A 57,671-nucleotide genomic window follows, 5' to 3' on the forward strand; every position below is an offset into this window, starting at 1 on the left:
CCCTTGCTCAACGACGCTTTGCACTCTTCTTTTTCACGACTTTCTTCTTCGCTGCTTTCTTGGTCGTCTTTTTGGTTACCTGCTTAGCCACCTTCTGCTTAGCCACCTTCTTCTTTGCCGGTTTCTTCACGACAACCTTCTTCGCCGCCTTCTTCTTGACAGCCTTCTTCTTAACAGCCGCTTTCTTGACCGCTTTCTTCTTCACGGCCTTTTTCGTCACCGCTTTCTTCTTGACCGATTTCTTAGCCGCTCGTTTCACCGATTTCTTGGCTGCCTTGCGAGCGGACTTCTTAGCGGCTTTCTTCACCGACTTTTTCGCCGTTGACTTTGCGTTCTGTCTCGCCGGCGATTTTCGCGCACTTCGTTGGGGCGTCTGCGCAGACTTCTTGGACGCTTTGGCGGCGCGTTTGGTTCGCTTGCCAGCGGGGGAGCTCTCGTACATCGCCACGACCTGATCGCGATCGGTAATCTGATGCTGGCGGGCTAAAATCGCCAGTTCCAGAGCCTGGTCCTGGCCGTATTTATTCCACGCAAAGCTAGCCTTTTCTCGCTTACCATCCTCGGTTACCCAAGAGGCACAGTACGCGTAGTATTCGCAACCGGGATAACGGTTGTCTTGGGAATAGGCAACGTGCACGCCCACGATGCCCGTCGTGTTGCGTGAGGTCAACTTATCACGAGTCGAGTTTTCCGCTGGCCCCAATTCCTCGAGCAGCTCCTCGTACGCCGTCTTGGCGGCCGCCAATGCCTTCCGCTTGCCACCGTACTTCGAATCGGAGAAGTATTGGTGGATGCGATTGCCGCTACGAGCAATTCGCACCATGTATCCACGCCGATTTTCCAGGTCGAATCGAGTGATACCTTTGGCAACAGTTTTAGTAGGCATGCGATTAGGTTCCAAATGGGTGCAAAGTATCAGTCGCCCGGCGATACCGACGCGCTGGGGTCGTCAAAAACAAGCGAAATATCAGCAATCATTAAAATCTCTGGCCCCTCGGACTACAAGGCGTTGAACCTGAGCCACAGGATCGACCCTGGTCTCGTTGAAGACGGATCCCGAGCGTGATCGCCTTCTGGACCGAGCGTGATCGCCTTCTGGACCGAGCGTGATCGTCCTCTGGACCGAGCGAGATCGTCCTCTGGCAAGCGTGATCGATACATGAACGAACGTTTGCCGATTGCCTGATCTTACTCGCTTTTTAAACGCGGCACCCCTGATTTTTGCTACAATTCCACCCTCGACGGTTCGCCCAACGCCAATCGCATTTTTTGACTTCTGCGGAGGATGCCGCATCATGATTTCGTTTTTTCGTTCCCGAAGTCGTGCGAAACGGCCCAGCAAAAACGTCGCGCGCGGTGCTCGCGCCGTCCGGTTCGAAGCTCTCGAATCGCGTCGCTTGCTGGCCAGTGGTAACTCGATTCCCGCTGGGGAATCCACCAGCACCGTCCATTTTCGATTCGACTACTCGAACGATACAGGTTTCTTCAGGGATCATCCCGAGCGGCGAGCCGTGCTGGAGTTAGCCGGCCGGCTGCTAACCGATCGGCTGACCGATACCCTCGATGCGATCCCGGCATCCAACTCATCGATCCGCTGGGAAGCCCACTACACGAACCCCAGCACCGGGGCGAACACAGCATTACCGCCTGGTTTTTCTGCCGCCGCGAACGAAATCGTGGTCTTTGCCGGCAGCCGTTCCCTGCAGAGCCTGGATTTCCCAGGCGGAATAGTCCGCTCCTACGCAGACGGGGTTAATGTGCCCTTCAATTACTCGTGCCCCGCAACGACTCAGGCCCAGTGCACCGCATTTGGCACGGCGCTCACCACACGCGGTGAAGGCGTGACGCAGGGGGCGGGCGCCGTCGACTTCGCTCCCTTTGTCGCGTCGCTGAGTTTCGACAACCGCAGCGATACCATCGAAGACTGGAATTTCGAGGACGGACCGCTGCAGTCCGGCCAGTACCGTTTTTTGACCTTTGCTCAACACGAACTGGCCCACGTGCTCGGATTCGGGATCTCGAATTCGTTTACCACCAAGGCTCAAACAGGAACATTCATCGGCCCGAAAACCGATATCGCCTATGTCGGTGCCGGACACCTGCCACTCAACGGTGGACACGTTGGCCAGTCCGTCACGGGCGAGCAAGCGACGATCATGACCTCGAACATCCAAAACAATGGACTTTTCGCGGCAGTCGATTTCGCCGTCCTCGACGATATCGGCTGGCAAGTCGTCGGCGATTCACGCCGCACCGTGACGATCTCAACCTCAGCAAAAGCACTGCCCGAAGATGCGGGTGCCTTCGAACTGACCGCGACGCTCTCGTCGGCGTCTGCGGTGCCCATCAGCGTCCCCTTCTCAATTCGCGGTACCGGAAAACTCGGTACCGACGTGACGCTCTCGGCGAATCAATTTGCATTTGCCGCCAATCAGCGGACGGCGACAATCTCGGTCCATGTCATCGACGACAACGTCTACGAAGCTGCGGAATGGATGACGGTCGCTCTGCTCGACAGTGCCGACGCCCAACTCGGCAGCACGACCGACGTCCAACTGACCGTTTTCGACGACGATGGTTTTGACTTGGCGACGGTACGACGTGACGATCCAACGACCACGACCAGTTCGCTCACGATTCCCGGCGACAGCCAACCGCACGGTATCGTCTTTCGCGCCAGCCAATCACAAAATCTGAGCGTGAGGGCGCAGAACGTCGACCACATCGACGCGGGGGTACTCTTGTACGACCGCGATCAGAATATCGTTGGTCAGTACGATGCGACCGGATTGAGCTCGGCCGCCCTAACCAAGGGTGAATCGTACGCACTCGTGTTTTATCCGCGAACGAGCACGCAGACATTCGCAGTCGCGTTCCCGGGAGGACTTGCGGCCGTGCCGCCGCGTCACAATGTGCTGTTTCCCGCGGACGTCAATGGCAACTACAGCGTTACCGAAGTCGATGCATTGCAGATTATCAACCAGCTCAATCAAGCCAATGGGAATTCGTCCGTGGATGCCCCAACGGTCAGCGGCGATGGATTCTACGACGTCAATGGCAGTGGACTGATCACGGCTGTCGATGCTCTGCAGGTGATCAACTATCTCAATGTCCACACGCCCGGTGGCGAACCGCTCGCGTCCGCCAACGCAGTGATGATCGCACCGATCCCCGTGTCATCCGCTACCGCGATGAGTCGTCATGCCCCATATGTCACGGACACTCCGGTGCACGCCCTGGAACCACCCCTCAACCAGCATACTGCGCCGCTCGACCCCAACGCGTTCGCAGCGGACGCCACGCCGTCGCCGCGTACCGTAGCCATCGACCGTCTATTCGCCGAAAGCGAAGATTTCGAGCCGACCTCTATCGATCAGGATTCCTTGCAGGCGGGTCGTCAACCGGATCTGGCGACCTCAGCGATCGAAAAAGGTTAATCCGGTGCAGGACCGCTCATCGTGAGACCGCGTGGGCGATGCCGCGCACTTTCTCGTCCGTCCGCGTGCTATCTCGAGGGTAATCCATGTGCCGGACAACCATTGGACGTCGAGCGACAATGCCCGGACGCCCCGATGCTCAGAGCGCCGACGACATCGATTGGCATACAAATCGCAGTACGCACCGTTCGGTGCGGTACACGCTCATTCGCGACCGAACTCACCGACAACTTTTGAAAACTCTCACATACGAGGATGCTGTCATGCAGGCAATGGTATACGACGACTATGGTGACGCGAGTGTATTACACGCCGCTGAAATCCCCACCCCGGAGCGACTACCGGGGCAAATACTGATCGAAATGCATGCTTCGAGTATCAATCCGGTTGACTATCGGCTGCGCAGCGGCGAAATGAAAGGGCTCCTGCCGGGCGGTTTTCCCCGCGTGCCAGGCTTTGACGTGGCGGGGGTGGTGGCCGATTGTGCCGACGACGTGCCATTCAAAATCGGTGATCGAGTGATGGCGTTTCTCGATGCGGCCCGTGGCGGCGCGAGTGCGGAGTTCAGCGTTTGCGCCGTCGACGCGGCAGCCAAGCTACCCGACGATCTGTCGTTCGAAGACGCTGCCACGATGCCGCTGGCCGGCAGCACCGCCCTGCAATCACTCCGCGACCACGGCAAAATGCAACCGCACCATCGGGTGCTCATCAACGGCGCCAGCGGTGGCGTGGGGATGTTCGCGGTGCAGATCGCCAAGGCAGCAGGCTGCCACGTTGATGCCGTCGCGAGCGGTGAGAACAGAGAGTTCTGCATGTCCCTCGGGGCCGACCATTTCTATGATTATCAACAGGTTGACTTTACCGCCTCGAGCGAACGCTGGGACATCGTGTTTGATGCCGCCGGCAAGTCTGGGTACTGTGACGCTCGTGATGTGATGAACCCCGGCGGTCGATACGTCTCGACCGAGCCCGACGTCAAAGGGATGTTGATGACGGCCCTGACGTGGCCGCTATCCAAATCCGGCACGGTCATGCTAGCCCGCCCGCACGCGAACGACTTGCGTGAATTGATTCGGTTGCACGAGGCGGGCCAACTGCAAATCACCATCGATAGCCGCTTCCCCCTGAGCAAGCTTGCCGACGCCCACCGCAGAATTGAGGCGGGTGTGGATCGAGGCAAAATTGTGATCTTCCGTGACCCAGTCGCAGCGAGCTGAGCTGAGCCACGGACGTTGTCGCCAGACGGCTTCGAGAGCCCCGGCGTTAGCCCAGTCCGGGGACGTGCCATCCTTCTCGATAGGTTCGCGAGACGAGCGAAGTCGCCTCGGGGCTATTGGGAAACGTCAGGCTTTCGCGGTCCCAGTCCAGCCAATCCGTACTGACCCGATCGGCCATCGCACCGACCAAGATGGATTCGGTAAGTGGTCCACCGTGGTCAAATTCGCCGCACGCTTTGCGTCCCTCAACAATGGCGTCGACCCAATCATGGTAGTGATCCTGTTTGGCCAACGAACTCCCATTCGTGTCGGAGAAGGATTTGGAATCGGTCATCACGACAGGCATCCCCCGGCGATAGTTTTTATAGATGGCCCCCGTTTCGCCGATCCAGCAGGTGCCCGATTCTGGCAGCGTGTCGACTCCTGCGGGCAATGGGATCTGGCTTGCGTCGGGTCGCAGGTCGCCGTCATGCCATGTCAGCTTGACGGAATCCCCAGCGGTCATGTCGGTGCCTGGGAAGACGAGTTCCACCTTTCTTCGTTTGCCCCACAGCGGCCCGGTGGTGATCGGGGACAATTGTCGCACGCGCAGCGGCGCGGTCAATTTCAACGCGTCGAAACTGATGTCAAAATGGTGACATCCCATGTCTCCCATCTCGCCGACGCCGAAGCCGTACCAGGCCCGCCACGTTTGGGGATGGTACGTGTTGGCGAAGTACGGACGAGGCGTTTGCACGCCCAGCCACAGATCCCAATCCAGGGTACCGGGAATGGGGTCCCCTGCACCGCTAATATCAGTGTTCTTCGGCCACCAACCGAGTTTCTTGTTCTCCCATAGAATCACTTCCTTGATCTTACCGATCGCACCACTACGAATAAGATCGACGGTGTGCCGACTTTCAATGCTTGAGCGGCCTTGGTTGCCGAGCTGCGTGACGACGCCCGCCTTGGCTGCTTCGTTGGTGATAACACGGCATTCGTGCAGCGTCGTCGCCATGGGTTTTTGCAGGTACACATGCTTTTTGGCTCGCATGGCCGTGACCGCAGGTGCGGCGTGCATGTGGTCGGGGGTACCGATCGTGATGGCATCAAATTTGTCGCCCTGTTCGGCCAACATTTCTCGCCAATCACGATGCTGCGAAGCCTCTGGATATTTCTTCGCGGCAGCGCCAAGGTAATTGGAGTCGACATCGCACAACGCGGTAAGCTGAACCTTCGGATGAGACGCGACACTGTTCATCGTGTGCGCTCCCATCCCACCGACACCGATGCAAGCGACCTCCAGCTTTGAATTCAGGGAAGCCCCCCGCACAAACGCGGGACACCCCATCACTCCGACCGCTGCCGCAGTGGTGCACTTGAGCAATTGCCGGCGAGAGAGAGATGGGCTGTGATGACTCGTCGCGGGTGAAGAAGGTTCTTTCATGAATTGATCCGATGGATGGAGATGGTTCGATGGTTGAAAAATGAGATCATAGCCCAATGGCATGGGCCGGAGATGAACGTCTCGACAAATATCATACAAGCTCGAAACGATCAATGCGAAGCGCCGGAGTCAGGAATTCGATCGCCTCTCGAAATGACTCGCCTGTCGAAGCAAATGCGTCTACGTTCTGGGGGAGACCCCCGACATACAAACGCTTCCGCACAGGTGCTTGGCATCGCGTGAACCACAAGTGACGAATTCTCCCGTAGCCATCTTCGCCAGACAGTGGGCCCCCACGCTCTGGCGAGCGTAGCGACGTCCGCTTTCTTCACGCGGTGCTTCGAAGCATCCAGTGCACGCGATTGACTCACGGCAGCCCACGATCGATACTGGGTGGACTTGCCGCATCATCAAGCCCCGGGTCACCAAGTAATTCGGTATGGCCGCCCTGAGTAAACGAGATGAAACCGGCCCGCCATCATGTTGACGTCGCGACGTCGAGTCATGTTGACGCCCCCGCACCGTTGAACGGAACGCCCTCGATGAAACGAATGTCTAGCGTCGTCTTACTGTTGCTTGGTTGCCTGAGTTTGTCCCGCCCAGGGTACTCCGAGCAGCCAAACCTGGTCATCTTCTTAGCCGATGACGCGGGCTGGGGAGACTACAGCCAATCGGGAAACCACCAAATTTCGACGCCCAATATTGACTCGATCGCGCAGGGAGGTGTTTCGCTCGATCGCTTCTATGTGTGCCCCGTCTGTGCGCCCACCCGCGCTGAATTCTTGACCGGACGTTATTACCCGCGAGGTGGCGTGCGTGGTGTTTCGACGGGTCAGGAACGACTGGATCTCGACGAGCGCACCATTGCCGACGCGTTCCGTGCGGCGGGCTATGCGACGGGAGCATTTGGAAAATGGCACAACGGCAGCCAATGGCCCTACCATCCCATGGCACGAGGTTTTGAAGAGTACTTTGGGCACACGTCGGGTCATTGGGGCGAGTATTTCGATGCACCTCTCGAATCCAACGGGCGGATGATTCGCACTCAGGGATACATCGTCGATGTTTGCACAGACCGCGCCCTCGACTTCATTGACCGCAACCAAGACCGGCCGTTCCTTTGCTATGTCCCGTTTAGCACCCCGCACTCGCCTTGGGCGGCTCCGGAGAAGGACTGGAAACGTTTCCAAAATCTAACCATCGAGCAGACCGCAACGGATCCCAAGGCCGAGGTCGCCGATCAAACTCGCTGTGCGCTGGCGATGGTCGAGAATCAAGATTGGAATGTCGGGCGAGTGCTCGACAGGCTCGCCGAGTACGGTATCGAGGACAACACGATTGTCGTTTACTTTTCAGACAACGGTCCCAATGGGTACCGCTGGACGGGCGGCATGAAGGGCCGCAAGGGCAGCACCGATGAAGGCGGTGTGCGTTCGGTGTGCTACATCCGTTGGCCGGGGAAATTGCCCGGCGAACACACCGTCACGCAGATTAGTGGCGCGATTGATTTGATGCCGACCCTGACGGCACTGGCCGGCGTGACCCGTGTCGGTGAGAAACCACTCGATGGACGTAACCTGACACCCCTGCTGATGAAGCAGAAAACGGACTGGCCTGAGCATCAGCACTTCTCGACCTGGGGCGGCAAAGTCAGCGTACGGACGCAAACCCACCGTCTCGACCACCAGGGCAAGCTGTTTGACATGAGCGCCGATCCCGGACAAACCACTCCTGTGAACGAGAAGGAGCCTGCACTCACCGCGGAGCTTGTGCAAGCGGTGAAGTCATGGCGTCAAGAAATGTTCCCCCCATCGAACGCGTTGGCAAACATCGAACCAATCAAGAACAAGCCCAACGCCGTGGACCCGCGTCCCATTCCCGTTGGCTATCGTGATTTTCCGATCACGATGTTGCCGGCCCGCGACGGCGAACCCAGCGGTGGAGTGGCCCGCAGCAGCAGAGCACCTAACTGCTCCTACTTCGTCGATTGGACCAGCCTCGAGGACTCCATGATGTGGCTGGTCGATGTCCACACTGCGGGACGCTACGAGGTCACGATTGACTATACCTGCAAGTTGCCTGACGTGGGTTCCACGATTGAATTGAGCTTCCATGACGCTCGGCTATCTGGTCAGGTCACGCCTGGGTGGGATCCGCCCCTGAATACGAATCAGGACACGCTGGAACGTCCCCCTGCGGAAAGTCAGATGAAGGAGTTTCGTTCGATGGTACTCGGCGAGATCGATCTCCCCGCCGGCCTCGGACCGTTGACTTTGCGAGCGACTGACATTCCCGGCGCATCCGTCATGGACGTGCGACGTGTCACGCTGACGCTGTTGCCCTGAGTCGCGCCGGCATCGGGGTGGGGCGAGAGACCTTGATGAGAAATGCTCACTTGATGCGGTTGTTACTCCTGTGAGCGTTTGGAACGCCCCACGTCGTCACCGGTCCTGGGGCGAGCATTCGTTCGTCAGCCCACCGCGCGACGAGATTGCCACGGCAGGATGGGCTCTGCCTCGCCACTGAGCATGCTGCCTGATTCGCCCCCTTCCGATGGCGGCGAGTTACTGAAGTGGACGACGAATGCGATCAAGGATATTGGGATCGAGGTTGGTGGTGCCATGGATCATTTGCGACGCCTCTCGATGGAGCATCAACATGTCGGCCAAATCAAACCACAAAACTCCGCCGAGCGTCATCGTGCCGTCATGCCCGATGATCTTGGACACCACCTCCTCGATGGCTGCTTGGGACTGGCGTAGTGCGTCTTGGCTTGCCTCTTGATCGCCGTTCTCATGATGGATCATTGCCATCGGAGCGTACGTGAGTCCCACGGCGGGCCATTGCTCAGCGTGCTGAGTTTGCTGCATCCGGCGCATGGCCTGCTCCAACTCCCCTGCTCTGAGATGAGCAAGGCCGGTGATATAGAGACAAACGGGCATTGGCAAACGCGGTACGTCGTCCAAGCGACCGAGTCGATTGGCGGGTGAGCGCGTCGGTTTGCGTGGTCGATCGGCAAAATCGAAATCGTCAGGCGGCGGTCCCAGCCAAAATTCTCCTGGCGGCGGGGGCGGCGGGCGTCTGGGGTGGAAGTCCTGCGGTGGCCTCCTTTCCGCCTGCTCGAGCCAAGACTCCGCTTGTCGGGCAAACGCCACAAACTGCTCCTGCGAAAAGACACTTTTGTCCGTCAAGCAGTGACGCAGCATCTCCCAACTCGTGAGCGCCGGTTCCGTCGCGACAAGCTTTTGAAGCTGACGGGTGTACTGCCGCTTGGCGTCGGGTTGGTCGGTCAACCGAAAGAGCGTCGGCACGCCCCACCACTGTGGCGAATCCACCGGCGCCTCTAATTGGACTGCCGTTGCGTAACTCTCTGCGGCCTCCTGCCACCAACCGATACGCGCGAGAAACTGCCCGCGGCTGGTCCACGGAAGGTAGTAACTCGGTTGTTGCTCTACCGCCGCGTCGTATTCATCTAACGCCAATAACAACCTGCCCGAGTCAGCATTATTCTGGGCACTGGCCACCATCCGATGCGCCTGCGTGATCTTCTTCGCAAAATTCTCGATCTCGACCAGCGCATTCTCTTTCTCGTCCCGTTCGTTCATCGCCGCGCGCATTTGCCACAGACTCGCGGCCGTCCCGATCAGCATCGTCAGCAAAATCGCCACGGCGGTCGCCAACGCGAAACGGTTTCGCCGGGCAAACTTCACCATTTGATACAACATGCTCGGAGGGCGAGCATGGATCGGCTGCTGGTCGAGATAGCAGGCAATATCCGCCGACAGCGCGGCCGCCGAGTCGTATCGACGATTGCGATCCTTCTCAAGCGCCTTCATCGCGATCCAGTCCAGATCGCCTCGCAAAGAAGACGTTAGCCGACTGGGTTCGAGACGCCGCGAACTGGACACCGTTGTCACTCGCGTGCCGAGCGTCGTAAGCCGTCTGCTCGGCCGTGGTGGTTCTTCTTCGCGAATGATACGGCGCAGTTCGTCGAGCCCGGCAGAGTCCAGACGGTCGCGATCGAATGGCGTTGCTCCCGATAGCAATTCATACAACAGCACCCCCAACGAATAGATATCGCTACGAGTGTCAATGTCCAGACCGCTCATCTCAGCCTGCTCGGGGCTCATGTACAGCGGCGTGCCGATCATCGAAAAGAAGCGTGTATAGAGCGTTTTGTCAGTTAGCGATTGACCAATCGCTTTGGCGACACCGAAGTCGATGACTTTCACCACCGGCTTATCGTCGTGCAGCGTGACCATCACGTTGGACGGTTTGATATCGCGATGAATCACCCCTTTTTGGTGGGCGTGATGAACCGCAGCACAGACGTCCTGGAAAAGCTGCAAGCGTTCACCGATCGTCAATCGGTGTGCATCGGCAAATTCGGTGATCGGCACTCCTCGCACCAATTCCATCACAAAGTAAGGCCGACTATCGATAGCGACGCCAGCATCGAAGACGCGTGCGATGTGGGGGTGGTCCATCATTGCGATGGCTTGCCGCTCGGCCTCGAAGCGTGCGATGACCTCCTTGGAACCCGATCCGGGTTTGACGATTTTCAGTGCCACACTTCGGCGAAATGGCCGTTCTTGTTGAGCGACAAACACCAGCCCAAAACCGCCTTCGCCGATCTGTTCCATCAACCGATAGGGACCGATCATCGTGCCGATCAAGGGTCCATCCATGCCGTCGCATTGGTGCGTCAGAGACAGCCCTTCGTCGATGGCCACTGGAGGGCGATCGAGCAGGTGGTCGGGTTGGTCACTCGCCCGTAGCAATGCGTCGACACTGGGTCGCAGACGTTTGTCATTGCCGCAGGCTTTCGCTAGATAGTCCTCGCGTACCTGCGGGTCCTCCCGTTCGATAGCGTTGAGGAAGATAGTTCGTTCGGAGGGCTCACTCATTTCTCGTCTTCCTCCATTTCCCTTCGTAGCCACGCGCGGGCATAGACCCAGTTTCGCTTTACCGTTCGTGGTGACGTATCGAGTAATTCAGCGGTCTCGTCGATGGTCAGCCCCGCGAAATAGCGGAGCTCGACAAGCTTGGCGAGGCCCTCATCTTTCACCTGCAATTTCGTTAGTGCCTCATCCAATGCGAGCAGCGCCTCGGCGTTTTCCGGGTGGATCTCCGCAACGTCAGGCAACAGTTCGGATCGCTTCCGATCGCCGCCCCGTTTATCAGCATTCCGTCGTCGCGCTGACTCAATCAAGATGCGTCGCATCGCTTCGGCTGCCGCCGCAAAGAAGTGGCCGCGGCTCTCCCAAGACGGGCTGCTGTCCCCACCGACGAGTCTCAGAAACGCCTCATGGACGAGCGCCGTCGGCTGCAGGGTGTGCGATGCCTTCTCATGGACCATCTTCTGCGAGGCCAATCGACGCAGCTCCTGATAAACCAACGGCAACAACTGCTCGGTCGCCTGAGCGTCTCCGCTTTCGATCTGTTGCAGGATATGACTGACGTCGCTGTTCATGAACTCAATTCTATCTTCTTCGATTGGTAACGGAGATCGCCAAGAGTCTCCGCCGCATTGATTTATCGAAAGTCACGACGCCTTCCGCGACACCGATTTCCCGATCAATCATACCCAGCTCAGATCGAGAGCATCGTTCGTCAACAGTGACAGATCGGTAAGCGTGTCCTCCTCCTCGCGATTCGAATCGTCTGCGAACAAGCCGCTAATCACCCCGTCAACGACGTCTTGATGAGATTCGCGATCGCCGGCCCAAGAAGTCCCCGCCAGCGTTCCCGCGTCCGGCTCCCCTAAGGCCACCCCTTCAGAAGCAACCGTTCTCTCGCCGAGATTCGGTGACACATAGGTTTGCAATGGCACCGCAAGCTCCGCCGCCTCAGCGGACACGCCTCCCACCACCACAGCACCTTCGGAATCGGCGAGCTGACGACGATTCAGTTCATTGATCACAATCAACGCATCGAGCGCCGAAGTCGCTCCGTCTTGGTTAACATCGAAGAGTGAACCATTTGCCACCGGCTCACCTTCTCCAGCGGACGCCCGGTTCAGCTGATTGATGATCACCAGAGCGTCCAACGCAGTCGTTTGACTGTCACCGTTGGTGTCTGTGGGTTGCAGAAAATTCGTTGTCGCTGTCATCGTGAATGCGTCGCTGCCTGCTGTCGAGCGGACGGAGTAGATCCGGTCGCTCGTTTGTGCTTCGAAGATGATCGCATACATTCCGCCCGCGCTCACCGTGGCTTGGGCGACACCGCCCACGTACTCGCTGACCTGTTGGACGTTGCCATCGACCAAACGGATGGTTTCACTTACCGATGCAAATCCAACGGACGTGACCGTGATCGTGCCGGTTGCGTGCGCGGCGAACAGGATTGCTGTCCGCACACTACTGGCCGGAATGATGTGGGGACGGACCACATACGCCGGTGAAAAGATCTGGGCCGGAATCACGGGCGCCTCGTCGGTGTCCTGATTGGTCACGACGATGTCCGAACTCCCAACCGCTGCATAGTCAGGGTCTTCGCTCGATACGGTGAGCGTCACCTGAACCGATTGATCGCCGTCAACGCTGTCATCAGCCACGCCTGACACGGTGAACGATTGCGCAACGTCCCAGTTGCTCGGGGTGAACGTGAGCGAGCTGGTCGTCAGGGAAACCTCGCCGGTGTCACTGCTGGAGATGGCAACGGTAACGTTCGCAGTGGGTTGACTGGTCAGGGACACATTGACCGTATCGCTGGTCCCGTCCTCGTTGACCGATGTCGATCCGCCAGATTCGATCACGATCAATCCAGCTGCAGCCGCGGCCGCCGAAACACTGACGGTTGCACTGCTGACGCCGGTCGCTCCGTCATCGTCGGTCACTTGCACGCCGACGGTAAACGTTCCCGTCGTGGTGGAGGTGAAGGAGGTCGTCACACCCACCGCGTCGTCGTATTGGCCATCGTTATCGAGGTCCCAAGCGTACGAGACGATCGTGCCATCGCTGTCAGTGGATCCGGCTGCCGTTAGCGTGATCGGGACATCGACCAGGCCGCTGTAGGGGCCTGCTGCGTCCGCGGTCGGTGCGACGTTCGTGGTGGTGTCGTTCACATTGGCGGCGCCCGGCGTGGCCGTCGTCATCGAAACAAACGCATCACTTCCGTCGGGGAATCGCCCGTACGAAACGTCCGTGACTTGCGCATCAAAGACGACCGAGTCGATCAGGGTGGCGCCATCGGTGTGGTACAGCCCAATTTCTTCGCCGCCGGTGGACAATTTAAAGGTTGCGTGGTTGTCACCTTGTTCGGTGTCTCCATCGGCCCACACGATCAAATAGCCGCCCGCAGCAATGGTGGTTCCCGTAGCAAACTGCCACTGAGTCGGATCGGCCAAATCATCCGTCATGTACATCCCACCGAGGTCAATCGCTTCGGTGCCCGGGTTGTAGAGTTCGACCCAGTCGTCGAACTCACCCGCCGCGTCGGGATCTTCGATCGTGGCGTCGTTGTCCGCCATGAACTCATTGATGTACAGCACCACGGGTGTGACAGCAGCGGATGAAACGGTCACGGTTGCATTGCTGACGCCGGTCGCTCCGGCATCGTCGGTCACTTGGACGCCGACGGTATACGTTCCCACCGTGGTGGAGGTGAGCGAGGTCGTCACACCCACCGCGTCGTCGTATTGGCCGTCGTTATCGAGGTCCCAAGCGTACGAGACGATCGTGCCATCGCTGTCAGTGGATCCGGCTGCCGTTAGCGTGATCGGAACATCGACCTGGCCGCTGTAGGGGCCTGCTGCGTCGGCGGTCGGTGCGAGGTTCGTGGTGGTGTCGTTCACGTTGGCGGCGCCAGGCGTGGCCGTCGTCATCGAAACAAACGTATCACTTCCGTCGGGGAATCGCCCGTACGAAATGTCGGTGACTTGAGCATCAAAGACGATCGAGTCGATCAGGGTGGCGCCATCGGTGTGGTACAGCCCAATTTCTTCGCCGCCGGTGGACAATTTGAATGTTGCATGGTTGTCACCTTGTTCGGTGTCTCCATCGGCCCACACGATCAAATAGCCGCCCGCAGCAATGGTGGTTCCCGTAGCAAACTGCCACTGAGTCGGATCGGCCAAATCATCCGTCATCGACATCCCACCGAGGTCGATCGCTTCGGTGCCCGGGTTGTAGAGTTCGACCCAGTCGTCGAACTCACCCGCCGCGTCGGGATCTTCGATCGTGGCGTCGTTGTCCGCCATGAACTCATTGATGTACAGCACCACGGGTGTGACGGGATCGACGACGAGCACACTGGCGAGATTAGCGATTCCAAACGTGGGCTGGTCGGTCGTTTCCAAGTCACCTTCGCCATCAGGCACACGAGCGAGTGACGTATCCTCAGCCATCGCAGCGTCGTAGGTAACGGTATCAATCACAGTGACACCGTCGGTCAATTGCAGCGTGCCGCCCGTGGCACTGAGCGAGAAACTCGTGTGGTTGGATCCTTCGCCCGCCTCGCCGTCGATCCACAGCGTTAGAAACTCGCCATCGTCGAGGCTACCCGACGGCATCGACCACTTCGTCAGATCATCAACATCATCGGTGAGATACAACCCCGAAACATCGACCAAACCAGGCCCGTAGTTGTAGATTTCGACCCAGGGATCAAAATCACCCGACTCATCTTGGGCCGTCGTCACGTTGACGGACATCAACTCATTGAGACGCAGGTCGGACGTCGAAGCATACGTGTCTAATTCGGCGTCGAGGTACTGTGCACGCGTATCGATAAACGAGGCCAATCCGTAGATCGTTCCCATTCCCGATGAGACATCGCTCGTCAAGTTTTGTTCAAACTGCGCCGTCGTGTACTGCTTGTTCGGATCCGCCGCGACATCATCGCGAATCACATTGGCTAGTTCGTTGATTCGAGAGGTCGCCGACGTGCTATCAAATCCTTCGCGAAGCATCTCGGCCAGGTCGCGTAGGTAGTCATCGCTATACTCGTCGACGGCCCATAGGTTCTCCATCAATGGGCGTGACTCTTCAGCGCCAACAGCAACACCATCAGTGGGAACACCATCAGTGGGAACACCATCAGTGGGAACACCATCAACCGGGACTCCACCGACAGGCGGTCCACCAACAGGCGGCCCGCCATCAACAGGGATCCCATCGACGGGAGGCCCATCACCTCCGAGGCCACCCCCTGGCCCTCCGGTCGTCGTCGCGACCGGCAGCCAGAACGGATCGAGTTCTTGCAGATCTTCGCCGGGAGTTACGAACAGACTGAATCGCCCGAAGGACTCATTCGCATCCCACAGGATATGCGTGAACTGCCCCGAATCATCACGATCATACAGATAGTAGTTGTGAGCCGATCCATTGTACGAATCGAGGTTCGCAAACAAATTATTGATCGCGAGCGATGCCAACGTATCGTCGACATCCAACAACGGTTCGATGGCTGCTGGTAAGTCTGCGGCGGACGTGTTATTGAGGACATCGATGAGCTCAACCAAGTCGGAATAGTCGTTCGCCGTCTCGTTCGTTTTCAGTTGATAGTTGGCCTCGTAAGCGACAGGATCATCACCCAAGTACGTCAAGTCCGACCCGAAATCGGCATTGGGATCGTCGGCATCATCCGACGCGGCACCCTTGAAAAGGTTGCCGTCTTCGTCGCTGCCGAACCTGGTTTGCACATATGTTTTGTCGACTTGCTCGACGGCCGTGTAGACGCCAAACAGTTCGCCATTGATCGTGACGTTGGTATGGACCGCTCGGCTGGCACCTTCCACGAAGTTCGACGCAAAGTCATAGAGCAACTTTTCCCGTAGCATCGTCGGGTCGTTGTAGTTGTTGTTCAGGTTCAGCTTTTTCAAACCGAGGTAAGTCAGGCTGTCATTGGTCTCATCGAACTCGTCGAAGTCAATTTTCAGCGACTTTTTGATGCCGGTACCGGTGAACGACGAATTGCCTTTGAATCGCACGCCGACGTTTTCCATCGTGACGCCGTCGATCGTCACGTCAGCGGCAAAATAGGGATCAGCGGAATCGTTGGCGTGCGAATCGAGCAGCACGTCGTACCAATCGCTGTTCTCAAAGGTGATCGAAACCTCATGGACGAAGCTGTCGTCGAAGAACGCGGCCGCATCGTCAGCGACTTCGGCGTGAGTCCAAGCGGATTGGCCGTCCGCAATCGATTCGCCTGCGGCGACGGACACCCCAGCACTGACCGTACTGACTTCGGCCGTTATGTCATCGGAGACCTCCAACAGCGAGTCGCCATGCAGCATCCGGCGCTCCTCGAACAACTGAAGGCATAGTACTCGACGCTTGTTTTGACGTGAATGATTGGCTCGCCGTGAGATCATGTCGTGCATTCGGTTCGTTGGAAGCTGAGTAGCGAAAGGCATCAGGACTTTCGGCCAGCGGGACGGTAGGGAGTCGCGGAGGTCGTGGAGGTCGTGGAGACCTTCGATCCTGCTCAACGAAACTCTCGACGAGTTCCGCTACGATGGATCGGTCATACGCAAACGCCGGCCTTCTCTATGCGTGCTTCCACAGCCCATTGGGCCAACGAACTCTTTTTTAAATGGTTATTTGAGTTTGCTGGCCCGAAACCGCAGCCCACGACGCATGAGAAACTATGGCGGAACGGCGAGTCAAACCCGCTCTCCCACTGCGGAATCTCCAGGCGTTTCGCCGTCTACCGATCCATCACCCGCGAAAGTTTTGATGACTTCCGCTACGTTTCCCCACAAAAGGCCCTCCCATGAAACGAAAGCTCGTTCTCGCCTGCTCGGCCGGTGCGGCCAGCGTGATCGCCATGATCGCGATCGCGCAAGGACCACCGCCGCCGCGACTGCATAAGATCACCGAGAAAGGGGTTCTAAGACCGCTGCCCGCAACTTCGACGCCACCGGTGAAAAACGAAGTCACCATCGAAATCGTCGGCGACGAGCGGATCATTCGATCCAACGGCATCCCCAATCACCAAACAGGCAGGTTTCCCAACCGAGGAAATCCCAACTCGATCACCGCTCAGAGCCACGAATACCGCGTGCCGGCCAACCCCAAGATCGCCGACAGAGTGTCGCCGATGCACGGCGAGTTCGGGGTCGCGATCAACGGTGTGCCGTTTGATCCGGGTGCTGCCGAGTTCTACGACGGCGAACCGGGCTGGCAATATGAACCGCTGTCCGGTGCCGTGGCCCTTGGCATCGATGTTTCTCATGCCCACGTTCAACCGAACGGCAAGTATCACTACCACGGGTTGCCAACCGGCCTGATCGACAGTGTCAAAGTTGAGTCGGGCAAGCATTCGCCACTGATCGGCTGGGCCGCTGACGGGTTCCCCATTTACGCGGTGTATGGATACAGCGATCCAAACGACCCCGATTCGAGTATCCAAAAACTCACATCGAGCTACCAGTTGATCAAAGGCTCTCGACCGGGTGGCAATGCGCCAGGCGGCGAATACGACGGTACGTTTGTGCGTGACTATGAATACGTCGCGGGCAGTGGTGACTTGGACGAGTGCAATGGACGATCATGCGTGACGCCGGAGTTCCCCGAAGGCACCTACGCGTACTTCATGACCGAAGAATGGCCCGTCGTGCCACGCAACTATCGCGGTACGCCGTCGGAAGATTTCCGGCATGGCCCCCGGCCCGGCGGGACACGTCCCGGTCTGGCGGGCAACCGTGGTCCTGGACATGGCCCCGGCGGATCACCACACCCCGGCGGACCACCACGCCCCGGCGGCCCACCACGCCCCGGTGAAGTATTGCCTTCCTTTGTTCAGGAGTCACTGAACTTGAGCACCAGCCAAACCAAGCAACTCGCCGCCCTCCAAAGTTTAGTCGATGAACGACTCGAGAAAGTTTTGACGGAGGAACAACGTCAGCAACTGCTGAACGTCGGGCCACCCGGCGGCGGACCCGCGGGTGAATACGCATCGCCCGGTGGGCTTCCGGAAAGAGATCGACGTGACATAGATCCACGTGAAAATGGGCCTCCCGGAGGTCCCGGTGGAGCCCGCGGACGAGGCCCTGGTGGGCCTGGAAGAGGCGGACCTCCGGGCGGTGGCCCGCCCACGCCCGGTGAAATCCTGCCTTCGTTCGTGAAGGAATCACTGAACCTGACCGCCAAACAAACTCGTCAAATCGACGCCTTGCAAAAAAACGTCTTCACGAGACTGCAGCGTATCCTGACGAGCGACCAGCAACAGCAGTTACGTCGCGGCGGACCTCCCGGTGGACGTTCCAGCGAAAATGGATCTACTCGGCGCGGACGACCTGAGTAAGCGACCACGAGACAACAAACGGCGTCGAACCCAAGGATGCAATCGTCGCGAGTCGGTGGACGCCACTTTCTGGCGAACGCAACGACTCGCCTGATTCATCTGCTGCCGCGACGCGTTTATCTCTTGTTCGTACCGGAAGTCGTCAAGACTTTCTGCCCCCCATCCCATGGGTTCCACAGTTTCGATACTCGTCCCGAATGCGCATGCCCCTTCGCCGCTTCCAATATTCCTTTTAGGCACCCCCATGAGATCACTGATTCTGGCGTCCCTCCCGTTTTTCGTAACCTTCATCACCGCGTCGGCTGATGACTGGCCCGCGTTCCTGGGACCGAACGGGTCCGCTCATTCCACTCAAACCGTACCGACGACTTGGAGCGAGTCTGAAAACTTGGTTTGGAAAGTGAATCTGCCCGGCAGCGGTTCCTCCAGTCCAATTGTGGTCGGCGATCAAGTCATCGTGACCTGCTACGTTTCCGGCGACGCGGCCAAACGGCAAGTCGTCAGCTTCGATAAGAACACGGGAGAGCAACAGTGGTCGGTCGACTTTCCAATCGACTATCGCGAAGATACCTACCAGGGTTACATCACCGAACACGGTTACGCCAGCAACACCCCGGTGACTGACGGGGAGAACGTGTACGTGTTCCTCGGCAAGGGCGGCGTGCATTCGATCTCCCTTGCCGGCGAGACGAACTGGAGTCGCGACGTCGGCAAAGGCAGCAGCAATCGACACTGGGGATCGGCCTCTAGCCCAGTGCTTTACGGAGACAAGTTATTCGTCAACGCGGCCGAAGAAGCCAAGGCCATGTTCTGCTTTGACAAAAATTCAGGCGAGGAATTGTGGCGAACCGATGCCGACATGCTTGAACTGACCTATGGGACGCCACGCATCGTCAGGCCGGACAACGCGGACGTGGAATTGGTAATCAGTGTGCCCGGTGAAATCTGGGCACTCAATCCAGATACTGGCAAACTCAATTGGTACGCCAGCACGCCCATGACCGGCAACGTGACGCCCTCGATCATCGTGGACGAGGATACGCTCTACAGCTTCGGCGGCTATCGGGCCTCGGGTAGCATCGCCGTCAAAGCGCGCGGCGGAACGGCGAACCCCAAAGACATCACCGACTCCAACGTTCTGTGGACGAACCAATCCAGTTCCTACGTCGCGACCCCCTTGCTTCATGAAGATCGCTTTTACTGGATCGACGACCGGGGCATCGCCTACTGCACATCGGCGAAAAATGGCGAGGTGATCTACCGCGAGCGTGCCCGCAATCTCGAAAGTGGTCGGCCCGTCTACGCTTCCCCCATTTTGATTGGACAACACATCTACATCGTCACTCGACGCAGTGGCACGATCGTGTTCTCGCCCGGTGAATCGTTCACGCCCGAGTCTCAAAACAAGTTTGCAAGTGATGAAACCGACTTCAACGCGTCACCAGCGGTGAGCGACGGCAAGCTCTATCTACGCAGCGATCAATCGCTCTATTGCATCGGTAGCCAATGAAGGCGCATCCGGAAACGCCGGTTCGATCGCTGGCGTCGAGACCGCAACCGTCGCCACCGTTTCCACGACAGACCCGGACCTAGAAAGCACTGACACCCCAGGTTGCACCACCGAAGAACAAGGAATACTTGGTTTTAAACGGAAATCACCGGGACAGTTCCAAGGGCAGCACCGCCGATGTGACCGATGAAACCTCTTGGTATGCCGCTGGAGCACCGGTGCCCACGCGGCAAACAGAACGCCTGAGTCGCATCTGCTTAGTTCCAGTTTTGCACTTTCCGCATGCTATCCGGCGAGCGTCGCCAGGAACGTGAGCAGACGTCTGGAATTATCGTCGGGTGTCGCAGCGAGCGACACCCCCGATAATTTCTCTTCCCAGGATTTGCGGCGTAGCGTCGTGAGCATGTCCGCGAAGCTCGGTTCAGACTTCCAGTGGTACCAAGGTCGATTCGGAAACTGGAGTTCCTCGTGGCCTTCGGTCGCGAACCACAGGATCGACAGGCTGTACAGGAACATCGCCATCGGAGCGGTTCGTTCGACCGCTTTGGGAGTGCGGTTCGCCGGATCTTCTAGTCCGAGATGTTGCTTGCAATCGAAGTGCGTCACTTCAATCGACCAACGTTGCGAGAAGATCGAAAGAATTTCCTGGGGCTTCATCGACACGTCGGTGCAGTAAAAGATTCGTGTCGGCCGCTGACCCACGGTGTCTTGCGAGAGCACCAGGCGAAGCAGTCGGTCGTTGCCGGCTTTGTAGTACAGTCCCGTGCGAGTTTTCACCCGCAGCGATCCGTGCAGCCCGTATTGATCGTAGTGGAGCGTTTGCCAACGTGAACTGTCCTGCTCCCAAGCAGCGGCATCTTTCAACCGCTCACCTTTCTTACGGCGAGGCCCACGACGGACGGTTGTTTCTTGAGGGGCCGGTGAGTAGAGCGCCGCCTTGGCATGAACTGGGCCAATCAACTCAAAGTTCTCAGGCAACTTCGACAGCACGCTCTTGCCGCTGTAAAGACTGTCGACGACGAGAATGAACTGGCGATCTGGGAACCATGCAGCAACCATGGCCACCATCTCAGCCATCAGTTCAGGCCGTGTTTTATGGGCTTTTGGATCGGGTTTGTTTTTCTTCTTGGCGTTCTCAGCTGCCTTCTTCTTAGCTGCTGCGGCTTGCTTGGCCTGCTTGGATGCGGCACGCACCTGCGCGGCGGTGGGATTCTTCTTGCGTTTGCCTTTCCCTTTGGCGAGCCCCTGGCGATTGCGATAGAGCCTCATGCAAATCGGCAGAGAAAAGACTTTCGTCGGTGCCCACCATGGATGAGCAATCACGATGCACAGGTCCACCCAATCGTGCCCCCAGTGACAAATTTTCTTGGACTTCGACGAACTCAACGCATCGTGGTGCATTCCAGCACCAAAGATCCCCAGGCCGCGTTTACGACAGAGGGTGTCATCCCCCGAAAGCACGATCGTGGCATCGGCACCGATCAAGTTGTTCAGGATCAACTGGGCCAACAGTTTCCAGAGATGATCGATGTCCCAAGCCGCTTGCGAGAAGAAGCGGTGGTAATCAGAGAAATGCCCGTTGCCAACGGAGTCGCTGGAAATAATCAGATCGGTGACATAGCGATGTCGGGCTGACAGAATCCAGCCGGTCATCAACAGGCGAAACGTTTGGAAGCTGGGAGCGGTGAAAGCTGGGGAGAACGTGCGTAGCAGAGTCTCGAACGAACTGGTAAGTTCCATGGTGGGCGGCTTCCGTGCCAAAGGATTTGAAAGTTTGAAGGTTCAAATCTCATTGGAACGGGCCGCCTTTTTCGTGCCAATATCAGTTAGCAAAAAGTGCAAAACTGGAACTTAGGATACCATGAACAATAAGTGACGAGTTTACCATAGTGGATCTTGTTAAAGATCCTGGTCTGGATGGATCTTTGACAAGATCCACTACGCCAGTTATTGATCCCGCGTTCCTTACAGACTCTCTGCCAGCTCGTTCAAATCCTTGACAACATAGTCAGGCCTGGCGACGTTCGGATACAGAGTCTTACCCGGTCGTGCAATGAATGCTGTTTGCAGTCCGACATTCTTCGCCCCCGCCAAATCCCATGCATGGGCGGCAACCATCAACACTTCGTCGGGTTCGACACCGAGATCTGTGAGTACCATACGGTAGGTGTCAGGGTGCGGTTTGTATTTCTTGATGCTCTCGACGGTGTATCGCTTTTCAAACAGGTCGGTCAAACCAGCGTTTTTGAACTGAGTCTCCACTCCGACGGCCGACGAGTTGGTCAAGCTGACGATGCGGAACCCGTCGTTCTTGAGCTTCCGAATCGCTTCGACAACGTCGGGATGCGGTGGCAACGAACGAAGCGGTGTGACGATGGCCTGTTTGGCATCTTCGTACTCAAGGTCAATACCTTGCGTCTCGGCGACCATCATTAACGCGGCGACTCCGATCTCTCCAAAACCGTGGTAGTTGTCGCTGAGCGTCTCCACTAGCGAGTAGTGAAGCATCGTGGAGAACCAGAGCGGCAACAAATCCTCTCGCCCATTGAGCGCCTTGCCGACAGAAATTTTCAACGGAGCAAGATCCAGTAACGTTTCGTTGACGTCAAAGATGATGACCTTTGGTCGTGGCATGGCTTCCTCCGACTTGAGATCGGAATTGGGCTGCGGCCGCAAAGTGGAAACTTGCGAATGCGCGGTGCTGCCCCCCACACTCACCGTAAAAACGAGAAGTGTGAGGAGGATGTGCCTGACGTTCATATAGGGTTCTCTTACGGTGTGACTAAACGGTGCGCAGCCAAACGGCGATTTCAATCGGCGGCCTGACGCGTCGCAAACCGTTTCGCGGGCGACATGTCTTGTTCTCAGTATTGGGCGCTGCCAGGCAAATGGCAATCGTTTCTGAAATGCCAACAACGGAACATCCGGCGACGATTTCGCCTTCGCAACCCTTCGAGATGATGCGGACTCGCTTGGTGTGATCCCATTTGCCGATAGGCGTTCGACCCGGCTAGCGCGTGAAACGCGAAACATTTCGAAAACCGCGGCAAACACCCATCGGCGAATTCCATACGGAAACTTCCGCATCGGTGGTTAGCAGCCTTGAAGTGCTGTGCCCCTGTGTGCTGTGCCCCTCTAAGCTCTATCCGTCTGTACAAAATTCGGCGAAAACGAATGTGACGATGGCGTCCATCGAGCGAGATGGACTGTCATCGCTAGGCTGGCGTGGCGGGTTCCACTAACCTGAGGCTTTCCAAGCCTCTTTCATTTGACGCCCCGTTCCATGCAAACACCGATCTTGATTGGCTGGTCCCATGTCAGTTGACAATGCACCTCCCCGTCCGATGGGGCGTCCTCGCGAGTTTGATCGTGACGAGACGTTGCTCGCGATCGTCGATCTATTTTGGCGATTGGGTTACCACGAAACCAGTTTTCGGGAGATGGAAGCCGCTACGGGCGAGGGACGCCAGAGTTTGGTCAACGCGTTCGGCGATAAGGCCGCTATCTTCCACAAAGCCCTGCTGTGCTACATCGCTCATCGTGTGAATGAGATCGTGGAAATACTGCGTGGCGATGGCGATCCGCTGGTGCGTGTGAACCGTGTTCTTCAGCGTTGGGAAGCCGATGCCAAGGTTTCAGATCGCCGGGGATGCTTGCTGGTGAACACAGGCGGCGAGATTGGCCCGAAAGATGCTGCTATTGCTGAAGTCATGTCCAAAGCGACGCAGAGTTTAGTGGATGAGTTTACCAGGACGTACCAACAAGCAATCGACAGCAACGCGATCCCGAAGAGCCCATCGGCAAAGATGCTCGCTCGACTGACCGTTGCCACTGCTGACGGAGCCTTGTTGCACTCGCGCGTCAGTGGTCGTTCGGTGGCAACGAAACAGGCGCTGGCGACTCTCTCGGAACTCATCTTTCGTCGTTGACGTGGCGATCAAGCTGAGCGGCGTGATCCGCTCGCGATGGAAGGACAATGCCGGGAGTTGCCTGGCGGATGCTCGACGCCGTCGTACATTCACATATTGACCGACCATTCAACAAGTCATCCCTAACCCATGACGGAGTCCCTTATGAACGTTCAAGATTTCCGAAAACGTCAACAAACCCTTTCGCTCGACGGTGTAATCGATGAGCCACTGACGGTGGCCTACACCGATGTGGGTGCCGGTGAACCGCTGTTGTTGCTGCATGGGATACCAACCTGGTCGTTTCTCTTCCACGATGTCATCGACACGCTGGCGAAGCACTATCGAGTGATCGCACCAGACATGATCGGCTACGGATACTCCGACCGCCGCGATCACTTCGATCGCTCTATCGAAGTGCAAGCCGACTTTGTGGAGCGGTTTCTGGAGGCGATCGATGTCGAGAGCGCCCATTTCGTTGCTCATGACATTGGCGGCGGTGTCGCGATGATACTGGCCGATCGCAACCCAGAATTGGTCCGATCGATGGTGCTATCCAATAGCGTCGCCTACGACAGTTGGCCTGTCGACGAGATGCTCGCAATGGGGCACCCTCGCAACGCCAAACTCTCCTCTGAGGAGATGACCGGCAAGCTCGTCGAGAGTTTCCAATTCGGCCTTTCTCGGCCAGAACGTTTAACGGACGAATTCAAAGAGGGGATTGTGGCGCCGTACCAAGACCGTGAAGGAATCGTCAGTTTGGTCCGTAATGCGGCAAGCTTGAACACGAACCACACCACACCTTTGACCGGTCGGCTCGGAGAGATGCAGCAGCCCACGTTGCTGCTATGGGGCGTCGACGATCGTTGGCAACCATTCTCAACCGCCGAGAACCTGGTGCGTGACATGCCCAACGCCAAACTGCACCCCATGGAAAATTGCTCGCATTGGGTCCCTCAGGACAACCCCGAAGAATTCACACGAGCAACCCTCGAATTCTTGCAAGCAACTCCCGTCGCGGTCTGACTCAATCGTCGGGCCGCTACGATGCCGAACACGCGGTCGACTTCGAGACGAGCGGAAAATTGTAGCCGAACGCTCCGCGGTCGGAATCGATCGACCGCGGAGCGTTCGGCCACAATTTCAGACCGTAATTTTCCGCTCGTTCCCTCGCCGAAGTTCAACCGATATCGATGCGATCAGCTGAACTGCTTTTGCATCGCATCGAGGAACGGCTGGAACTGATCCGCTGGCAATTGGTTGATTCCCGCTGCGGCCTTTCGTCCGCCGCCGGTCGGGAATTGTCGGCATAGGTCGTCGGCACCAGACTTGGTTTCCAGCGGTGCACGGACGCTGACCAAGTATTCGCCCGATGGCAGCAAGCTGGCTAACGCGTGGGCGCGCTGCGGGTTGTCGCGAGCCAATTGGTTGCTGTAGACACCGCTGACGCGACGCGAGAACGATTCATTTGGGAACAAGAACACGGCGCACCGCTCTGTTTCCAGCACCGGATCGATCGAACCGGCCCGCGTCATGTCGCTCTCGTACCCATCATGCAGTGTTTGAAAGGTCGTGTCGGACGTGATGAACTCGAACGGATCCGCGTAGGGCTGGACCTTGCGATACAAATCATCCGGCGAAAAGTAAAGGTCCGCGATCGTGCTTCCATAGCCGTTGTAGTTCAGCAGTGTGCCGAGCGTTTCGAGCTGTTCTAGCTGCGATTCATTCAACTCAAGCGGGGCCGCAGCGGCCCGGGCCGCTGCGTGCAGGTTGTCGCCGAACAAGGCGGTCACGGCCCATGGAAGATATGCACCATCCAGGAACCGATTGACCAACAGCCCCGTGCAAACGTCACCAGCGGTATCAATATGCGCGGTGAGGTTTGAGGAATCGGGGAGTTCACCAGCGAAATGGTGGTCGAAATACGCGACCTCAACGCCACCATCGAGCAGACGGGTGAGATCCTCTCGGTTTTTGTCCAGCGAAATGTCGAGCACCGTCGCCGTATCGCCCGACTGTGCGTGGACACGCTTGAGGAGATTAATGTCTCGCTTGACACCGGTGACTAACGTGCTTTCACGTGGCTGGGCCAGACGAAGCTGATGGAGAGCACAAATCCCATCCGCATCACCGTTAAAAACATCAAAATGAGGCACGCCTAACTCCTGTGAGCACGATCGGAAAAACGTAAATGTAACCTCGCGAAGGCAAACGGAAAACAGACGATCAAACGCCCCCCCGCCAACCCAAACAGCCAGCGATTCCGCTCAAGGGATATCTGATGTGACAGGGATCGCTTCGGCGAGAATCTCACCCCCCACCCAATCTGGTTGCTGACTGGAGGTTGGCACCGAGGGAATGCGTCCAGGTCGATCGATAGTGAGGATGGATTTCCAAGCGATCAGATCTCGGCCAGCCGTCTTTCTCCAGAATCCCGCACTGGGTGCGTTCAGTTCCCGCCCTGTTTCAAGATGGCCCTGCTCCATCTTCCCGGATGCCGCTGATTGACTTCTCCTGGCTCCGCTACAACTTCGTGAGAATCGCGAATGCTGAGCGAGGATTTATCCAGAAGAGATGGATACAGAAAAATAAGAAGCAGGCGATCAGAGCATTTTCCTGCTTCCAACTTTCCGCCCAACTCTCCTTCACACGATCGTTCGAAAAAAACGAATGTGACGATCATCCCTACAAAAAAACACCGACAATCAATGCGCCTTGGGACGTGAAGCAGTGAACCCGTGCCGTCGCGTCAGGCTTCCTGCCCAACACTTGCGAAAACCAAGATGCGACATCCCGCTTAAGGTAGCCCAGCTGGTTACTCGAAGAGTCGAAAACGGCAACGGCGTACGGGTCGTGTTCGTTGGACGGTTCGCGCCGCAACAGAATCACATCCCCAACCTCCAGCCTTCGGATGCAATCTTCGCGGTTTCCGATGAAATCGCCAACCACCCGAAACGTGTATGTTGGATCCGAAGCCGAGGATCGGTAACGTTGAACTGACGCGGGCACAGACCGGGTAGACGATTCGTTAACGGGTTCCGCTTCGACAATATCTGGAACAAACATCTGAGTCGGCGAAAACCCAAGCACTGGTTCGCCACTACAAGCGAACTCAGCAACTAGAGCAAATCGTGCCTGCGGAATTTTGTCCATTGGGATTCGCAGGAAAACGCTCTTTCCTGATGAGCGATTGAATAGAACTCCGTCGATAAAACGACTGACCCTTTGGACCGATGACAACGTAAACTTCTTGGACTGAAGTTCTCCGACCATCGATACCTGTTTCGTTGTTAGATACGCCCTGCCACTGCCAATTTCTTTGAGGTAGTAATCACCGCCAAGAGGTATACCGGCAGGCCGTTTGAGCATCACGACTTCATTCCATGTGACATCGCAATCGCACAAGAAGTTCTCTTTCGCCGCCATCTTGAATGGAACGTTTGTTGTCGCATCCGGGACGAACACGCCTGCGTCAAGCTCATAGGCTAACTGACAAAGAATGATACGCAGCTCGTCGTCCTTTAGAAACTTCAACTCGACACCCAAAGAAACTGCTAGCTGGCTTAGCAGCTGTTCTTCACGTGGCTCCAGAATCCCATCGTCAAGTGCTTCTTCAAAGACTTCTCGAATGAGTTGACTACTTTGTAAATTGATCGTCTCCTTTACTTCTGTCTCGGAAATCCCCGCCTTGCGAGCAAATTTCTCGATTGCAACCCGATTGGAGCTCGAGATACTGCCCGTTTCAATAATTGACCGAATACCCCGCCTGAGCTTTTCTCGGTTCTCGCTCTCCGCCTTCTGCCGTCGTTTCGCCTCCCGCTGACATCGACCTTGCTCTGCAGTTCGCTGCGAGATGCGATCGCTTACCAGTGACAGATTCAATCTCGCAACGTCGACCCATTGCCCTTTCGTCAGCTCAGGACTCTTGACTTCGTCGCCAGCCGCGATGTGTCCTTTGCGAACCATTTCTAGAAATTCGGTGTCCGTGATCGGTCCCACATCCTCTCGCCCTTTCAGCAGTCGCATGCGTTGGTAAAACCACGAAGTCGACAATTGTTCGTCTGCATTGCGATTCCTGTTATCGACGACAACAACTTGCTTCTGACAACTCGGGCACTTCCCCCGCCGGCCCATCTGTTCCGCGCTGCAACGAACCGGTTTCTCACAGAAAGAGCAAATGAAGACTTTCATTTCAGCTGACATCACAAAACCCCTATTTTGGTTTCAATCTATTTCAGGACATGACGCCAAACTTAATCATCAGCTGTTCCGATTCGACGACATCAGCGGGCTCGATCTGAGCATGCTTCTCTAGGTCCGCGATGGTTCGTGCAACGCGGGCGAGGCGATCAGCGGTGCGAGTCGTCACCGTTGATTCCTCAAGCACATATTTATATTTAGAGAAGCCGTCGGAAGAAAACTTGCAGTAGTCGGCAACTGCACCTCCGGGGATCGCGGCATTGCAGCTGATTTGTGTACTTTGGAACCGTTCCGTCTGCGTATCGCGAGCTGCTTGGACGATGCCGCGAAGACGCCTCGATTCACCCTCCTTGGTGGGCGCAAAACGCTCGTCCGTAGTCAACGGTCTCATTGCCACTTGCAAGTCGATGCGATCAAGTAACGGACCACTGATTTTTTGCTGGTACTTTTCGACTTCCGTCTGCTTGCATGCACACCGCTCACTCCCCGCGTAGCCGCAGGGACATGGATTCATTGCGGCAACCAAAGTGAATCGCGACGGAAACTCTAAGCTAGCTTGCACACGAGTAATTTGAATTACGCCCTGCTCAAGGGGCTGCCGAAGCGCTTCAAGCGTGCGGCGTGAGAACTCTGGAAGCTCATCAAGGAAGAGTATGCCGTGATGAGCCAACGTGATCTCGCCTGGACGCGGTACGCCAGAACCACCGCCCACTAGCGCCGGCATCGAGACGCTGTGATGAACGGTCCGCATCGGCCTGCGAGTTACTGCGTTCCCGTCATCCCCGAGCTGCCCCACCGCAGAATAGATTCGCGTAAGTTCGACCATTTCAGATTCTTGTAGACGAGGCAAGATTCCAGGAATCGCGGATGCCAAAAGTGACTTCCCTTCGCCAGGCGGCCCGACCAGCAGCAGATTGTGTCCACCCGCGGCCGCAATCACGGCCGCTCGTTTGGCCTGTTCTTGCCCACGAATTTTTCCAAAGTCAACTGCCTTGTCAATCACAGGGTTGAATCGAATTGGTTCTCGAAGTGCATTGCGCAACTTCGATTTGCCTCGAAAGAACTCCAACACCTCCTCGAGTGTATCGGCTGGATACACTCCGCAGCTCTCATGACCGGGTTTGGCCAAAATCAGAGCACACTCCTTTTCATTACCCGCCGGCACAATCAATGATTGGCCTGCAGTTGCCTTGAATGCTAGCGACAGAGCACCGGGAACCCGTCGAAGGCCGCCGTGGATTCCGATTTCACCGAACATCACAAACTTATTTCCCTGCTCTTCAGGAAGATCCGGGAGCAAACCTGCGACTTGCAACATCAGCACGGCGAGTGGCAGGTCAAGCCAAGCACCGCCTTTTTCAAGCGCTGCCGGTGCAAGGTTGATTAGGATCTCAACCGGCGAATTCGGAATGCCAAGCTTACTGAATGCTCCGCTGATTCTAGTCACCGCCTCGATGACGGGACCACGCGTCATACCCGTCACTTGAACACACTCCGCAACGGGGCGAGCGGTTCGCAGAACCTTCGTCGCACGTCCTTGCAACTCAATGTTGTGACCTTCGATCCCAAACAGGATCCCGCCATTGAGCGTATGGTCGCGACGCAGAAGGTGATCGTGAAAATTAAACCGGTTCAATTTGCTGCAGCCCTTAAATTTGATTGAACCAGATCATATCATTCGCAGGCTCAGAGGTGAATCGGATTGGAAATATCGACTTCATGCAACAAGTAAGCGTGCCCTTCCCGAAAGCTGCAATCCCCGATTCGCTCTTTTCGCGAGCAATTTCCGAAGTCTCTAGAGTCTCGTCTTGTTACACTCGATTGTTCACCAACCCCGTCGCCTTCGGCTACATCTGATTTACGCGCGCACGGGCTTGTAGGGAACGAAAGTGAGATAGGGCGGTTTCCGATGTGCTCACACAGTCGTCGTACCCCCAAGCGATTTGGTTGCTGCTTGCTGCTTGGCACCCAGGAAAAACGCGTTGGCCGATCGACAGTGCGCGTGGGCTCACAGGGGCATAGCATCCATTTCGGATCTCGTCACGCATTGTATTCCTGAAACACAAGGTGCAGGCTGGATTTCTGGAGCGATGGCGGTGGCGTCCAAAGTGTTCTTACTTCAATTCCACAAAGGTCTGAACGCAGGCGTGGACTGCCGTCAGACGAGAAACACACTTCACGTCCACCGATCGCGATATCCCTCGGTGAGTCCGCGTCACCACGGAGTCCACTTGCGTTGCTTCCGACGCATTCCGAATAGGGGTTCACTCCGCACGAGGCAAACAAATTGGATGCCACCGCAATGCCTTCCAAATCCACCACTCTGGCTCCGCACTGAAAACATCGCACGCCCGCGATTGCCGTAGCGTTCCGGCCCTAAGTGCGTCTCCATCGGATGAGCCGAAATATCAATCTGGATCATGGATCGCCACACGATATCGCGGACTCTGCAAACCTGGAAAACACAGTTAGGAACGAACGGAAAATGACTGTCTGAAATTGTGGTCGAACGCTCCGCGGTGGACCATTCTGACCGCGGAGCCCTCGGCCACTTACTTTCCGCTCGTTCCTTAGCCAACGAGCAGTGCGAGGTGTCAAAACGCGGCGCCCCCCATCGCTGATCTACGGACCGCGATCAACGCGAACGTGGGACGCAGACCCATCTTCCCAATCAACCGCCCCATCGCATTTGCAATGAGTTCCCCAGACGCGTACTACGATTGGTCCGGAATGGTTTCCTTCACACCAGTTACTCGCATTTCGAGTTCTTGAATGATTTGGCGTGTTTGAATGACGAATGGATGTTCGCTCTCACTGGGATCGATCGCAGCTAAATCGTCGATCGCGTTGGTGATGGCTTCTTGTTCGCATTGATCGTCCCCCGTGAATCGGCAAAGTTCCGCCTGCGATCGATACAGCAAGGCGCGCCAACACCGGTGCGATAGATCTTGAGGCGATGCCGCAACGAGAGTGGACTGAATTGCGATCGCTTTCTCCAGTTGATCGCTGGCCTTCGCGATCTCACCACTGGACCGTGCGAGACTGAACAACTTGTGGCGAATATGGACTTCGGACACCGCAAAGACGGGCGTATCAGGAAATCTGGACCGCAACGGCTGAAGTTCTTCGAGCGATGCTTCCAATCTCGAGATGATGTTCCGGCGTTGAAAACGCGTGCGAATTTCTCGACGCAAATTCACGCTCGCCAGCGTTTCGACCAGCGTGAATCGGACGACCGCGTCGTCGGGCGCGACGTCCAATTGATGCCGCAGAATTTCGATTGCGTTCTGAAAGCCCGAGTGTTTCAGGCCGGGGTCCGTTTCCAGCCGAGACTGAGCGAGTTGAACCCTGGCGCGAAGAGTCTCCACGTCACGATTATGAGCGTTCGATTTGTGCAGGCCTTCTAGCAACTCCGTTGCGATGCTCAAGTGCTCTCGGTGCGACTGCGTCTGTCCGTTTGCCGAACCTTCCATCCGGCGGCGGCGCGGTGGCAGAACCCCCAGCGCGACATGGCCTCTGGCCCGTTGCAATTGACCTTCGCTGTCCGTAGGTGCAATGGTTTGCGCGGCAAGAATCGCGGCTTCGTATTCCGCATCGGATTTGTCAAATCGCATCTCAGACGCGTAGAGATCCCCCAATTCATTGTGCAGGGACGCCAACAGGAGTTGCTGATCTTCCGCTGGCAGACCGGCTTGCTCGCTTCTTTCGTTGAGAACTTGGATTCCACGACGAAGCGATTCGGTGGCGGCAGGCGCGTGACCAAGCTGTCTTTGGATCAGTGCCAATTGGATACTGGCGCGCGTCATCTGGACGATAATGTCAGGGCGAGTCGGTGACTGCTGTGACAATCGCTCGTACAACGGCTGAATCCCTGTCAGCACTTTCGCCGTATGGGGCGACGGATTCAGTCGCGGGGTCGTGTCGTGGACGTCATCAAGACCAACATCACTGATGGTCGTCGGTGGAACGGCAACCATCTCAACAATCCCCTCGAGCGATTGTAGCGCCAGATCGACGGTCGCCTCGGATTGATTCAGCGCCGTTGTCGTTCGCTCGTTGGCGGCGGACGTGAAGATCCAACCTGCCGTGGAAGCACAGGTCGCAATCATCAGGGAAGCCGCCGTCACTGCTGCGGCGATCGCGACTTTGGGATTTCGTCGACACCACCGCGTGCAGCGTTCAACGGACGACAGCGGACGCGCCTGGACCGGTTCACCAGCGAGAAAGCGTTCGAGGTCGTTGAACAAGTCCATCGCCGTTTGATAACGCAGCGATGGTTCGGAGGCGATCGCCTTCGCGACGATCGTGTCCAGGTCTTTCGGCACATCGAGACGAAGCGTCTTGAGCGGTGGCACGCGGTGATGACGGATCGCATCCATCAGATGATGCGGGTCAGTTTCCGTGAACGCCGGCCGGCCGGCCAACATTTCATAGAGCGTTAGACCGACGGCATAGACATCACTCTGCGCATCCGAGACGCCGCAAAACCGTTCCGGTGACATGTAACGCAGGCTGCCGCTAAGGGTGCGCGTAACGGTTGGGTCGTCCTGCGTATTGCGGGCGAGACCAAAGTCGGAAAGCTGTGCCGTTCCATGTTCATCAATCAGGATATTGGCTGGCTTGATGTCACGGTGCAATACGCCACTGGCATGAGCATAGGCAACGGCGCCGGCGACTTGCATGGCGATGTGAGCGGAATCTCTGTCGCTGTATCTGATTTCCGAATGGACGATCCGATGATCCAGGGATTCGCCATGGACCAATTGCATGACGAGGTAATGCATCCCGTCGGTCTCACCCGTCCCGAACACGGGAACGATATTCGAATGATGCATTGCCGCCGCTGTTTTGGCTTCGCGATGAAATCTCGCAAGCGAGTCATTGTCGAGCAAAATCTGTTTCGGGAGCAACTTGATCGCAACGGTTCGGCCGAGGGATTGTTGCTCGGCTTCGTAGACGATCCCCATGCCGCCGCGACCGATCTCACGAATCAATCGAAAATCGCCAAGCTGTTCGACTCGCCTGCCCGCCAGCGTGGCGCTCCCATCACGGGCCACCTGCTGATCGACTTTGACCTTCTCGACCGATAGTACCAGCGGAAACATCTTGCGAATCAGCTCGCTCAATTCCGGATGCCGCCGCGCGTACTCGTCCACGGTCGGGCGATCGCCGTCGCGATAGCGAGCAAGAAAGTCGCTGGCGAGGACATCGACTCGCTCGTAGCAGTCGGTGGTGTCGTCGAGTGTTTCGGTGTCGAGCATAGGATCAGAGACTTGGGAAATTCAAAAAGTCACAATCAGGCGGAACGCATTGGCCGGGACGTCCGAGAGTTTCCGCATGCCCTATCGATTCGCCAAGCAGTCGTACGACCGCCATCGACAGAAGCGAGAGAGAAAAGCGTTTCATGAATGAGTTCCCTGGAGGTCCGGCTGGAAGAGTCTCAATAGGTTAAACCCCGCAATTCCCTAACTTCTACTGAAAAGACAAGACCTTTTCGGAGCAAAGGCGGCCGTCACGGCGTCTCATAGCTTTTCCAGAACGTTTCGCAGACGCTCCAACGCACGCATGTACCGAATACTTGCGGCCTTGGGAGTGATGCCCAGTTCGACAGCGACCTCCTGATTCGTCAGTTCTTCGAAGTGTCGTAACGCCACGACTTCGCGATCGATCTCGTTCATCGAATCAAGCGATTTCTTGACTTCTTCGATCAACTCGACTTTCACCGCCGCTTGACTGGGTGAGGTCAGATGGGCAACGAATCGCTGCGACAGGCACACCGATGTGTTGCCCGGCAGCGCAGCGGACTCCGGCGCGGATTCACGCAGCGTCGATCGCGATTCGGTTGCCAGGTGCCGGCGGTGGACATGGCTGAGCGTTTGGCGGGCGATCAACCGGAGCCAGAGAAAGAACGATGGAAAGTCCCCTGCAACGAAGTGGTCGAGCCGCTGTTGGGCATCGAGAAACACCTCTTGCAGCACATCATCGGCATCGACACGAGCCCGGATGTGGTTACTGAGTCGAAAGTGAATGATCTGCCACAGCCGAGCTCGATGATGCGAAAAAACCTCCGCAAACCGTGAGACATCACCGTCTTTGAGTCGCTGCTCGCAATCATCAATCGTTGAGTTCACAAAACTTTTCAATGAGTCTGTAGAGGGCCGTCGTGGGGCCGAGCATCTATCACAGCAACACAAACCGAATCACCTTCATTGTAGCTGAGCCCGCGTCTGATGAAACCAACTCTCCCGAGCGTAGTGCCGGTCTGGATCTTCGCGGCTGCCGCCCCCCATGATGGCGAGCGCCGTGGGAGAACCGGCCCAGCAGAAAACCTGCCTAAGTTTCTGCTAGAGTATGCTGCCGTACCAAGGGAACTTGGGTGCCCTTCTGTCCGTCGTCGACGGAACAACATCAACCGTGGAGCGAACGTCTTTCCAAGTTGATCGTCGAAAATGAATCGGCAATGTTGGATCACGGGGCCATCGACCGCTATCTGTTTCTTGCACTTCATGAACACCTATTTCAAAATGGTCTTGATCGCTCTCAGCTGCTGCTGGTTGAGCATCGTACACGGTCAGGACGCCGATTGGCCCGAATATCTTGGGGGGAAGGATCGAGACCTGTATTCGTCGCTCGACCAGATCAACCGTGGCAACGTCTCTGGGCTGAAAGTGGCCTGGACATTCGAGACCGGCAATGCGGCCGAGTATCAAGCGAACAACTTGATTGTAGGCGGAGTGCTTTACACGCCGACCGCGACGCGCAAGGTGATCGCGTTGGACGCGGCGACAGGGAACGAACTCTGGCAATGGGATCCAGCCAACGAACACACTGGCGCCGGTAGCCCGCGGCAACGAGGGTTGGTTCATTGGGCCAGCGAAACCGGGGGGGAGCAGCGTTTATTCTCGGGGGTCAACGGCTTCCTGTTTGCCATCGATCCGCAGACCGGCGAGACCATCCGTGAATTCGGCCAGAACGGCTCGATCGATCTTGGTTCAGGCCTCAACACGCCAGGCGTTACCTACCAAGACCTCTTGATCGTTGGCGGACTTGGCGGAAAGGGATCACTGCGTGCTTTCGATGTCAGAACCGGCGAGCAGCGTTGGATCTTTCACTTGATTCCACATCCTGGCGAAGTGGGCTACGACACGTGGCCCGAGAACGCCTATGAAACGGCGACCGGTTTGATGCCTTGGTGCGGACAATCGCTCGACGAAAAACGGGGCATCGTTTACGCCGCGACCAAGACGGCTGAGCCGGATTTCTATGGAGGTGAACGGCATGGCAGCAACTTGTTCGCCAACAGCATCGTCGCACTCAACGCCGCTACCGGAGAGCGGATCTGGCATTTCCAGATCGTGCACCACGATCTATTGGATAAGGACTTGCCCTGCGCGCCGGTTCTGCTCACGGTGAATCACGATGGAAAACAGATCGATGCGGTCGCCCAAGGGACCAAACACGGTTTGCTATTCGTGTTCGACCGCGTCACGGGTGAGCCGCTCTGGCCGATCGAAGAACGACCGGTTCCGCAGTCCGATTTGGTCGGCGAGCAGACTTGGCCGACTCAGCCATTCCCTACCAAGCCTCCGCCGTTGATGCGGCAGGCCTACACGCCAGCGGATGCCTCGAACATTTCGCCCGAAACTCATCAGATGACTTTGGACCGGATTCTCGCCGCGCCCAACTTCGGCCCTTTCCCCGCGCCAAGCCTGGAGGAGTCGGTGATGTTTCCTGGATTCGATGGCGGCATGGAGTGGGGCGGCGGGGCCGCTGACCCTGAGGGGATCTATTACGCGAACGTTAACGAGATGCCTTGGCTGCTGCAAATGATCGAGACCCGCCATGCAGATGGCTCGAAACTGGCGACGGGCGAACGTGATTACATGCTCTACTGCGGCGTGTGTCATGGTCTGGATCTGAAAGGCAACGTTGACCTAAAGTTCCCCTCGCTGGCCGACATCGATAAACGAAAAACCCGCGCCGAGATCGAACAGATGACGCGGCAAGGTCGTGGGCGCATGCCCTCCTACGACACGATGCCGGAAGAAAAACGCGTGGCGATTCTCGACTACGTGCTCAGCAAAGGCGAGCCACCCCAAGGGGCCCGTGACGAGGCCACGCAGCAAAAGCCGCCCGCCTTGGAGGCTGACGAAAAACCGACCTATGCCTTCGGAGGATTCCGTCGCTGGTTGGACAGTGAGGGCTACCCTGCGATCAAGCCACCGTGGGGCACCTTGAACGCTGTTGATCTCAACACCGGCGAAATCAAATGGAAGGTTGTCCTGGGGGAGTATCCCGAACTGACTGCGCGAGGAATTCCACCGACGGGTACCGAGAACTACGGGGGCCCGCTGGCGACCGCTGGAGGTTTGATCTTCATCGGAGCGACTGCGGACGAAACCTTCCGCGCCTTCGACAAGGAAACCGGTGATCTTCTATGGAAAGCCAAACTGCCGTTCGGAGGTAACGCGAGTCCGAGTACCTACATGGTGAACGGACGACAATATGTCGTCATCTCGGCCGGCGGCGGTAAAAGTGGGCGCCCCCGTGGCGGAACTCTCGTTGCCTTTGCGTTGCCCGAATGAAAACGGGCCAGACGGTTGCCGACACTGCACGCCTCTTGCCCTGGGAACTTCGCTGCCGACTCGTTCAGACATCAGCCTTTTTGGAATCTCCATGATCTTTCCTGCCCCCTCCCGCCTCACGGCAGCCGTTCTCCTCGGTTGCTTCTTCAGTCTCCCATCCAATGCAATCGCGATCGAAACAGATGTATGTGTGTACGGGGGCACGTCCGGAGGTGTGATGGCGGCGGTGCAGGTAGCGAGGATGGGAAAGCGAGTCGTGCTTGTCGAGCCGGGACAACACCTCGGTGGTATGACAGCCGGAGGCCTGAGTGCTGTGGATATCGGTGACCCACGCAGTGTCGGCGGGATCACGCGCGAGTACTTCACACGATTGGTTGCCAGCTACGGACAGCAGCTGGACTGGGGCACTGCACTTGAGAGAAACGGGGGACCGGCAACCGGTGGCGCCTACTCGATTGAACCGCACGTGGCCGAAGCATTGTTCGATTCGATGGCGAAGGAAGCCGGAGTGGTTGTGCTGCGTGGTGCGAGATTGAAATCCGTTGACAAAGAGAATGCTCGCATCGTCGAGATCGAAACCGACAACGGCCACACGGTTCGCGCCAAGATGTTCATCGACGCAACCTACGAAGGCGACCTGATGGCGGCCGCTGGTGTTCGTTTCACTCTGATGCGTGAAGGCAATGCCCAGTACGGCGAACACTACAATGGAATTCACTACACCGATAAATACCGGCCTCGAACGGGCCACCAACAGCCACAAGCCAACGGTCGCGTTCCCGGTGGTCAGGGCGTTTGGGATCGCGATTTCCCGCTGGATCCCTACGTGGTCAAAGGCGATCCGAGCAGCGGACTGCTCCCGCTGCTCGATGGCGGTCAGCCGGGGTCCCAAGGCGAACCTGCTCCGGGCGTGATGGCGTATTGCTTTCGCTTGTGCCTGACGACTGACGTGTCGAATCAAATTCCGATCGAGCCGCCTGCGAACTACGACCCAAATCGATACGAACTGGTCGCTCGCTTTATCGATGCCTGCGTTGCCAACGGTGACGACATGGATCTGCGTTGGTTCAGCAAGTATGATCCTCTGCCGCATTCGAAATGGGATTTCAATACGGCAACCTTCGGCGGTAATTTGCCCGGTGCCAGTTGGCAGTGGCCGGAAGCAAGCTACGATCGCCGTGTCGAAATTGCCAAAGAGATCGAAGACTATCACCGCGGCCTGCTTCATTTCCTGGCAACCGATTCGCGAGTGCCCTCGAAAGTGCGCGACGAAATGCAGCGGTTCGGACTGCCCCAGGATGAGTTCACCGACAACGGGGGCTGGCCGCACCAGTTGTACGTTCGCGAAGGCCGCCGCATGGTCAGTGATTTGGTTTTGACAGAACATCACACCTTCGGTCGAACGACGGCGCCACACTCTATCGGCTTAGGATCCTATGGCACTGACGTTCACGAAATCCGTCGGATTGTGAAGGATGGTGTGGTTGCTCGGGAAGGAAAGATCGCAGGCGGACGAGGTGGATTCGGTCCGTACAACATCGCATACGGGGCAATCGTGCCGAAACAAACCGAATGCGAAAACCTGTTCGTCACCTTTGCCCTCTCGGCAAGTCATACCGCGTTCGCCAGTATTCGCATGGAACCGGTGCTCATGGTAACCAGCCAATCAGCCGCGACCGCCGCCTGCATTGCGATCGATACGGACGTCCCGGTTCAGCAGGTTGAATACGATCGATTGCAGACGCGTCTGGTGGCCGATGGGCAGGTGCTGCAATGGCCGTTTGCCAAAGCAAAAACGCCGCCGCGAAAGATTACCAGAGCGGCGGACCTTCCCGGAATCGCCATGGACGATACGGACGCGGAGTTCACCGGCGATTGGATCCAAAGTTCCGGCCAGCCAGCGCTGATCGGATTGGCTTACCGGCACGATGGCAACACCAACCGGGGGCAGAAATCAGCGACGTTCACACCGGTCATTCCTCGCGACGGTCGATACGAGGTTCGTCTGCTCTACACAGAGCATGCCAACCGATCGACGAAAACCCAAGTCACGATTCGCAGCCTCGAGAGCGACGAGGTGGTTCATGTTGACCAACAACAGGCCGCACTCGTCGATGAAGTGCCTCGATCGCTCGGCGTCTTTCAGTTCCAGCGAGGCACGTCCGGTCAAATTATCATTTCAAATGAGGCAGCCGATGGCTACGTTGTCGTCGATGGCATTCAGCTGGTGCCTGCCGTCGACACAGTGCCTTCACGCTGGTGACCACCGCCCGCTTCCCAACGAGTCACCTCATTCGGAGACGGTGACAACGTTGACATCTGTCTCCGCCCTGGTCGAGGCCGTCAACTCAAACCGATACTCAGTACCGGATTGAAAGCCCGGGCAGACTCAATCGCGTGGACGAGCCACGACGCATGGTTGTCGGTTGGTGTGTGCCGATGACGCGACGCTGCGACGTGTGAATGTCGTGTTGCTGAGTCGATCCGTACAGCGACAACTCCATCCGTTGCAGCAGCGGTAATGCTTCACCGGTAATGACTTGACGCATGTGATGGATGGCAACGTAATCGTGGTGGCGTACCCCATCAAAACCTTGGTGCTGCAACTCTCGATGCAGCGTCACCAGCAGCGAACGGACACTGTTCATGTCCTCGGCGACGTGATGGATCAGCCCACTCGATGCATAGCGAGAATTGGCTGCGGCATGCAGCATTTGATGCATGTGTTCTTGTAGCCTCTCCAGCTTCGTGACGGTCAATTCGATGGAACGCGAATGCTCATAGCCTTGGCTCAATTGGTGCGCGTCGTCATGCAGATGGCGGGTGACCTCTGCGAGTTGATCGGCCAGCCGGTCCAACTCCGCCACGCGCACGTGACGCACGGGAGTGACAACGTGGCTGCCGGAACGATGCGAACGGTGAGGATCATTGTGGTGGCGGTCCACCGTCGGCACGGAACGGGGATAGAAGCCGAACCGATTGAATCCCTGGCCGTGCGCCGAGGTGCCGGTGAACAGGATGCAGGTGAACGTAACAACAGCGGCTGCGAGAAGGGGAATGGCTCGGGTCATCGGAAATCTCCAAAGGAAAAGGGGGCGGGCTCGTTGGAGTTTCACAAACGCATACCCCATGCCAATACAGTGAAAATGGTGTTTTCACCGTGTTTCACGAGGTATTGAGGAGTGGAGCCAGCCCCAGCGCTGAACCAATGTGTCGTCATTTCGACCCGACGAGTGTCGTCGTTCTGATGGCGCACTCTCCGGTTCACTCGGTCGCTGCGGTCTGCTGGGACGCCTGCAATCAGACGTGGGGGGGGAGGGAAACGAGTGAACCGCGTTGGGGTGTTTGAACTCGAACCGGTCGACGTGCTGATCCGAGTCGGTTTGCGTCTCTCAACCTGCGATCAGCTTTCCAATCAAACCGATCAGAAACCCAGCGACAGCGCCGAGTGCGGGAAAGCTGGCGTGTTTGAGTTTGGCTTGCGGCGCAACATCTTCAAACACCAGATACAGGATGCCCGACGCGGCGAACACTTGCATCCATCCAAGGGTTCTCGGGGAATCCGCAAGCACCCAAAATCCGAATGCACCCAGAACCGGTCCCAACAACGCGGCGCCGACGAACCATGCCAGGACGGTGGACTTGCCCAACCCACCCTCGGTTAGTTCTCGGAACGAGTTGAATCCCTCGGGAACATTCTGCAAACCGATCAAGCCCGCCAGCAACAGCACGCCACCTTCTCCCGTCGCGATCGTTGCCCCTAATGCGATGACTTCCGGAATGAAGTCGGACAGCATGGCGACGAGTTGCGACATCGACGACTTGCTGCGATCGAGTAGCGTTTGCAAACCCCAAAACGCCAGACCACCGGCGGCAAATGCGGTGACCGTCTCCCACGTCGCGATCGCTTCGACGCTTTCGGGAATCAAAACGAGTGCCACCGCAGAGATCAAGGCTCCACCCCCGAATGCGATGACGGTGTGGCGAAATTCGTCTTCCAACCATTGCGGATGAATCCGTTCGATCGAAGCGAGAAACCCGCCAACCGGAATCGCCGCACCGGCAAGAGCGGTGTATAGAAAAAGTTCAAGGTATAGGATCACGCCTGCTCACTTCCCGTCACGATGTTCAACAAATTTTCTTGATCGTGGACTCGGTTCACTCGTCACCCAACTGATGCACACGCATCCGCAGTGGATTGACCAGGAACGCGTTGGTGGCACGGTCGTGTTCAGTGTCTTGGTAACCGATGGCTTGCTACCCGCCTGAAATCGGTAGAATAGCCCGCCGCAATCATACCTGACGCCCCAAAACATCAACAGTCTGCCTCAGTCGCCACGCCGATGACCACGTTCCAATGTCGCGACATCATGGACTCCGATTGGCCGACGATCCTCCGCATCCAAGACGAGGTCTATTACGAGTTCGCTCCCGAATCGGAAGCCGTGATGCGATCCAAAGCAACTCGCGGCCCCGACACCTCCTTCGTCGCCGTCGAGCAGCAGTCCGCCGTCGTCGCATACTGCCTTGCCCATCCGTATCCACCCAACCAAGTCGCGGTACTTGGCATCGCTGAATCGAGTAGACTTGAACCAACGGACAACCTTTACTTGCACGACCTCGCCGTCCAAAAAGCATCCGCGGGACTCGGCATCGCGCAAGCCTTGTTCAACCACCTCACCACGGTTGCTCGCTCAAGTGGCTACCGAACGATGTCGTTGGTCGCCGTTCAGCAAGCCGCTGGGTTCTGGATAAAAATGGGTTTCACCCCATCTACCCATGCGACCATCAACAGCTCCTACACCGGCGACGCCACCTTCATGACCCGCCGTCTCTAAACCGTCCCCCTTCCCCCTTCCCCCTTCACCCTTCCCCCTTCCCCCTTCACCCTTCACCCTTCACCCTTCACCCTTCACCCTTCACCCTTCACCCTTCACCCTTCACCCTTCACCCTTCACCCTTCACCCTTCACCCTTCACCCTTCCCCCTTCACCCCTTCCCCCTTCACCCCTTCCCCCGTCACCCTTCCCCCTTCAACGCATCGGTCGCTTCAAAACAACGTGGCTTCAAAACAACGTGAATGGCCGGCAAAGATTCACAGCATCGTTCATGATGCTGCGAACCAAGCCGACCATGGCGTGTCTGGTCTCGATGTGAGTGCACCACCTGTGGAGAGAAATAATGAGCATGGCAGAGGGCGATCGGTACGGTTTTATTGGCCGGTTCCGAGATTCAACCGACGACGAGCTGATTTCCGCGTTCAACTCCCAAGTCGGCATCAATGCCTGGGTGACCGCTCGAGCACACTATCTGTCCGCTCTCCGTTTGGAAATGTTAAGCCGGGACTTCGATTTCGGCCTGATCGCTGATCAAAGAGGACTCAACCTTCACAAGCGAGTCCGACGTGTTGCCAACCATCTCGAACACGTCGATGGCTGAGGTCCGGCTCGAGCATCAGCGATGGCGCCGATTCACCATGGCCTCAATCGCACGAATCCCATTTTCTGTCTTCGTCCATGCCGATCCATCCCAAGCCCCCCCTCCCCTCGTAACCGGTCCCGCGGATCGTCGTCGCCGAGGTCATGATCGAAGCCTCGTGATGCGAAGTGGTATCTCAATCATTCCTGCTGTCATCTCGCAGCCAAATTGAAGAACAACAGATTCGTCGTTGAGGTTTAAAATGAGCATGCAGATGAATTACGCGATCGAACCGAATCTTACGCCGGCTGAGTTCATCGACGTTTTGCTGCGTTCGACGTTGGCGGAACGACGGCCGGTCGAGGATCCGGCACGGATCGCCAAGATGCTCGCGGGAGCTGACCTGGTCGTGACGGCGCGGGCTGTGGACGGCACGCTTGTTGGCGTCTCGCGGGCGATCACAGACTTTGCTTACTGCACATATCTGTCGGACTTGGCCGTTGATGTGACACATCAGGGGCGTGGAATTGGGCGCGAGCTGATTCGCGTGACACATGAGAAGGCTGGGCCGGCGACTCGGCTGATTCTCTTGGCAGCTCCGGCGGCAGCCAGCTACTATCCGCATGTCGGCATGGAGCAACACCATTCGTGCTGGATGATTCCTCCGCGAGAAAAGGAGAGCATCTCCAAGGTAGAATGAACCATTCGACGAAGGCGTCGCCGCAGTTCGATCGGATGAGCCGTTCATTCTCCGCTCTGTCGCCGCGACTCTTTGCGGCGTGGTGACTGCACATCACGTCGGAGTGCCGTCCGGATGACGGGTCCACGCTCTGGCGAGCGTGGCGACGTCCGTCATGCACTGAGGGCATTTACCGGCTCGCGGGTCTCTGCCGAGGGCGTCCTGCCGGTCTCTGGCCCGCACCGGAGCGGCCTTGACCGCCCTGGCGTGCACCTCCCTGACCGCCCGGAAAGTGACTGCGCCCGTTAACCATTCCAGCCGATTCATCTTCATCGAGCCAGACGGTGAATTCCTGGTGCACGGACTTGCACCAGCCCTTTTCTTTGTTGCACGCAAAGTACTGGATCTTTACCGAAATCGGTTTGCCCACGTCCCAGTCCTTCACATCGACCAAAAATTCCCGTGGCTCATTGTCGGATTCGACTTCCAAACGCTTGGATAGCCCTGCTGCCGGCGAGACGGTTGCACCTTCGGCAACGATTTTATACTCCGGTGGACTGGCCAGGTTATTCCAACTTGCTCCCAGTACCGGGTCTTGGCGAAATCCAAGATACAGCGTACCGGTCCCGGTCTCGAGCAAGGGTTGGTCTGCTTCGGCCCGTAGCTTCACATAACGATTGGACTGATTGAAATCGATGGAGCGTAAAACAGAGACGGGATTGCTCTCCCCGTCAGACTCGACACGTAGCGGGATAGCCTTACCTTCCACGCGAAGTCGTTCCACGAGCATCTCGCTCTGGGGTGTGAGGTGCCGTTCGAAACGAGGAAGGTTCAAGTCTTGGACGGTGGTCAGCGTTTCCGGTTTGCCGACGAGGGTCTCCAGCGATTCGCGAAGACTTGAGCCGTGCCCCCATGAGTTGCGATGCACGACTTTGCCCGATTGATCGAATACGAACTGAGAATTCGGGGTCAGGACGAAATAGGTTTTTAACCGGTTGTCGATCGGATCCGTCAACCATGGGATCTGGGTTTGCAAGAGTTCCTTGGCATGGTCGACTTGAGCAAAGCGGTCCTCGATCGAAGACGGCTGCACGAATCCCCAATTCTCCGGGTGTGTCAAGGATTGGTACAGGAAGTAGAAATCAACGCCTCGATCCTTGAAGTCGCGAGCGACCGCCTCGATTTCGGGGTAGGAATTTCGGTACTCGGGACACGTTAAACAACCACTGACGATCACGGTGTACTTCGACTGGAAGATGCTATTGATGGGCACCAGCTCCCGATCGACGTTGTAGACTTTGAGGTCCTCAGGCAGTTCGGCTCCGATGGGAAATTTCTCGTTGAATTCGATATCACGCGGACGAACGCGATCGCGAGGCCGGCCGCCCTGCGATGCTTGTCCTTGCCCCCGTCCCGAACGACCCTGCCCAGCACCACGCTGACCTTGGCCAGCACCACGCTGACCTTGGCCAAACCCTTGGCCACCTTGCCTTTGGCCCTGCGGAGGTTGTGCTGCCAGTGTGCCGGAGATCAGCACGATGGCGATACAAGTCGCCAAGCGGTATAGGACGTGAGTGATGGAACGTTTCATGGTTGACTCGTCAGTTTTAGGCGGTTGAGTTTTAGACGGCTGCGAATATTAAATGGAACCTCGCCGCTACGGGCGTCGGCCTTGAGTTGGCGCGTTCATGGGCGCATCGCCTGTTGGATTTAGTTTGTTGCGGCGAAACTGCGACGCCAGGACAAGTCGCTCTTTGGCGTCCAACGCGCCATCCTGGTTGGCATCAGCGATTGCAAATGCTTCGTGCATGTGCTCGGGCAATTCGGACTTGGCGAGTGTCCCGTCCTTGTTCTCGTCAAACGACATAATGTCCTTCGCAAACGCTTCGTCAGCCTGGGCAGGATCGCCGCCGCGGCCACCGCCGCCGCCGGCAGAACCGCCACCAGGTCTCCCTCCTCCGGCAGGCCCGCCGCCCGGCCGACCGCCAGCTGCCTGTCGCGATCCGAGCCCCTGGCGCCCAGAACCCTGACCTCCGGGCCCCTGACCTCTGGGACCGGACGGACGCAATTCTTCGGCGTTTAGTTTTCCATCGTGGTTTTGATCCAGTTTTCGCAGGACGTTTGCCGCCGCGTCGATCTCTTGCGACGAGAGCTCGCCATCGCCATTTGCATCAAAGAGGCGCAGGAGTGGTGGCGTTTGTTGAGCTCCCGGCCCCCCCATCCCTTGTCCACGCCCGCCCGGTCCACCAAGACCGCCTTGTCGTCCGCCTCCTTGACCCAGACGGCCACCGGGAGGCTGAGCGTGGACCAAAGAATCGCTGAACGACAAAGCGATCACGCAGAATACAGTGAGCAAAGACAAACGCTTCATGATGAGTTCCGTAGAGGTTTCAGTGAGGAGGGTTCACTGCCTAAAACCCGACCGCGAGGGAACATCTACCGGAAACTCAGAAAGATTCTTGAAATACACGGACACGGATTGATTCGTATCAATGGGCGACGGGAAAGTGAAAAACGATTGCCCGTCCGACGGCAGCGATGCGTGGGTGGCTTTCGAGGATCGCTCCCATGTCCAATGACGATCCGTGTGCGTGGGTACTGGATCATCTCCTGGATTTGCCAGCAGACGCGGAATCGAGCTCTGCAAATCCCCCGCAAGCAGCCGCCCATATCCGCTTCGGTGACGGCACTCTTCTCCTTTCTTGAGAAAATGCCTGTAGATCATTGAATTGCGTGGGGTTTCCTAGATCATGCCTCGCATTGTCTCAAACACCCGCATCGGAAATCCCGCCATGCCCCTATCAAACTATCGACCGATCCGACTCATTGGTTGCTCACTGGTACTGCTGACTGCCACCGTTTTGGCGGCTCCTTCGATTGCACACGCCGAAACTCACAAGAACATCGTTATCTTGCTCGCTGACGATCTCGGCTGGGGCGACGTCGGCTTTCATGGTGGAAGTGCTCAAACGCCAAACATCGACCGTTTGGCGGCCGAAGGCGTCCGGCTGAATCGGTTCTACGCCTACCCCGCTTGCAGTCCAGCCCGTGCGGCCATGCTGACGGGTCGCTTTCCTCAACGCTACGGCATTGCTGGTCCTGTTCGCCCCCGCGACGAAGGACTTCCTACCAGCGAAGCAATGCTGCCCACGGCATTTCAGAAGGCTGGCTACCAAGCGAGCCTGATTGGTAAGTGGCATCTCGGGCTCGCCGACGACATAGCGAATCCCAGTCAACGAGGCTTCAATCACTTCTATGGTTTTCTCGATGCGTCCATTGACTACTACCAACACACCACCGTTCAAGGGAACGTCGATTGGCAGCGCGACGGACAGACGATCAACGAAGAAGGTTACGCGACAGACCTATTGGCCGACGAAGCGGTGCATCAAATCAACCGCAGCGTCCCAGGCAAACCGTTTTGCATGGTCGTGTCATTCAGTGCTCCGCACTCGCCGTTTCAGGCGCCCGAAACCCTGATCGCCAAGTACCGAGGTCGAATGAATGAGCGTGAAGCGACGTATGCCGCGATGGTCGACTCGATGGACCAAGGAATCGGCCGGATCCTGGCTGCGATCGACAATCAAAACCTTCGCAACGATACCATCGTCGTGTTCACGTCGGATAATGGAGCGGTGCGAGTCGGAGCCAACGACCCGTTTCGCGGGCAGAAACGGGAAGTCTACGAGGGGGGGATCCACGTTCCTTGCATCATCCGTGCTCCGGGATCATTGCAAGCGGGAACAGAGAACGAGCAACTCTGCGCGATCCATGACTTGTTCCCGACGCTCGCCGAGGCTGTGGGCGTCACGCTTTCTCCAACAAAGCCGCTTGATGGCATCAGCCTGTGGCCACAATTGGTCAGTAGCAAGCCGACATCAAGAACGATCGTCCTTGCCGAACACGATCATGCAATCATCCGCGACGATTGGAAATTGATCCAATTCGCTGACGGCAACACGGAACTCTACAACCTGCGGTCGGATCCCACGGAGGCAAACAATCGGGCCGATTCGGAGACCAAGATTGCCTCGCAGCTGTTGTCCAAACTGGCCCAGTACAAAGTAATCGTCCAAACCGATGGCCCCGTCCCACCGTCTGGCGACGGTCGCCAGAACGTGGTTTCTGGCCAACACACGCTCGCCAAAACCACACCCCAAGAGTTGCAAGAGGGCGAGTCGCTTGCAACGGCCACGCTGAGAGGTGATGCGAAATACGGCGTCCTCGGTGACCCTCGAACTGAATCCAACGGACGCGGTGTGCGTTTGCTTTCGGGTGAAGATTCCGATGGCAATGGCACGTTCGCCGGCGAGGCTTCGCTGATGAGCACCGACGTCTCCTCGGACCAGCGTTGGTATCGTTTCTATATCTCCGGCCTCGCACAGGACAACTTCGCCGTCGATCAAGACGATCTGTATTTGAAAGTTCAATTCTTTCAAAAACACGGCACCGATTCACTGGACCTCATCCAAGAGCGGATCTACTCACAGGTCTTGCAGCAGCGAAAGGACTTCTTTGATAAAGACACAAACGAGAGTCTCGGCCACGCCACTTGGCGAACCTATGCGATGGACTTTCGCACGCCGTTCGCGGAAGTCGATGCCGTGAAGTTGAGCGTCGGCTTTGCCAGTGGCAAGGGCGAGCAGAAACGCAGCGAGTTTTGGGTGAGTTCAATGGAGTTGGAGCCGATTGATACACCCCAGAAGTATCTAGCTGCCCAATCCACCCTACGCGACTTCCCGCAACCGGACGCCGCCACGCTGGTGCCACTCGGCGGACGCTGGTACTACGACCCGCAAGGTGGCGAGCGGACGCTCCCCAAGCAGTTCGACTACACGAACTCAGATCAATTGCTCTACAAGTCCGATCGGTTGGAAGCACCCTTTGCGGGCAACATGAGTTCATGGCTGCGTGCAGGCTATCTGGACTTCGACGGCAATACCGTCGAAAAGGACCAACACAAACCCTACGCGGTTGTCATCACATTCACCGACGAGCATCTGGTGATGCGAAGTCGCAATCTGCCCAACCACCCAACCGCGACCTTCCCCGATCGTTGGCGGATGCTCGACGGCAACCCGTCGTACATCAAGGAACAGGCGAATACCTGGCACATTCCACTGGAACCCAAACGCGATCCCGACGCATTCGCCATGGACGAAAAAAACTCCAACCAAGCCTTGCCGATGGGCGCGATTGGCGTGGCGACCAACGGCGTGATCTTTTTCAATCCATTCGACCACATTTTTGAAACAGATGCCGTGTGGCGTCTGGATCGTTGCTGCGGCCACCCAAGTCCTCAGCAGCAATACCACTATCACAAGTATCCCGTGTGCGTGAAGACTCCGTGGAGCGACGAGGGTCAAGCTCATTCGAACGTCATCGGATTCGCCTTCGATGGGTTCCCTGTCTATGGGCCATACGAAGCAAAGGGGCTGCTTGCCAAAGACGACATCAAGAATCCGCTCAACGGTTTCAATCTTCACGAAGACATGGATCGTGGTCCACACTATCACGTCACGCCGGGCGAGTATCCGCACATCATCGGAGGATACTGGGGACAACTCGAAACGCTGAATCGCCCCGGTCGCAGAAGAGAGTAGTCATGCCGACGACGGTCATCGTCACCATGGCAAGTCGATGTGGACTCGCGTGCGATACTGGGTATGACGTCATCGATGGCGCAAGGAGCCACTCATGCCCGCATCGACTCAGCCACGCATGGTGCATGGATCAAGCGACGTTAGACTCTCGATGACCCGGCGAACGCGGCACGGGAGTGAACCAGACAGCTTGATAAAGTTGATGTTCCGGCGAACGAGATCCGCCTCAATCTTCGTCTGAAACTTCTCCCGATGCACTTCGCCACTTCGATCCCATGTGTCGTCATATGGGATGTCTGTGTCGCAAACAAAGCAGAGTTGATATCGATCACGACAGGTGTCCGCCAACTCTGCCACGGTCGGGTGAGCCTCACCGTGATAGTCAAGAGAGAACTGATACGTCGTGGTCGCGTCGGTATCGACAAACAGATAGCGATTCGCGTTCGCAATGATCTCGTCCTCACGTTCGCGATGGCCGACGGCGATCTCAGCGAGCTGTTCTAGCGTGAGACGGCGGTCGACTTGATGGGACTCCCAATACTCACGACCGAACTCCCGCACCCATTTCGTTCCGAAACGGTTTGCCAGTTCACGAGCGATTGTTGTCTTGCCCGTTGAAGGGGCACCGAGAAATACGACCCTTGTCACCAGGTCGCTGTAGACGATGGTATCCAGGTAGCTGCGGAAACGATACGGCGCTTGCCGAATAGCGGTCCCGGAAACAGGAAATTGCTTTCGATCCTCATCAACACGGCAGTCCATCGCCCCCAAGGCCTGACTCACGTGATGCCCATAAAACTCGCTGCTGTAGAAATGCGTGACGTCTCGGCCCGTCAATAGTTGGCGCAGGTAGGCGTCATGGAGCGAAGTGATCTCAGCGGTATCGCCCACCACGGTTGGCCCATCTTTCGCCAGGATGACTTCCACGCTCGGATACAATGTCCTGATCCAACCGGCTCGCGTTTCCAACGGAACAGCTGTGACTTCCGGTGCGTCGTAGATCACTACGATGGCATGGTCGTTCTCGGCAATTGCTCGCTCGATAACCAATTGATGCCCACGATGCAGCGGTGCATATTTCCCCAACGTCAATCCCAAAGTCACGTAGCGACCTCGCCCGTTTTTTGCTTCACCAACTGCCTATTCCAAATCACCATCCCAACGCTGGCCAGAACCAAAAAAGTGATGTAGAGGACCGCAGTCGCATTGAGCTCTTTCGTGAAATAGACCCAAATGGCAACGATATCGACACCGATCCAGAATCCCCAATTTTGAACATACCGTCGAGCAAGCAAGAACTGAGCAACAAGGCTTGCCACGGTTGTGAACGCATCGGGATAGGGGAGCGAGGCATCCGTCCACAAGGCCATTGCCCACCCCAGTCCGATCGTTCCCGCGACCGTTACGGCGAGCCAACAGCCGAGCCATGAAATGGCAAGCGTTTTCACGATGAGGTCCCCATCGCCAGCACCTGCACGCGTCCAGTGATACCAACCATAACATTGAAGAAAAACATAGATCACATGCAGTGCGAAGTCTGAATACAGTTTCGCATCGTAAAAAATGATGATGAACAGCAAGACCTGAATCAGTCCGGTCGGCCAGCACCAGACACTCCGGCGGATTGTCAGTAAAACGCACAGAAATCCGAATCCGGTCGCAGTGAGTTCGATTAAGTTTATCACGACACGTTTATCCGGAATCCAGAGAGTCTCTGCGGCTGGGTGGAAAGCACAGGACCACCGTCTGTTGGTTGCTGGATTCCATCAATGCATGTTGATGCCGTCGAAGATTCTAAATGAAAACCGCCCGCCCCGGGGCATGCTCCCCCGCAGACCGTTGATTGCGGGTCAGTCTGCGAGAAATAAGTGGCCGAACGCTCCGCGGTCGGAAAGGTCGACCGCGGAGCGTTCGGCCACAATATCAGACAGTAACTTTCCGCTCGTTCCTTATCCAAACGAATCTGTCAATGCAGGATCCCCATCCGCAAGTGAACAACCAGTAACAAATCCTCCCGTAGCTACCGTCGCCAAACGGTGGACCACTCACACCCTCGCGCCCCGCCCTACGCCAGTATGCCTGCACGCGTTGCACAGCCGCTCAATCCAGCCTAAGGATACCAGGAACAATAAGTGACGGGTTTACCGTAGTGGATCTTGTTAAAGATCCTGTTCTGGATGGATCTTTAACAAGATCCACTACGCCAGTTATTGATCCCGCGTTCCTAAGACGGAATCGAATCCCAACAAACGCACCACTCGATCATCATGCCACCGGTGGTCACACGTGAAGCTGGACCAACGTTATCGACAGCGGATCCTGCGCACTCGTACTATTGGCCAGACGTCCCGCAATGTTACATGACGATACAGGCGTTCTACGCTATCTTGGGACACCTGCCAGTGCTGGCAGGACACGACTGCCAACGACAATGCGTTCACAAACACCGCACTCATCTGAAGAGCCCCCAATGACATATCCACGAAGCTTTTCCCACATCGGCATTTCCGTCACGGACCTGGACCAGGCCGTCGAATTCTACACAAAAACGCTGGGATGGTACGTCATCATGCCGCCCACCGAAATCCTTTCGGATGACTCGGCAATTGGAGTGATGTGCGACGATGTCTTCGGAAGAGGTTGGGATCGATTCCGAATCGCTCACCTAGCAACCGGCGACCGAGTTGGCGTCGAGTTGTTCGAATTCAAAAATGCTGAAAAGCCAGAGAATAATTTTGAATACTGGAAGACAGGCGTCTTTCACTTCTGCGTTCAGGACCCAGACGTCGAGGGCCTCGCGAAGAGAATCGTCGCGAACGGGGGCAAGCAACGGATGCCCGTTCGCGAATACTATCCCGGCGAGAAACCTTACCGCATGGTGTACTGTGAGGACCCTTTTGGAAATCTTATCGAGATCTATTCTCACAGCTATGAACTGACGTATTCAGCTGGTGCCTATCAATCCGCTTCCGATTCCGATTGAGCGGTGACCGTCCCGCCGTACTTGGAGACTTTCGTCGCCTTCGGCACCAAACCCATCACGAGCGAATCGAGCAGTTCAACGAGGGACACCAGGGACAATAAGTGACGGGTTTACCGTCGTGGATCTTGTTAAAGATCCATCCAGAACAGGATCTTTAACAAGATCCACGACGCCAGTTATTGATCCCGCGTTGCTAGGTTCTTCTTTTCAGCATGGGTCATGGTTCACTCGCTATGCCAACTTGGCTCCGTTAGGGATCGACTGATCGGGAACCGCCAAGATGACCGATCCATCGTCGCGATAGAATCCGACGATGAGAAACTCCGACATGAATGGGCCGATCTGCTTCGCCGGAAAATTCACGACGCCGATGATTTGCCGACCAACGAGCTCCTCTTTGGTGTAGTTCACCGTGATCTGAGCACTCGTGCGGCGAACGCCAATTTCGGAGCCGAAGTCAACGGTGATTTTGTACGCCGGCTTGCGAGCCTCTGGGAACGCGTCAACGGATGTGACCGTTCCCGCGCGCAGGTCCACCTTTTGGAACTCTTGCCATGTAAGGATGCCTGACTCGCTCACTTGGCTTGCTCCGTCAATGTATCGATGACTTCTTCGACACGCCTCTCTCGTGTTTCGACCATCTTGGCCGAGTCGACTCGGTAACAGAAACCGCGGCGTCTGCCGGCGGTCCAACTGTCCCAGACCTCGCGAGCCGCATCGTTGGCTTCCAAAGCGAAGTGCAACTCCGTCGGCACCGTGATCGCATCCTGAACCGCAATATCGAACGAAACCGATACGCGATCGCCCAGCGAGACGCCGCATAGCTTCTGCAACTTCTTAGAGACCATCAGATACCATTTCCCCTTCGTTGGCATCAAAGCCGCTTCGATGCGGATGCCTTCGACCTCGCCGTCAACTCGCAACCGTTTCGATTCTGTGAAGTCCAACTGGGACAAGATTTCCTTGGGTACATAAACGACTGAAAAATGGACCTTTCCAAAACCATATTTCACGATCTTGGCGTCAAAGTTGTAGGGATAGTCACTCATCGTGTTTCAAATCGCAGGCGGTTAGTTCGACTCGATGACCATCGGGATCGCAAACGACTGCGCGCCTTCCCCACGGTGATGCCTTGGGCGGGCTGACTGGTTTGCCACCGGCTTGGACCAGCCGTGCAAAAACGTCGTCAATTTGCTCCACGGCGAAACCGATTCGTGTCTCTGTCGTGGGTGTGGCATTGTCTGCCAATGGGTAGATTTCAAACGTATGGCTGGCGGACTCAGACGCATAATGCTCTGGCCCGCTGCCGTGGCGATGTTTGGTGAAATGCAAGCCAAGGGCTTCGTAGAAACTCGCTGCCTGATCAACCTGGCGGGATCGAATCACCAACAGGTTGCATCGCACATCGGCTGCTTGATTCTCGGTACTCATACGGTTTCCCGTTCGTCTTCAAGTAGAATGACTTTGGAAGAACCGTTTGGGAACTGTGCCATCAGTTTCAGCGTCCCGCCGAGCGACTGACAATACTCCCGCAGCGAACTGATCTTGATGTCGCCTCGCCTTTCCATTCTCGACACGGCTCCCTGCTGAACACTCAGTCTTTCCGCCATTTCAATCTGTGAAAGCCCAAGTTCACGTCGAAGTTCCGACAAGCGGACCGCAGCAGGTGGCGAAGTTTCGCCCCGTGACAGCAGCAACGAAAGTACGCGATGACGAACGGCATCACTGTCATCATAGACTTCGTCGGCCCCTTCCCCATAGTCAGCATCAGGAGAACTTGACACACCAAACCCGTGCTTCGCTTGCCACTGCACGTTGACATTGTGATCATCGCGGACGATATCCAGAAACCAGACACCGCTTGGCTTTTTCGGTTTGTCGACCGCCACGGACGCACTGGGGCAGTCCTCGGCTATTCGCTTACCAAGGGTTTGAATTGGATTCTCATTCTTGCTCATAATTAACTCCGTCGCCGTCCCTTCCCGGCTTGCTGAGAAGGACGTTACTTTGCAGATCTCTAATCTCGATGGCACCGTTGTCACGAATCAATGGGTTGTGGCCTCGCGAACGATACCGCATCAAGTCACGCCGATTCTCAATCTCCCGTGCGTTGTCAGCCTGCGGCGGATATATTCGCCCATCGGTCCGCCAATTCGCAGGATCGTTCGGAATGTCTGACATTTCATCTTTCACCGCTGTCAATGTTTCACCAACCAATGTCAGGGCTTCTGCCGCCGTAGCCACGTTCTCAGCAGATTCCAATCCACGAACAAACTCCTGAAAACGCTCCTTTTTGTCGCGGCTCAACTGTGTTCACTCCCTAGAATTATTACATGCAGTGCATATTCCGTCAAGGTAATAACAGAGTCTCGGCATCGGACGCACCGAACTCCCGATCGACGACAGCACAATCTCAACCCAACCTACCAAACGAGCGTCGAAACCTCGGTTTTCGGACAAAGTGAAAAGAGAAAAGAAAGGGGCGAAAAGAGGGCAACCCACTGTTCAGCTCGCGAACACGGAGGCGAGGAACTCCATTCGGTCGCGGATCCAGCCCCTGCGGTGCTCAAAACAATCTCGCGTAACGGGATCGGTCCCGAGAGCCACGCCTTGCGGACGCACCTCTCGATACAGTGGAGGATCTGAATCCCATTTGGATCGATCACTTCCCCACGAGCTTGCCTGGGCATCTTCATCACCTCCATCAGCGTCACGGTCTTGAGCAGCGAAACCATCGGCAATGGTACGCAATCCACAATCGAAGGCAGCTATTCATTGCCTGTCCCTATCCTACTACTCATGATCGAAAAAGTCAGGCAATCGATCGCGAACACGGAGGCGAGGAATTCCATTCGGTCGCGGATCCAGCCCCTGGGGTGCTCGAAACAATCTCCTGTAACGGGATCGGTCCCACAGAGCCACGCCTTGCGGACGCACCTCTCGATACAGTGGAGGATCTGAATCTCACTGGGATCGATCACTTCCCCACGAGCTTGCCTGGGCATCTTCATCACCTCCATCAACGTCACGGTTTTGAACAGCGAAACCATCGGCAATGGTACGCAAGCCACGACCGAAGGCAACTATTTATTGCCTGTCCCTAATCTACCTCTCTCTATTCTACTACGACGCTAACTCCCTTCAGAATTCGCTTTCTTGGGTGCCGTCTTTGTCTGCCGGAGTTAACAGAGCGCCGAGCACGCGGACTTGAATTGAAGACGCAATGAATCGGGCGCTGCCATCAACCATCGCAAAGTTTGCTCCCGCGATGTGTGCCGATCCCCAGTTGTCTCGGTAGGGAATGCCTACCAAGTCCGGCACGATGAGCTTTCCACGACGAACCGTTCCGTTGCTCCCGCCGATCCAGATCGGCTCGTCCCAGTACCAGGAAGAGGGTGTTTGCACAGTGGGGTCGTAGGCCTTCTCGCCGATTGCAATAGTGTTGCTCAAGCCGTCTTGGACGTCGCGGAATCGCTTCCATTGGGGTCGATCCGTCATCAGCCACTCATTGCCTGCATAATCCGTTTTTGCAATGATCAAACCACCTGATTCGTACTCACCGTAGAGGTCATTGACCGTGGCCGTGGGAGTCCGGTTGGAACGGGACGGGCACCCGTAGATGGGAATGTTCGCGACGGGGCGTGTGCCATTGTACAAGTTCCCCAGTTCAAGTTGTGGGAGAATACTGTAGGTCCAGGGGCCAGTCTGCATCTGGCCGACGCGCTTCGGGTCGCCGACTCCCCACAAAAGCATATCGTTTGCGTTGCGTTCGAACGTCGATGGTTGAATCGCGGGTCCACCTAGCAGAGACAAATCATTGCCGGACGCTGGGCCGCCGTTGGGAGGGATCAGACTGAATGACCCATGGAAATTCTGCACGCCTAAAATCTGCTGTCGCATTCGATTCAAGCAGTCCAAACGTCGAGCTGCTTCCCGACTGCTCTGGACGGCGGACAGTGTCAACGACACCAACAAACCGACAATCGCGATCACGATCAAAAGTTCGATCAGCGTAAATGCATATCTTCGCATCGACATCTCAAAAGCCCTTTCTCTGGAGTCACTGTGGAGAATCTTCTTCTGGAACACGCCAGATTTCGGGGATGGCATTCAGGTTCTCTCGGCACTGCTTCCCGCTAACCTTGTAAACCAAATATGCCCCGTGAATCGAATCGACTGGTGTTTGATGCCACAGCCATTTCTCATCACTCCTCAGGCTCAGCGATGATTGGCTGACAATAAGCCAGCAGTCGCCATCAGGTATCGTTGGCAAAAAAGACGTCACCTGCACGGAGCCTGTCGTGTCGGATCGCGCCAATTCATCGCGTGCCACGGTATCGGTCACCAAAAATGCCGGCCTGCCACCAGGATGCTGTTTCAACCAATCCTCAATATCATAGCGTGACTGCTCCCAGTCCGTGGCATCGTTGTACAGATAGCGGAATCCTTGCGACGATCCACCGACAGCGTGGTTGAAAAATGGCATCCAGTCTGGTGCAGCGCTCAATGAGGCTGTCACAGACAACAAGCAGCCGAAGATTGCCAAACCACGCATCAGGTTTAAAAGAGCATGTGTGCGCCGCGATATCGTCTCGCGATCCGAGAACGCATTGGCGACCAAGACAAACAGAAACGGGTAGGCCGGGATGACATAGCGAACCTGTTGTCCAATCCCGGCTTTCACTGAAATGACGAACAGGATCAACAGGGCTGCGGTTGCCGCGAACGCGATCGAGTGGTTGAAATGTTGAAATCGGCTAACCGTTGCGGCCAGTCCCACGCCGATTGCCAACCAAGTCCCCAAAGGCAGCTTGACCATCATCGAGTAGAGGTAAAACCACCACCAGCTTCGCGAATGATTCCTACCCCAAGCATAGGAAGAAAGACCGCGATCAAAGTCAAATTGCTGGCGGTCAAGCCCTTGAAGGTACTGAGCAGGAATCAATGTCGGCAAATGCGCCAAGAGAGTTCCGCGGAACCGATTTCCCGTCAACGAGTGAATCGGCTCTTCTGCCTGGCTGAGTGTGATCGAAAAAAACTCATGCTCGCCGAGCGGTTGCAAGACGCCAGCGAATCGATAGGGAAGGCAAATAATCAGCCAGCAGATCGCGAGACACAAGCTGGATTGGTAGAGGGTCGCTTTCCATTGATTGGGACGAGTGGCGATCAGAATCCACATTGCGAAGAGCGGGACCAACAATACCGCTGTGAACTTGCAAATCAATGCGATTCCAAAGGCCACTCCAAAGCCAGCAGCATGAATGATTGTCCGGCTCTGAATCCATTTGGTGAATAAATAGGCTGATGCGACCATCATCACGGCGACGGGAACATCGTTTGTGATTAAGGATCCATGGCTCAGAACCTGAGGCTGAAAGGCCCACAAGGTTGCGGCGCATACACCTCCGATGCGGTTGCTGAGGTCCCGAGCCCACAGATAACAAACCACCGTCCCGACGATCGCAAAGACACTGACCAGCAATCGGCCTTGAAAAAGAGCCGATTGAAAGTCGTTTGGATGTTGCAAGAACAAGCAGCGACCAGCAAGGAATTCAGGACGATCGGGAGGGTCCCAGTCCGTTCGATCCAAATTGTTCATCAAGGACGAGCGTGACGCTGGAAACGTACCGAGCGCGCGAATCAACGGTGGGTTAACGTTAAATAGCTGAACATCGTCGTGTTTCCAATAAGCCATTCCAGCAAAGAAGTGGCCGAACTCGTCATGCACGGGTGAAGAACGGTAGGCGTGCCATCCCAAACAGGCGGATTGAAGCGACAGCAGCACCAGCATCAAAGTGACTGGCCAAGTTCTCGCGATCAACCCATTGAGCACCCCGCTAGTCGGCAATCTCAACTCCAATTTGTGCCAGCATCGGAGTCATTTAATTGGACACTCCGCCGCTGGTGTCACTGATGTTCACACGAATATTCGAATAGAAGAGTCCACGAAATTCTGAGTTTTCTTTCAGTACAATACCGATTTGCAACGGCTGCTGAGAATTGGATTCCTCGGCAGAACTCAGGTCAATCTCGATCGGTGCGTCATCTTGCAACAAGTCCACTTTCGTAATTTTAATTTGACTTGTTTCGACGTTTTCAAACTCCAGATTGTGCACCAGCCGATTCTTCTTCTGAGCTGAGATCACGCCAACGAGCGACATCCGAGGTAAAAGCCGAGGACCGTTGACCCCATCGAACACTAAGGTCGCTTCATCAATCGTTTCTTGATTGGACTTCACGGTCAGCTGATGAGTGTTTTTTCCCAAGTTGGCGGCCGTAATCTGGATGTCAATTTTGTGAACTTCATTGGGCAGCAAGACCATTTGTCGCGGGTCAATTAACACGCAACCGCAGCTAGGAACGATGTCGTCGATCTGCACGACCTGGTCGGTTTGATTGACCAAATGAATTTGATGCTGTTCACCTGAGCCAATAATGATCGATCCAAGTGAAACC

At 56.6% G+C, this 57,671-nt stretch carries 43 protein-coding genes (1 of these 43 running past the window's edge); 14 read left to right on the plus strand and 29 right to left on the minus strand.

Going from position 1 to position 57,671, the window contains the following annotated elements; genetic code table 11:
* Positions 1-7 precede the first annotated feature (7 nt).
* On the minus strand, positions 8-886 hold the full coding sequence (locus SH410x_RS16555) for a pathogenesis-related transcriptional factor and ERF protein (RefSeq protein WP_473669000.1): 879 nt from the start codon (positions 884-886) through the stop codon (positions 8-10).
* A gap of 409 nt (positions 887-1,295) precedes the next feature.
* Between SH410x_RS16555 and SH410x_RS16560 the strand changes: the two genes are divergently transcribed.
* On the plus strand, positions 1,296-3,437 hold the full coding sequence (locus tag SH410x_RS16560) for a dockerin type I domain-containing protein (RefSeq protein ID WP_473669002.1): 2,142 nt from the start codon (positions 1,296-1,298) through the stop codon (positions 3,435-3,437).
* 263 nt (positions 3,438-3,700) lie between these two features.
* Positions 3,701-4,654 (plus strand): NAD(P)-dependent alcohol dehydrogenase, encoded by a 954-nt coding sequence (locus SH410x_RS16565; RefSeq protein ID WP_473677330.1) that lies wholly within the window; start codon positions 3,701-3,703, stop codon positions 4,652-4,654.
* Positions 4,655-4,700: 46 nt separating this feature from the next.
* Here the strand turns inward: SH410x_RS16565 and SH410x_RS16570 are convergent, their stop codons facing one another.
* The gene (locus SH410x_RS16570; protein ID WP_473669004.1) at positions 4,701-6,080 is read right to left on the minus strand and encodes a Gfo/Idh/MocA family oxidoreductase; all 1,380 of its coding nucleotides are present in this window, start codon (positions 6,078-6,080) and stop codon (positions 4,701-4,703) included.
* A gap of 542 nt (positions 6,081-6,622) precedes the next feature.
* Here SH410x_RS16570 and SH410x_RS16575 point away from each other — a divergent pair.
* Positions 6,623-8,425 (plus strand): arylsulfatase, encoded by a 1,803-nt coding sequence (locus tag SH410x_RS16575; protein WP_473669006.1) that lies wholly within the window; start codon positions 6,623-6,625, stop codon positions 8,423-8,425.
* Between the two features lie 219 nt (positions 8,426-8,644).
* Here SH410x_RS16575 and SH410x_RS16580 read toward each other — a convergent pair whose 3' ends face one another.
* The 3 genes from SH410x_RS16580 to SH410x_RS16590 all read right to left on the minus strand — a co-directional run bounded on the left by SH410x_RS16580 (position 8,645) and on the right by SH410x_RS16590 (position 16,437).
* Entirely contained in the window at positions 8,645-10,987 is a 2,343-nt protein-coding gene (locus SH410x_RS16580; RefSeq protein WP_473669008.1) for a serine/threonine protein kinase, read from the minus strand.
* Positions 10,984-11,553 (minus strand): ECF-type sigma factor, encoded by a 570-nt coding sequence (locus SH410x_RS16585; RefSeq protein WP_473669010.1) that lies wholly within the window; start codon positions 11,551-11,553, stop codon positions 10,984-10,986. Before SH410x_RS16585 ends, SH410x_RS16580 begins: the two co-directional genes overlap by 4 nt.
* Before the next feature lie 108 nt (positions 11,554-11,661).
* Complete coding sequence (locus tag SH410x_RS16590) at positions 11,662-16,437, minus strand: CotH kinase family protein (RefSeq protein ID WP_473669012.1); 4,776 nt, start codon at positions 16,435-16,437, stop codon at positions 11,662-11,664.
* Positions 16,438-16,796: 359 nt separating this feature from the next.
* On the opposite strand from SH410x_RS16590, the gene SH410x_RS16595 reads away from it, so the two are divergent.
* Positions 16,797-18,329, plus strand: a complete 1,533-nt coding sequence (locus SH410x_RS16595) for a YHYH protein (RefSeq protein ID WP_473669014.1) — start codon at positions 16,797-16,799, stop codon at positions 18,327-18,329.
* Between the two features lie 244 nt (positions 18,330-18,573).
* Positions 18,574-19,839 carry an outer membrane protein assembly factor BamB family protein gene (locus tag SH410x_RS16600; protein ID WP_473669016.1) on the plus strand — a complete coding sequence of 422 codons (1,266 nt, stop codon included), beginning with the start codon at positions 18,574-18,576 and terminating at the stop codon, positions 19,837-19,839.
* A 285-nt stretch (positions 19,840-20,124) separates the two neighbouring features.
* Here the strand turns inward: SH410x_RS16600 and SH410x_RS16605 are convergent, their stop codons facing one another.
* Positions 20,125-21,579 carry an IS701 family transposase gene (locus SH410x_RS16605; protein WP_473669018.1) on the minus strand — a complete coding sequence of 485 codons (1,455 nt, stop codon included), beginning with the start codon at positions 21,577-21,579 and terminating at the stop codon, positions 20,125-20,127.
* Between the two features lie 225 nt (positions 21,580-21,804).
* Complete coding sequence (locus tag SH410x_RS16610; protein ID WP_473669020.1) at positions 21,805-22,473, minus strand: haloacid dehalogenase type II; 669 nt, start codon at positions 22,471-22,473, stop codon at positions 21,805-21,807.
* A 680-nt stretch (positions 22,474-23,153) separates the two neighbouring features.
* Between SH410x_RS16610 and SH410x_RS16615 the strand changes: the two genes are divergently transcribed.
* Positions 23,154-23,768 carry a TetR/AcrR family transcriptional regulator gene (locus tag SH410x_RS16615; RefSeq protein ID WP_473669022.1) on the plus strand — a complete coding sequence of 205 codons (615 nt, stop codon included), beginning with the start codon at positions 23,154-23,156 and terminating at the stop codon, positions 23,766-23,768.
* A 144-nt stretch (positions 23,769-23,912) separates the two neighbouring features.
* The gene (locus SH410x_RS16620; RefSeq protein WP_473669024.1) at positions 23,913-24,773 is read left to right on the plus strand and encodes an alpha/beta fold hydrolase; all 861 of its coding nucleotides are present in this window, start codon (positions 23,913-23,915) and stop codon (positions 24,771-24,773) included.
* Between the two features lie 173 nt (positions 24,774-24,946).
* Here SH410x_RS16620 and SH410x_RS16625 read toward each other — a convergent pair whose 3' ends face one another.
* From SH410x_RS16625 to SH410x_RS16650, 6 genes are all read right to left on the minus strand, one after another.
* Positions 24,947-25,903, minus strand: a complete 957-nt coding sequence (locus SH410x_RS16625; protein WP_473669026.1) for an acetyltransferase — start codon at positions 25,901-25,903, stop codon at positions 24,947-24,949.
* A 529-nt stretch (positions 25,904-26,432) separates the two neighbouring features.
* Entirely contained in the window at positions 26,433-27,950 is a 1,518-nt protein-coding gene (locus SH410x_RS16630; protein ID WP_473669028.1) for an HIRAN domain-containing protein, read from the minus strand.
* 31 nt (positions 27,951-27,981) lie between these two features.
* Complete coding sequence (locus SH410x_RS16635; protein WP_473669030.1) at positions 27,982-29,583, minus strand: YifB family Mg chelatase-like AAA ATPase; 1,602 nt, start codon at positions 29,581-29,583, stop codon at positions 27,982-27,984.
* A gap of 1,078 nt (positions 29,584-30,661) precedes the next feature.
* Positions 30,662-33,208 (minus strand): serine/threonine protein kinase, encoded by a 2,547-nt coding sequence (locus SH410x_RS16640; RefSeq protein WP_473669032.1) that lies wholly within the window; start codon positions 33,206-33,208, stop codon positions 30,662-30,664.
* Between the two features lie 4 nt (positions 33,209-33,212).
* Complete coding sequence (locus SH410x_RS16645) at positions 33,213-33,353, minus strand: hypothetical protein (protein ID WP_473669034.1); 141 nt, start codon at positions 33,351-33,353, stop codon at positions 33,213-33,215.
* A gap of 116 nt (positions 33,354-33,469) precedes the next feature.
* On the minus strand, positions 33,470-34,078 hold the full coding sequence (locus SH410x_RS16650; protein WP_473669036.1) for a sigma-70 family RNA polymerase sigma factor: 609 nt from the start codon (positions 34,076-34,078) through the stop codon (positions 33,470-33,472).
* A gap of 318 nt (positions 34,079-34,396) precedes the next feature.
* Between SH410x_RS16650 and SH410x_RS16655 the strand changes: the two genes are divergently transcribed.
* Positions 34,397-36,532 (plus strand): outer membrane protein assembly factor BamB family protein, encoded by a 2,136-nt coding sequence (locus SH410x_RS16655; protein WP_473669038.1) that lies wholly within the window; start codon positions 34,397-34,399, stop codon positions 36,530-36,532.
* Positions 36,533-36,623: 91 nt separating this feature from the next.
* Positions 36,624-38,795, plus strand: coding sequence for an FAD-dependent oxidoreductase (locus SH410x_RS16660; protein WP_473669040.1), 2,172 nt, complete (start codon positions 36,624-36,626; stop codon positions 38,793-38,795).
* A gap of 97 nt (positions 38,796-38,892) precedes the next feature.
* Here SH410x_RS16660 and SH410x_RS16665 read toward each other — a convergent pair whose 3' ends face one another.
* Both SH410x_RS16665 and SH410x_RS16670 read right to left on the minus strand, forming a co-directional pair.
* A complete protein-coding gene (locus tag SH410x_RS16665) occupies positions 38,893-39,603 on the minus strand; it encodes a hypothetical protein (protein WP_473669042.1) in 711 nt (236 codons plus the stop codon).
* 321 nt (positions 39,604-39,924) lie between these two features.
* Entirely contained in the window at positions 39,925-40,635 is a 711-nt protein-coding gene (locus tag SH410x_RS16670; RefSeq protein WP_473669044.1) for a ZIP family metal transporter, read from the minus strand.
* Positions 40,636-40,875: 240 nt separating this feature from the next.
* Between SH410x_RS16670 and SH410x_RS16675 the strand changes: the two genes are divergently transcribed.
* From SH410x_RS16675 to SH410x_RS16685, 3 genes are all read left to right on the plus strand, one after another.
* Positions 40,876-41,370: a GNAT family N-acetyltransferase gene (locus SH410x_RS16675; protein ID WP_473669046.1), complete on the plus strand. Its 495-nt coding sequence runs from the start codon at positions 40,876-40,878 to the stop codon at positions 41,368-41,370.
* 343 nt (positions 41,371-41,713) lie between these two features.
* Positions 41,714-41,971: a hypothetical protein gene (locus SH410x_RS16680; protein WP_473669048.1), complete on the plus strand. Its 258-nt coding sequence runs from the start codon at positions 41,714-41,716 to the stop codon at positions 41,969-41,971.
* Between the two features lie 253 nt (positions 41,972-42,224).
* The gene (locus SH410x_RS16685; protein ID WP_473669050.1) at positions 42,225-42,650 is read left to right on the plus strand and encodes a GNAT family N-acetyltransferase; all 426 of its coding nucleotides are present in this window, start codon (positions 42,225-42,227) and stop codon (positions 42,648-42,650) included.
* 169 nt (positions 42,651-42,819) lie between these two features.
* Here the strand turns inward: SH410x_RS16685 and SH410x_RS16690 are convergent, their stop codons facing one another.
* Positions 42,820-44,220 (minus strand): TlpA family protein disulfide reductase, encoded by a 1,401-nt coding sequence (locus tag SH410x_RS16690; RefSeq protein ID WP_473669052.1) that lies wholly within the window; start codon positions 44,218-44,220, stop codon positions 42,820-42,822.
* A gap of 66 nt (positions 44,221-44,286) precedes the next feature.
* Positions 44,287-45,000: an EF-hand domain-containing protein gene (locus SH410x_RS16695; protein ID WP_473669054.1), complete on the minus strand. Its 714-nt coding sequence runs from the start codon at positions 44,998-45,000 to the stop codon at positions 44,287-44,289.
* 421 nt (positions 45,001-45,421) lie between these two features.
* Between SH410x_RS16695 and SH410x_RS16700 the strand changes: the two genes are divergently transcribed.
* Positions 45,422-48,232, plus strand: coding sequence for a sulfatase-like hydrolase/transferase (locus SH410x_RS16700; protein WP_473669056.1), 2,811 nt, complete (start codon positions 45,422-45,424; stop codon positions 48,230-48,232).
* Between the two features lie 108 nt (positions 48,233-48,340).
* Here SH410x_RS16700 and SH410x_RS16705 read toward each other — a convergent pair whose 3' ends face one another.
* Positions 48,341-49,336 (minus strand): AAA family ATPase, encoded by a 996-nt coding sequence (locus SH410x_RS16705; RefSeq protein WP_473669058.1) that lies wholly within the window; start codon positions 49,334-49,336, stop codon positions 48,341-48,343.
* Positions 49,333-49,917 (minus strand): nicotinamide riboside transporter PnuC, encoded by a 585-nt coding sequence (pnuC, locus tag SH410x_RS16710; RefSeq protein ID WP_473669060.1) that lies wholly within the window; start codon positions 49,915-49,917, stop codon positions 49,333-49,335. Before pnuC ends, SH410x_RS16705 begins: the two co-directional genes overlap by 4 nt.
* Positions 49,918-50,702: 785 nt before the next feature.
* On the opposite strand from pnuC, the gene SH410x_RS16715 reads away from it, so the two are divergent.
* Positions 50,703-51,215, plus strand: a complete 513-nt coding sequence (locus tag SH410x_RS16715; RefSeq protein WP_473669062.1) for a lactoylglutathione lyase family protein — start codon at positions 50,703-50,705, stop codon at positions 51,213-51,215.
* 231 nt (positions 51,216-51,446) lie between these two features.
* Here the strand turns inward: SH410x_RS16715 and SH410x_RS16720 are convergent, their stop codons facing one another.
* The 10 genes from SH410x_RS16720 to SH410x_RS16765 all read right to left on the minus strand — a co-directional run.
* A complete protein-coding gene (locus tag SH410x_RS16720) occupies positions 51,447-51,794 on the minus strand; it encodes a tRNA-binding protein (RefSeq protein ID WP_473669064.1) in 348 nt (115 codons plus the stop codon).
* A complete protein-coding gene (locus SH410x_RS16725; protein WP_473669066.1) occupies positions 51,791-52,264 on the minus strand; it encodes a YdeI/OmpD-associated family protein in 474 nt (157 codons plus the stop codon). The genes SH410x_RS16720 and SH410x_RS16725 overlap by 4 nt, the downstream gene beginning before the upstream one ends.
* Positions 52,257-52,646 carry a VOC family protein gene (locus SH410x_RS16730; protein WP_473669068.1) on the minus strand — a complete coding sequence of 130 codons (390 nt, stop codon included), beginning with the start codon at positions 52,644-52,646 and terminating at the stop codon, positions 52,257-52,259. The genes SH410x_RS16725 and SH410x_RS16730 overlap by 8 nt, the downstream gene beginning before the upstream one ends.
* A complete protein-coding gene (locus tag SH410x_RS16735) occupies positions 52,643-53,173 on the minus strand; it encodes a helix-turn-helix domain-containing protein (protein WP_473669070.1) in 531 nt (176 codons plus the stop codon). Before SH410x_RS16735 ends, SH410x_RS16730 begins: the two co-directional genes overlap by 4 nt.
* Entirely contained in the window at positions 53,160-53,522 is a 363-nt protein-coding gene (locus SH410x_RS16740) for a hypothetical protein (protein WP_473669072.1), read from the minus strand. Before SH410x_RS16740 ends, SH410x_RS16735 begins: the two co-directional genes overlap by 14 nt.
* Positions 53,523-53,720: 198 nt before the next feature.
* Positions 53,721-53,966: a hypothetical protein gene (locus SH410x_RS16745; protein WP_473669074.1), complete on the minus strand. Its 246-nt coding sequence runs from the start codon at positions 53,964-53,966 to the stop codon at positions 53,721-53,723.
* Between the two features lie 17 nt (positions 53,967-53,983).
* Positions 53,984-54,265 (minus strand): hypothetical protein, encoded by a 282-nt coding sequence (locus SH410x_RS16750; RefSeq protein WP_473669076.1) that lies wholly within the window; start codon positions 54,263-54,265, stop codon positions 53,984-53,986.
* Positions 54,266-54,356: 91 nt separating this feature from the next.
* Complete coding sequence (locus tag SH410x_RS16755) at positions 54,357-55,253, minus strand: DUF1559 family PulG-like putative transporter (protein ID WP_473669078.1); 897 nt, start codon at positions 55,251-55,253, stop codon at positions 54,357-54,359.
* A gap of 22 nt (positions 55,254-55,275) precedes the next feature.
* Positions 55,276-57,069 carry an ArnT family glycosyltransferase gene (locus tag SH410x_RS16760; RefSeq protein WP_473669080.1) on the minus strand — a complete coding sequence of 598 codons (1,794 nt, stop codon included), beginning with the start codon at positions 57,067-57,069 and terminating at the stop codon, positions 55,276-55,278.
* Between the two features lie 28 nt (positions 57,070-57,097).
* Positions 57,098-57,671, minus strand: partial view of a DUF1573 domain-containing protein gene (locus SH410x_RS16765; RefSeq protein WP_473669082.1) — the final stretch only. Its footprint extends 581 nt past the window's final position; only the last 574 of its 1,155 coding nucleotides appear in the window; its start codon lies beyond the right edge, outside the window — the gene reads right to left on this strand; the stop codon is at positions 57,098-57,100.

The sequence above is a fragment of the Rhodopirellula sp. SH410 genome (assembly GCF_055811895.1).

Excerpts from the sequence above, each read along its gene's own strand:
- SH410x_RS16555 (WP_473669000.1), bottom strand. The coding sequence starts at position 886 with ATGCCTACTAAAACTGTTGCCAAAGGTATCACTCGATTCGACCTGGAA.
- SH410x_RS16560 (WP_473669002.1), top strand. The coding sequence starts at position 1,296 with ATGATTTCGTTTTTTCGTTCCCGAAGTCGTGCGAAACGGCCCAGCAAA.
- SH410x_RS16565 (WP_473677330.1), top strand. The coding sequence starts at position 3,701 with ATGCAGGCAATGGTATACGACGACTATGGTGACGCGAGTGTATTACAC.
- SH410x_RS16570 (WP_473669004.1), bottom strand. The coding sequence starts at position 6,080 with ATGAAAGAACCTTCTTCACCCGCGACGAGTCATCACAGCCCATCTCTC.
- SH410x_RS16575 (WP_473669006.1), top strand. The coding sequence starts at position 6,623 with ATGAAACGAATGTCTAGCGTCGTCTTACTGTTGCTTGGTTGCCTGAGT.
- SH410x_RS16580 (WP_473669008.1), bottom strand. The coding sequence starts at position 10,987 with ATGAGTGAGCCCTCCGAACGAACTATCTTCCTCAACGCTATCGAACGG.
- SH410x_RS16585 (WP_473669010.1), bottom strand. The coding sequence starts at position 11,553 with ATGAACAGCGACGTCAGTCATATCCTGCAACAGATCGAAAGCGGAGAC.
- SH410x_RS16590 (WP_473669012.1), bottom strand. The coding sequence starts at position 16,437 with ATGCCTTTCGCTACTCAGCTTCCAACGAACCGAATGCACGACATGATC.
- SH410x_RS16595 (WP_473669014.1), top strand. The coding sequence starts at position 16,797 with ATGAAACGAAAGCTCGTTCTCGCCTGCTCGGCCGGTGCGGCCAGCGTG.
- SH410x_RS16600 (WP_473669016.1), top strand. The coding sequence starts at position 18,574 with ATGAGATCACTGATTCTGGCGTCCCTCCCGTTTTTCGTAACCTTCATC.
- SH410x_RS16605 (WP_473669018.1), bottom strand. The coding sequence starts at position 21,579 with ATGGAACTTACCAGTTCGTTCGAGACTCTGCTACGCACGTTCTCCCCA.
- SH410x_RS16610 (WP_473669020.1), bottom strand. The coding sequence starts at position 22,473 with ATGCCACGACCAAAGGTCATCATCTTTGACGTCAACGAAACGTTACTG.
- SH410x_RS16615 (WP_473669022.1), top strand. The coding sequence starts at position 23,154 with ATGTCAGTTGACAATGCACCTCCCCGTCCGATGGGGCGTCCTCGCGAG.
- SH410x_RS16620 (WP_473669024.1), top strand. The coding sequence starts at position 23,913 with ATGAACGTTCAAGATTTCCGAAAACGTCAACAAACCCTTTCGCTCGAC.
- SH410x_RS16630 (WP_473669028.1), bottom strand. The coding sequence starts at position 27,950 with ATGTCAGCTGAAATGAAAGTCTTCATTTGCTCTTTCTGTGAGAAACCG.
- SH410x_RS16640 (WP_473669032.1), bottom strand. The coding sequence starts at position 33,208 with ATGCTCGACACCGAAACACTCGACGACACCACCGACTGCTACGAGCGA.
- SH410x_RS16645 (WP_473669034.1), bottom strand. The coding sequence starts at position 33,353 with ATGAAACGCTTTTCTCTCTCGCTTCTGTCGATGGCGGTCGTACGACTG.
- SH410x_RS16655 (WP_473669038.1), top strand. The coding sequence starts at position 34,397 with ATGAATCGGCAATGTTGGATCACGGGGCCATCGACCGCTATCTGTTTC.
- SH410x_RS16660 (WP_473669040.1), top strand. The coding sequence starts at position 36,624 with ATGATCTTTCCTGCCCCCTCCCGCCTCACGGCAGCCGTTCTCCTCGGT.
- SH410x_RS16665 (WP_473669042.1), bottom strand. The coding sequence starts at position 39,603 with ATGACCCGAGCCATTCCCCTTCTCGCAGCCGCTGTTGTTACGTTCACC.
- SH410x_RS16675 (WP_473669046.1), top strand. The coding sequence starts at position 40,876 with ATGACCACGTTCCAATGTCGCGACATCATGGACTCCGATTGGCCGACG.
- SH410x_RS16680 (WP_473669048.1), top strand. The coding sequence starts at position 41,714 with ATGAGCATGGCAGAGGGCGATCGGTACGGTTTTATTGGCCGGTTCCGA.
- SH410x_RS16685 (WP_473669050.1), top strand. The coding sequence starts at position 42,225 with ATGAATTACGCGATCGAACCGAATCTTACGCCGGCTGAGTTCATCGAC.
- SH410x_RS16690 (WP_473669052.1), bottom strand. The coding sequence starts at position 44,220 with ATGAAACGTTCCATCACTCACGTCCTATACCGCTTGGCGACTTGTATC.
- SH410x_RS16695 (WP_473669054.1), bottom strand. The coding sequence starts at position 45,000 with ATGAAGCGTTTGTCTTTGCTCACTGTATTCTGCGTGATCGCTTTGTCG.
- SH410x_RS16700 (WP_473669056.1), top strand. The coding sequence starts at position 45,422 with ATGCCCCTATCAAACTATCGACCGATCCGACTCATTGGTTGCTCACTG.
- SH410x_RS16715 (WP_473669062.1), top strand. The coding sequence starts at position 50,703 with ATGACATATCCACGAAGCTTTTCCCACATCGGCATTTCCGTCACGGAC.
- SH410x_RS16725 (WP_473669066.1), bottom strand. The coding sequence starts at position 52,264 with ATGAGTGACTATCCCTACAACTTTGACGCCAAGATCGTGAAATATGGT.
- SH410x_RS16730 (WP_473669068.1), bottom strand. The coding sequence starts at position 52,646 with ATGAGTACCGAGAATCAAGCAGCCGATGTGCGATGCAACCTGTTGGTG.
- SH410x_RS16735 (WP_473669070.1), bottom strand. The coding sequence starts at position 53,173 with ATGAGCAAGAATGAGAATCCAATTCAAACCCTTGGTAAGCGAATAGCC.
- SH410x_RS16750 (WP_473669076.1), bottom strand. The coding sequence starts at position 54,265 with ATGGTTTCGCTGTTCAAAACCGTGACGTTGATGGAGGTGATGAAGATG.
- SH410x_RS16755 (WP_473669078.1), bottom strand. The coding sequence starts at position 55,253 with ATGTCGATGCGAAGATATGCATTTACGCTGATCGAACTTTTGATCGTG.